The organism is Parabacteroides sp. AF18-52, from assembly GCF_003479145.1.
Classification (GTDB): Bacteria; Bacteroidota; Bacteroidia; order Bacteroidales; family Tannerellaceae; genus Parabacteroides; species Parabacteroides faecis.
In genome coordinates this window covers 1-42,440 of the sequence record NZ_QUGR01000029.1, presented here as the reverse complement: position 1 = coordinate 42,440, position 42,440 = coordinate 1, and the positions used below count along the sequence as shown (strand labels likewise).

Here is a 42,440-nt window from a genome sequence, read left to right as displayed (position 1 = left end):
TTCGATTCTGACATAAGTTTACCGTGGTGTTTTGTCAACTTATTTCAGGACAGGACAACGGCGAGTAATCAGTGGTTGATAACCGTCGGCCATATAGCTGATAATTATCGACCGATTGGCTCATAATCATCGACCGATCGGCTGACAATTATCAGCCGCTGATTTCATCCTTTACAAATATACAACAGAAAGAGGATAATTATTCTTCTGATCACTTGTTTTTTATCGTTTCTTACGTATTTCTCCCAAGGTTAATCAACAGCGACTATAAATGTGACAAACAGACAAATCCAAGAGACCATCTTTTTTATTAGACCTTAATTAAGAATTAATAATTCTGATTATCGCAATATATTTGTTACTTTTGCAAGTTAGAAATCTTAGGTACACCATAAGAAGTAACATGGAAAAGGAGAACAACCCTATATACGAACGTAATACGCTGGAGTTTGTAACTGTAGCGCTGGAGTTTTGTACATTTGTTGAAACAGCCGGAGAAAGAGAGCTGTTCGATTTTATGGACAAAGCTGTCAAACTATTGCCGTTACTTTATCTGAAAGCAACACTTCTACCGGAAGTAGAACCGGACGAAGATGACGAACCGGAGCTGACCGTTACGGAAGACATGTATGAATCTGTTCGTAACCGGATTGCTGAACTGCTGGGAGAGAAGGATTCCTATCTGGAAACCTTCCATCCGGATATGCAATACAGCGATACGCCTATCGCTGCATTTATCTCTGAAAACCTCGCCGATGTTTATCAGGATGTCGGGAATTTCGTTTCACTTTTCCGTCAGGGAAACGAAGAAGTCATGCTTCAGTCTATTGCCTTATGCCGTACCAATTTCCAGGAGTTCTGGGGACAGCAACTCTTAAACGCACTGAAAGCACTTCACGCTGCCCGTTACAGCGATGATGAAATTATTGAAACGAACGAGGAATGATGACACAATATACACACACAATAACAAAGGAAGAAATATCACTTCTTGAGATAGAAGAATTTTTAGGACGGATTATCGTGATCGATACAGAGAAAGACAGTGATAAAGCCGTTAGCTATTTATCCGGATTCGAGGCCGTGGGTTTCGATACGGAAACGCGCCCCAGTTTTAAAAAAGGGACACGTTATAAAATTTCGTTGATGCAGATCTCGACGGATGAGGCTTGCTTCCTTTTCCGGCTGAACCGGATCGGCATTCCGCAGTCATTGGAAGATTTTCTGGTGAATGAAAAGATACTGAAAATAGGTCTTTCCCTGCGTGATGACTTCGGCGCCATGCGGAAACGGACGGATATCAAACCGGCAAACTTCCTGGATCTGCAGAATTACGTCGGACAGTTCGGTATCGAGGATGCCAGCCTGCAAAAGATATATGCGATCCTTTTCGACAAAAAGATATCGAAAGGACAACGCCTGAGTAACTGGGAGGCAGATGTACTGACCGAACAACAGAAAAAATATGCTGCCCTCGACGCCTGGGCTTGCCTGAGAATATACAACCAATTGAATCAAGATAAATAATACAGAATGAATTATTGTAAAATCTTTCTCAAACCGAAAAAGGAAGAATCGTTACTGCGCTTCCATCCCTGGGTATTCTCCGGAGCGATCCAGAGCATTGAAGGTAACCCGGAAGAGGGCGATGTGGTAGAAGTGTACGGTGCAAACCAGCGTTTCCTGGCTATCGGCCACTATCAGATCGGTAGTATTGCCGTACGTATTTTGTCGTTCAAGCAAGCCGCGATCGATGCGGATTTCTGGACGAATCGTATCCGTATTGCTTATGATCTACGGCGTGAACTGGGACTAGCCGGTGTGGAAAACAATAATACGTATCGTCTGATTCATGGGGAAGGTGATAATCTTCCGGGACTCGTCATCGACATGTATGCCCATACTGCTGTTATGCAGGCGCATTCGGTCGGTATGCATTATGCCCGTCACAATATTGCCGAAGCTTTAAAAACGGTATTGGGAGATTCACTACAGAATATTTACTACAAATCGGAAGCAACCCTTCCTTACAAAGCGAATCTCGGAAGCGAAGACGGTTATTTGTATGGCGGAGAGGTTGAAGATATTGCCATCGAGAACGGATTGAAATTCTGTGTGGACTGGCAGAAAGGCCAAAAGACCGGATTCTTCGTCGACCAGCGTGAGAACCGTTCGTTACTGGAAAAGTATGCGAAAGGTCATTCGGTATTGAATATGTTCTGCTACACAGGCGGTTTCTCATTCTATGCGATGCGCGGCGGTGCAGAAATCGTTCATTCGGTAGACAGTTCTGCCAAAGCGATCTCGCTGACCAATAAGAATGTGGAGTTGAATTTCCCGGGCGATCCCCGTCATAAGGCTTTTGCGGAAGATGCTTTTAAATACCTGGAAAAGATGGGAAGTAATTACGACCTGATCATTCTGGACCCTCCAGCCTTTGCCAAACATAAAAATGTACTTCGCAATGCGTTGCAGGGATATCGTAAATTAAATGCGATCGCTTTCGAAAAGATCAAACCGGGAGGTATCCTGTTCACATTCTCCTGCTCGCAAGTTGTGAGTAAAGAGAATTTCCGGTTAGCGGTATTCAGTGCCGCTGCACAATCGGGACGCAGCGTCCGCATCCTGCATCAATTGACACAACCTGCCGATCACCCGGTGAATATTTACCATCCGGAAGGAGAATATCTGAAAGGACTGGTTTTATACGTAGAATAAAAAAACTGTAAGAAATAAAATAAAAAAGGGAGCCGTTTCGACTCCCTTTTTCCATGACCAAAAATCTATATTGTAACCGGCATTTTTGTCAATTATAAGATACCTTGCGCCATCATTGCTTTTGCAACCTTCATGAAGCCGGCAACGTTTGCACCCTTCACATAGTTTACAGTTCCGTCAGCCTGTGTTCCGTATTTTACACACTGTTCGTGGATAGACTTCATGATACCTTTCAGTTTTTCGTCTACTTCTTCTCTTGTCCAGCTCAGCTTCATTGCGTTCTGAGTCATTTCCAAACCTGATACAGAAACACCACCAGCGTTAGCAGCCTTACCCGGAGCGTACAGGATCTTAGCTTCCAGGAATGCATCGATCGCTTCCGGAGTAGAAGGCATGTTAGCACCTTCAGATACAGCGAAACATCCGTTTGCCAACAATGCCTTGGCATCGTCGCCATTCAATTCGTTCTGAGTGGCACTCGGCATAGCGATATCGCATTTTTCCCCCCAGGGGCGTGCACCCTGAACATATTTGCAACCATATTTTTCTGCATATTCGCGGATACGTCCACGATACAGGTTCTTCAATTCCATGATATAATCCAGTTTTTCACGGTCGATACCGTCCGGATCATAGATATAACCGTCAGAATCTGACATAGTAACCGGTTTAGCTCCCAGTTCGATCAGTTTTTCAACTGTGTACTGAGCTACGTTACCTGAACCGGAAACAGCAACCACCTTGCCTTTGATATCGATGTTACGAGTCTTCAACATTTCCAACAGGAAGTAAACATTACCGTAACCTGTTGCTTCCGGACGGATCAGCGAACCACCGAATTCAATACCTTTACCAGTGAATGTACCAGTGTTTTCGCGAGCCAGTTTTTTGTACATACCATACATATAAGCCACTTCACGTCCACCGACACCGATATCACCTGCAGGAACGTCTGTGTCCGGACCAATGTGACGCCACAATTCCATTACGAATGCCTGGCAGAAACGCATGATCTCAGCATTTGATTTACCACGCGGGCTGAAGTCGGCACCACCTTTACCACCACCCATCGGCAGTGTAGTCAATGAGTTCTTGAAAGTCTGTTCGAAAGCCAGAAACTTAAGGATAGACTGATTTACCGAAGCATGGAAACGAATACCGCCTTTGTACGGGCCAATCACGTTGTTATGCTGGATACGATAACCCATGTTTGTCTGTACTTGTCCTTTATCGTCCACCCAGGTTACACGGAATGAGAAAATACGATCAGGAATACAGAGACGCTCGATCAGGTTGCTTTTTTCAAATTCAGGATGTTCGTTATAGGCTTCTTCAATTGTGCCTAAAACTTCTGCAACTGCCTGATGATACTCGGGTTCGTTAGGAAATCTTCTTTTTAAGTTGTCTAAAACTTCATTTGCCTTCATAAGAACTGTTTATTTAGAATGTTATACCAATTTGCTATTTAACGTCCTTCATTCAAGAACGTCGCAAAGGTAAGCCATTTTTTCAAACTAGCAAATATTTGAAAGAAAAAATGATAAAAAAATATCATTTAGACATTTTAAAGGGGCAATAATAACTAAATGTCACTCATTTCTACGTTTTATGTTTTTATAGACAGGAACGAACACAATGATAGCTGATGCTACCAGGGCAAAAATCACATCAAATGTGATCTCTTCACTGTAAACAAGCAGCATGTAGGCTAAAACACCCCACAAAAGGGTGAGACATACCGCCTGACTATTTGTAATCTTTCTACGGGCCATTGGTTACATTTGTTTAGTTAGATGAGATTTGTGATCCAAAAAAGATCAATAATACCAAAAGTACAGCAATAATCACGAATAAGATGACAATTTGCTTTTCCAACGTATAATTACGTAGAAAAGGGATATGACGTGCCCAACCGGCTACAACCTGTATCTGCTCTGCTTCTTCGTCTTCCTCCGGTATATCATATCCACCGGCTTTCATAATCTCCAAAGCTTCAGGCACATCACTTTCCAGGATCTCCACACGAGCACCACCGACATCCACATAGCTGGCATATAACTGACTCGTGTATTCGTTTCGCAGATAACACTCGATCCCTTCCGATTTGAGCAACGCTATCAACGTTTGTGCCTCGGCCGGGTATTGAAACCGTGCAATCTCGACCATCTTATCCATATCATCCATGAACTTGTCTTTTTTACAAAGAAAGTAATTTTGACTTACATGAGCAAGTTTTCAGCAATACCTGTTGCCTGCCGGATCCGGTCGGCCATACCGATACCGCCTTTGATATTACCAGCCAGTATCAGACCGGGATAGCGTGTTTGTAGTTTATCGATCGTAGCAAAACGTTCACCACTGCTTAATTCATATTGAGGGATAGCATGGGCATGGCGGAAAATACGGATCATATCCGGCTGTATCCCGATCGGGAATTTCAACATCGCATGGAACTCATGTATCACCAAAGCCTTCAACTCGTCATCCGTCAAACGGGTCAGTTCCGAGCGTTTGACACCACCGATAAAGAAAGAGAAGAGCGCCCCTCCTTTCGGTGCCCGGTTATCGAAACAGGCTGCCGGAAAAAGGATTCCCAACACATCTTTCTTTTCACAGGAAGGGACCAGCCCCCCGAAAGCATTAAAATGTAAATTCCCTGTATTACGGATACCGACGCTAACTTGTACTACCGGGGCATATTGCAGGTTGCTGATCTTATCCATATCTACTGCGGGGATAAACGGTAACAGAGCCGACAATGTATAAGCACCGCAGGTCGTTACCACCGTATTGGCATGAAGGGTTTGCTCCCCTTCCGATGTTTTATAAGTAGCCTGCCAGCCATTTTCCGACGGACGGATCGTGATACCGGAAGCCGATAGCGTGATATTCGGGCGGCCGATGGTTTCTTCCATAGCCTTCACCAGATTTTCCAAACCACCGGATGCGGAAAATACCTTCTTGGTTGCCAGCCGGTCACGGTCCGTTTTAGGCAACCGGGCTTTTGCGATCGTTCCCTTGATAAATCCACCGTATTGCTGTTCCAGATTGTATAATTTAGGTAAAGCATAACGAGTAACCAGCTTCAGCGGATCGCCCGCATAGACGCCGGATAAAAACGGATCGACCGCATAATTCAGGAAAGACTTTCCTAAACGCCGGGCGGCCAGTTCTCCTACCGATTCATCCGGATTCATACCTTTGGCACGGAAGGGTTCTCCCAGGATACGGAATTTATCACTCAACGTGAATAAGGGGGTTGTCACGGCACTGAACAGGCCGGAAGGCAACGCACGGAATGAATTTCCTTTCCAGATGAGGCGGCACTTCGCCTCGTCATGGGCCGTCTCCAATTGACATGCCGGAGATAGAGCCGAAAACAATTCTGCCACTTCCGGATAAGAAACGACTCCTGTATTAGGACCGCTTTCAAAGATGAAACCATCTTCCCGGAAAGTATGTATCTGTCCTCCTACCCGGTCGTTACATTCCAGAATATGTACTTGTTTTCCTCCCCGCACGAGATGAAAAGCGGTGGTCAAACCGGTCAATCCGGCTCCGATTATCAGAATATCCGTAGTATGCTGTTTCATATCAGACTGGTTTTGAAAATGATTTATTTGAGTGAAGCATCAGTTTATCCAGCGATGCAGCCACATTACGAACAAAAAGGGCACCTTCGGAAGTCATGCGGATATGATCATCGTCATATTCGATCAGACCATCTTCGGCAAACTCCCGTATGCGATTCTCATCATAGGCCGTTGCTGCCTTTACCTCATCTACCGGACAAGACAGACGGATTGCCACTTCCTGCCAGTTCAATGTATAATTACACATCAACGTTTCGATCACTTCGCGGGTAATCTGTTCGTCACGATTCAGTGTGTATCCTTTCGTTATAGCAAACGAACCGCTCCCGATCTGTTCGATATATCGATTGATGTCTTTGCTGTTTTGTGTATAGGCGGAACTCAACTGACTTATACCCGTCACTCCGAAAGCATACACTTGTCCTGTCGCACGGCGGGTACAATAGCCCTGAAAGTTACGGTGTAACTGTCCGTTTTGCCGGGCTGTGTAGAGTTCGTCATCTTTGCGGACAAAATGATCCAGTCCGATCGTTTTATAACCGTTGCCACCTAATATTTCTTTGGCAGCTTCAAACATGCGGCTCTTTTCCTCACTGGCCGGAAGCCCGGCTTTTTCCAGGATCAACTGTTGCCGGTTGACCCAGGGGACATGGGCATAAGAGAAAGTGACCAGACGGTCGGGTTGTAAAACAGCCGCCCGGGTGATGGTTTCGGAGAAGCTTTCGGCTGTCTGGAAAGGCAGTCCGTAAATAAAATCCATATTGATACGTGCACCTTTGCTGCGTAGTATCCGGAAGATCATTTCAACCGGAAGCAAGGCCGGACGGCGGTTTACCGTCTTCAATACTTTCTCATCGAAATCCTGGACCCCCAGGCTAAAGCGGTTAAAACCGGCTTCTGTCAGGCATTGCCAATATTCTTCGTCCAGATATCCGGGGTGGCATTCCACTGCTATTTCCGGCTGATCGATCGTCTCAAAACCGGATAGCAGATGCTCGTTCAGTTCCTTCAACACATACACCGGCATTGCCGTAGGGCTTCCTCCGCCATAATGGATCTGGGAGATTTTCCGTCCGGGAGCCAGACGCTCTTTCACCCGGTCGATCTCCTCATGTACAGCTTCTATATAACGTTCTACCACATCCCGGTTCATCATCGCAAACGAATTACATCCGCAATAATGGCAAAGATGACGGCAAAAAGGAATATGCACATAAAATGAGATGTGTCCCGGACTGGCGGTGTTAGAGGCTTCTATGGCAGATTCATAATCCGTATTTGTAAATGTATCCGTAAAATAATTGGCCGGGGGATAACTGGTATATCTCGGAACCGGCACATTATATTTCTGTAATAAGTCCTGTATCATAACTATGCTGTTTCTTTCTCTTTTCTGAACACGATCAATATATAAGCAAGCGACAAGACAGCCAGGCTGACTTCAAAGAAAAACAATCCGTGATAGCCGGTATGGTCGGCAATCTTTCCGCTCAATATCGCCATCAGCATCCCGCTCAAATGGGTAATGACTGTCTGTATCGTAAAGTCGGTACCTTCCCGTCCGGGGCGTACGCAATCCATCGCCGTAGTATAAACAACGATCGTCGCCATGCCGTAACTCCCCCAAAGCAAGGCAATACCGGCATACAACATGCCGAGCGTCGGAATAACATATGAAAGCCCCAGGAAGTAAAGCGTGGCAAGCAATACAAAGACGGAAAACAGGATACGCGCCCAATGCCGCCCGATCCGCCGTACGACAAACCCTCCGATAAAAGAAAAAACAAAACCGAAGGAAGTTCCGACCACGCCACTCATCACCCCGATCTCTTTCATGGAATATCCCAGGTCGACCAGATAAGGCTTCAACATCGCCAGTGTACCGATCAGGCCGGAATAATAGAGGAACAGGAAACCGATCTGTTTCCATATATTCTTTTGGGTAAAGAAATAAAAGACATCTGCTTTCTTCGCCCTTTCATGTGTATCTTTCGGAGCAATCTCCAGGCCGCGGTTGAACAGCAACGGAAGCAAAGCCACGATCACGAACAGAGCCACACACGGCAGCAGGCTGTTCCAGCCCAATTGCTTAAACAACAGCAGCAACACCCCGCCGCCGATCATCGAACCGCCGAAGCTGCCCATCGACTGCATACTGTTCACCAGGCTCTTATCCTTCCGGTTGAAAGAAAGAACCGCCAGTGCATCGGTCGCAATGTCCTGTGTGGCTGAAGCGATAAAAGATACGATGATCAAAGCGATGATGGTATAAAAGTCAGTTTTAAAATCGAGGAAAGCTACGGCAAAGATCAGGATGGCATAGATCAGCTCAGAAGAGAAGATCCACCGCTTGTAATCGCCCGTTGTCCGGGCATGACGGTCCACCATCGGCGACCACAGGAACTTCAGGATCCAGGGCAGCTTGATCAGTTGCAGCAATCCGATGGCTGACAAAGAGAAATTCTCCTGCCTCATCATCACCGGGATCACGGTAGAGAAAAAACTCATCGGAATGGTCTGCGCAATATACAGACAGAAGAAAGTTCCGAGATTAAACGCTTTATTTTTTTGTATCATATCTTATCAGATGTAAGCCATATCAAAGTGCTATCGCCACACTTCCGCCAATCGTAAACGGCCGGCCCGACTGTGCCAGACCTTTTCCTGCCGATTCGAAATAAAAAGCGGTATATTGTGTATCGGTGATATTCTTTGCCCAGATTGCAAAGGTAGCGAATCCTTTGGTTATTGACACTTTTCCGTTCAATTGTCCGTAAAAAGGTTGGGAAACTTTGTTATCCTCTTTCCAGTGGATCCGTCCCACTCCGGTAAAATTCGTACTGATCATGATACGGTCGATATGGGAACAAGGTGTCGGAATCGTATAATCGGCACCGACGGCAAAGGTATGCGAAGGCACCATCGGGAGATAATTGCCCGAATAATCGATCTTTTTCTTCTCATCGACATACTCCTTAAACGTAGCATGGGTGAAACCATAATTCACCTGCACCATCAGCCCGTTCACCGGATTCCCCTGCAAGCTAACCTCTACCCCTTTACTCTCGCTCCGTCCGGCATTGGTCAACATCGAACCGCGTCCGGAGGGAAGGGTCTGGCTGATCTGCTGATTCTTCCAGTCGATCCAGAAGAAAGCGATATCGGCACGCAAGCGGTTATCCAGAAATGGATGCTTACCGCCTATCTCGTAGTTCCAGCTTGTTTCCGGGCGGAAAGAGCGATCCTCTTCACGTTCGAAAGAGGTATTGAATCCGCCGGTCTTATATCCTTTGGTCACAGTCGCATAAAGGATACCGGAAGACGGGAATAGATATTGTAAGGCAAACTTAGGCGTCACCTGGCTGAATTTCAGTTTACTGTAGAAAGCATCCGATTGTTCCGTTTTCTCTTCCGTATCTTTGAAACCGACAAAATCGGTAGAAGCACGTTCGTAATCATACCGTATACCGAAAGTAGCGGAGAGGCCGTCGAACAACAGATCATCGAAAGTGGACTGGTGATACAGGGCAAAGCCATAAGTCGGCGTATCATAGAATTTGCGGGTTGTGTATTTTTGTGCCAGATAATCGAGTATCACCGTATTATCGATCCCCTGCCAGAATCCGAAAGCACCGAACAGCCATTTATACCGATTGGCCGTTGTCGATTTCAGATTCAGCTCTTCCGAAAACATCTTCTGCTTCTGGTCTTGCCGGGCAAAATAAACGCTTGCCGGAGAAAAATCCTGGTCGATACCCTGATGGTCCGACAAATATTGAAAGGCTGTTTTACTGCTCAGGCTATATCCGGTTCCTTTATACTCTGCCGTCAGGCCGGTTGTCGACAGAACGCGTTTATAAAAACTATAGTCGTTATAGTTTACCTCACCGGGCTTATGGGTCAGCGAATCGCAGACTGCATAAGGGTATCCTCCCTGTTTGGAATAATCGTAGGAACTCATCAAACCCAGCGACCATTGCTGCGTCGGCTGCCATTCCAGACGAATACGCCCGGAACCACTTTTCTGGTCATCGGCCTTCTTGTCGGTAAAGGTATTGGTGAAATAGCCGTCGCTCCTGTTATAATCGGCAGAAAGGGAATAGCCGAATTTCTCCCCTATCTTCGCATAGCGGGAAAGGGCATAATCGCGGACACCGTACGTTCCGTTGGAGATCGAGGCGTTCATTCCCTGAAACTTCAGGGGGGATTTGGTATATACGTTGATGATCCCTCCCATCGTATTACGTCCGTATAAGGTTCCCTGCGGCCCGCGCAATACTTCGACACGGTCTATTTCAGCAAAGTCAAAATCGAATGCCGACTTTTCAAAGTAAGGGATACCATCCACATAAAGCCCGACGGAAGGAGCGTTGATCTTTGAACCGACCCCGCGGATATAGACCGGAGAGGTCAGCTTCGAGCCGTAATCAGGCATAAAGAGGTTCGGAATGAATGAACTGAATTCCTTGATACTTGTAATGTTCTTATTCTGTATGGCTGTACCGGTAACAGACGATGCCGACAGCGGCTCCAGGCGCAGATCCCTGTTTTGTTTGAATGACTGGACTACAACCTCGTTCAAATCGATCTGACGGACTTTCGTGGTATCCTGATCATCTGCTTTTACCAAGGAAACAGAGAGCGACAGACAACAGAACAAGAATAATACCTTCATATAATTTATTTTAGAAAGTTACCGCAACCTCTGCCCCGATCTGGAACGGTTTGCCTTTTTGTATAAATGAATTATCGAATGATTCGAAATAAAAAGCCTGATAATCCGTATTCGTTATATTGCGGCTCCATACATTCAGGCTGACAGCACCTTTGCGCACACCTGCCTTCGCATTCAATACGGCATAAAAATCCTGGCTGATATCATTCTTTTCCGTCCAGAAGATCTTCCCTGCTCCGGAACATTGTGCAGAGACGGTAAACTGATCCAGCCAGCAATTACGTAATAACTTCGTATATTGAAGTCCCAGGCTCACAGTATGGCGCGGCGTGTAAGGGACAAAATTATCCTTGTAGTTCACTTCCTGTTTGCTTTCCCGGTCGATCGCCAGGTAATCACGGAAAGTAGCGCGGGTAAAACCATAATTCAGATCGGCAGTCAATCCCTCGGCAATACGGCTGCGAAGACTTACTTCCACGCCATAGCTATCGGCTTTACCGCCGTTGGTGATCATACGGCCGCTACCTGTCTTTGCAAATGTAGTTAACTGAATATCCTGTATATCCATATAGAAAAGTGTCAACTCAGCATTCAGCCGGTCTTTTATCAATTCGCTACGGACACCTAATTCATAATTCCAGCTATGTTCCGGCTTATAAGAAGCCACATCTTCCACAGCCGACGGCTTATAATTTTCAGCCATAGCAGGCATGAATTTATTCATCAAATCATAACGTGCATATTCCTGCACCAAATCACCAAACATCTGTACATTATACCCTCCGGTTTTATACCCTCTGGCAACAGAAATATATGTAAATGTTCCCGGACTGCACTGATAACGCAACGAGACTTTAGGCAAGACTTGCAAAAAATCCTGTGATGTCTTTCCCTCCAAGCGGGTATCGACGGGTAAAACAATTTCCGGACGTGGCCCTACTTTTACCCCGATCTTCATGCTATCTACGGCCGAATCATAATTCAGCTTCGCTTTTTCATAATCCAAACGGATACCGGCTGTTACAGACAATCCTTCTACAAACAAATTATTGTAAGTAGATTGATGAAAAGCAGCAAAACCAAATGTCGGAGTTTTAAAATAACCGGGGAAATAAATCTGCTTCTTATCATCTCCATACACCGTCAGTTTCGGATTCTTGACCATTTCATCAAATGCCTTCTGCAAAACACCTTCCAGGCCATCCTCCTTAAAGATAACCGGTCCGTCCGTATTCAGACTATTATAGAAACCGTATGCCCCGAAGCTCCATTGATAGTTCTTTTTATGATTGGATCGGATCGCCACCTCTTCACTCCACGCATATTGTTTCTGCTTCTGGTTCAAGGTAAATACCGACTTTTCCGTATAATCCTGGTCCATCTTCATATCATCCTTCAGATACTGGTAGGCAGTAGTGGAAGAAAGCAGTATCTTATCCGTTTTCCATTCCAGATAAAGGCTATTATTCAGCATATTCCGTTCATAGGAACTGGGATCGTTGATGCGTATCGGAGCGACCGTCCCTGTTGCCTTATCATACAGTCCGTAAGGAAAAGCCCGTTGATTGACATAGTCGTAGTTGAATGTATATTGCGCTTTCAGGTTCGGCTTGATAAGCCAGTCCAGTTTGAAACGACCACCTGCCGATTCTTCTTTATCAGCCCGGGTATTATTATATTCGTTGACAAAGAATCCGTCATTCCGGTCGTAATAACCGCTAAGAGAAATACCGACATGGTCGCTCAATTTATTGTAATGCGAAGCCTTCACCTTGAATGCCCCATAATTTCCACCGGATAAGGAGATTTTGGTTCCCTGATAATTTAACGGCGAAAGTGTATAAATATTCACGATCCCTCCCATCGCATTACGTCCGTACAAAGTCCCCTGCGGACCACGCAACACTTCCATACGCTGAATATCATTGAGTTCAAAATCGAATGTGCTCTTATCCAGATACGGCACGTTATCCACATACAGTCCGATCGACTGTCCGCTGCTCCGTGCACCGATACCCCGGATATAAATAGCCGAAGTCATCTTGGAACCATAGTCCGGCATATACAGGTTGGGAACGAACGAACTGATATCTTTCAACGCATCGATCTGACGTCCTGAAATAGCCTGCGGGGAAAGGATGGAAACAGAACCGGGCAACAAACGTAAATCGTTCGTCTCTTTCGTAGACGAAGTCACAATGACCTCATCGATGTTATACGTTTTGATCGTATCATTCTCGTTGATATTCACTTTCACTTCGTCAGCCTTCAACGTTTGTAAACCAAGAAGAGAGCCGGCAGCCAGGACATACAGGTAGCGTTGTTTCATCGTGTTCGAACTATTAGTATTTTACGATTGCAAAGGAATAGGAAAGATAGAAGACAATCAATCACTAGATGTAGTGATTTTAACAAATAAAAAGAGGGGATGTAAAGCTTGAGCCTCTTCTAACCAAAGAGTAGTTCCATAGGTCGACAACATCCACCCATCTACTTCAGATTTATCCCCATCTTTCAATTGATCCAAATCGATCGTAACCGTCCTTGCTTCTACGACAGCCATATTGACAAGAGCCAGCATCGAAACCATCAAAAAGACAATTACCGGTTTTGAAGTTCTCCGCCACAGGTCGGTTGAGCCTGTAGGTATTATCTTTTCCACTTTATGAAACCACCACCCTATATAAAACAAAAAAAGCAACAAGCCACTTCGTTGCCTGTCGCATTGCTGCTTATCTACCATATTCATACTCCCTATATTTTTTTAGTAAACACTTCTATTCTATTTTATCTTTGTTCAAATCTTTTAGAAAAGCAATTCCCGGACGGAACTTCGCTGTCCGGCGGGAAGGGACCGTTTTCGGCTCGCCCGTTTTGGGGTTACGTCCGGGGCGTTCCGTTTGTTGTACCGGATAAAAGGCGCCGAAGCCTTGAAACATCAGTTTGTCGCCCTGCTGCAATACGGCAGTAGTCGTCCGGAGCAGACTGTCGAGCACGACACGCACCTGACTGGTGTCGATGCCTGTATCGGCAGCCAGTTGCCTGATAAGTTCTTGTTTGTTCATCTTTTTATTGTTTTGAATTTATTTATCCGAAAATTGGTTCCCTCCGGTGCAACCGCACAGGTTCCCCTGCCGGGAACCATCCTTTCGCTGCATCGGGAACGCCCCGGTTCCTGCAAGGGGAACGCCAGGGGTCCGGGTACGGCGAAAGGATGGGGCGTACTTATTCGATCTCGGGACGGTCGCCACCGCCACTGCCGTCGCCCACAAATACAGAGGTAGAAATGACACGGGGAGTTTTGCGTAAAGCGTTCTTCCCTTTCATATACTGGGTAGTTATCGTGAGTTCGTAAGTTCCGTTCCCTAGTTCGGAAGGAACGATAAAGATCAGTTTGCCGGGATCGTTGGTGCTGAACATCTCGTTGCCGAGTTTGACAACGGCATCGGTAGCGGTATTGCGAAAAGTGATCCCCACCGTTTCATTGTCGCCCACCACACGGAGGTAAGCACCGAAAATGGCGAAGTTGCGTCCGGGTGTCATGCTGCCGTCGGTCATGTTGTTGCTGCGGTCTTCCACGCCGCTGATATACATCACGTCGGCCTTTTCTCCCTTTATGACAACTTCTGTCTTTGCGATCTCTTCGCGTATCATTTTATCTTGTATGAAAGAGACGTAAATCCCGTTCTTTTCGGGGTTCCAGATGCCTTGTTCGATAATTCCGGTAAAACGGGGCACTGCATGGAAGAGTCCGGTATTGACGTTAAAGCCGTTCATCAGGAAGCGTGCCACAATACGTTGAAAGAGTGTAACGACATGAGTCATAGTCTATTGCCTGAGTCCTGTATCTTCTTCAAGCATCTCTTTGTAGATTTCTTCAAGCCCGGCATCACCTGCGGGGTCCAGTACCAGAATCCGGTCTTTCGGATCTGCCGTTAAGCTGTTGTCTGCCAGCCATCCGCGTAATTTGTTTTGCATACTAGTGTTTTTTATGGATTATTGTAACTGATCCGAATAATAAACGACCGTTTTGTAAAAAATCAAAATGACTAAAAAAAACGATCGTTTTAGCTAGTCATTTTGATAATTAGTTATTCTCACAAATCAAGTAGATTTGATTTTTATACCTATTTTATTTAATCATAAAAATGTAATCGTTATTCTGATTGGCTATGTATCTATTTTTCTTCCTCACTTTCTTATTTTATCTTTCCAGACATATATCCGTAAGCCATTAGTACCCGAGAGGAAACTTCACCTCCATTCGGAAAAAATTGATAAACTTCGATAATGCAACACTGGTGTTCCGGAGAAGTCGAAACATCTACGATTTTTTTATCCCATTTATATCCTGCAAGATAGCCATTTATGGGGTCTGACTGATATTCTTCAAACTTATTGTTAATCATAACAGAAAACGCCTTAATATACTCCTTCTCCATCGTTTTAAACTCAGTTTTTATAGTGGTCGCAATATCCACACCCGGATCAAACATAGAACTAAATTGATGACGTGAACAATTATCAGTCGTGAATTTAAAATATTTAAAACTATGTCCGTCTTCTATATGATTTAGAATAATTTTTAGTTTGATCTCGACACTTTCTTCAGTAGGCTGCAAATCAACATATCCAAAGTCTATAACGAGTTTAGTTTCCGAATTCGTTCCATCCCATTCTTTTTGAAATATAGGAGTAATCCTCATGAATTCGACCCATTCGTTCTTAGATAACCTATATTGTACTCCTGTCTTAAAACCTTCTAACGGCCAGCCGTAAGAAAGAGCCAAATCTAATAATTCTTTGATTAAAGGAAGACTAGAACCATTATAACAAAGAGCCAAACCGACCGCTTCTCCGGTTCCATCCGCTCCCCATTTGGTAACAAGACTCGTCATAATGGGGAGTGCATTGTCTGTTTTAAAAAAAGTAACGAGTGCCGGGGGTTTTACATGCAACAGAGCTGCATTAAGAAATGGGAATATTATACTTCCCCAGTCAGAAATTTGGTTGAAATAGGCTACATCTCCTATATTATTCATTAATAGGGGAAAAGCTTTTTCCGACCAGTCGTAAGGAAGGAGCCAATTTAAAACTCCAATTAATTCGTCATTAATATTAGCCCCTGCATTAAGAAGTAGGCCTATAGCTTTTCCTATTTTGATCTCTCCCCACACTTTTACAAGATCATTAATGGCAGAAAGTGCACTCTTCGCGTTAAAACAAGTAAAGAGTCTCTGGGAGTCCACACACGTCAGAGCTGCTTCAATGAATGGATATATTATATCCTGCCAACCGGAGATCTGAACAAAACAGACTACATATTCTACATTCTCAAGTAATCGGGGAAGTTGAGCCAACTGAATCCATGTTTCTACCGGACAGATATGTTGTGATTCTTTTGAATATTCTTTAGCGAGCAAGAACAAACAATCTTTCTTCCAATCGGATATATTGGCAAATTTAAGAACCAATTCGCAATCGTTGATAAAACTGTCAAGGGATGCGATCTTACTACACCGTGGCCACTGCTTAGGAACACTATTGTTGATTAAATAAAGTAACGAGTCTATCTCCCATTCGACAAGCCGAGCAAAGGCCTGGACAGCTGGAGCATTATTAGATATAATAGGTAAAGAGGCAATGATGATCCAGTCTTGGTAAGAACGTCCTTTCTCATTTTCCGCAAACGCTTGAGCAAGGAGAAGTAAATTCTCAATATTCCAATTGGGTATTTGGGCAAAAGCAGCAACTAAAGTTGGCTTGTTCTCAAAATAAGCATGACAGGTTGCAACACTGATCCAAGTTTCAATTATAGTTGCCGAGGAGGCATAAAACAGTCGGGCTAGAGCAAATTTGTTAAAATTTCTCCAACCAGATAGCCGAGCCAGTGAAACGACAGCTCCAACATTGTTTTGAAAAGATGGTAAGGAAGCTATCAGGAGCCAGTATTGGAAAGAGAGACCGCCTTGGTCAGTCCCTAGCGCTTTAGCAAGGAGGAGTAAATTATCAATATCCCATTTGGGTATTTGAACAAATTGGGCTACCTGGGTTGGCTTGTTCCTAAAATAAGCATGACAGGTTGCAATACTGATCCAATTTTCAATTATAGCTTCCGAGGAATTATCAAACTGTTGGGCTAGATCTAACTTGTTAACCTCATCCCAACCAGATAGCCGAGCCAGTGAAACAACAGCTTCAACCTGGTTGCAAAAAAATCGATAAGAAGCCATCTTGAGCCAAGAGTGGAAAGAGAGACCGCCTTGGTCAGTCCCTAACGCTTGAGCAAGGAGGAGTAAATTATCAATATTCCAATTGGGTATTTGGGCAAAAGCAGCAACTAAAGCTGGCTTGTTCTCAAAATAAGCATGACAGGTTGCAACATTGATCCAGCTTTTAAATATAGTTGCCGAGGAGACATTAAACAGTTGGGCTAGAGCAAATTTGTTAAAATCCTTCCAACCAGATAGCTGGGCCAGTGAAACGACAGCTTCAATTTCGTTTTGAAAAGATGGTAAGGAAGCTATCAGGAGCCAGTATTGGAAAGAGAGACCGCCTTGGTCAGTCCCTAACGCTTGAGCAAGGAAGAGTATTTTTTTAACACTCCAATTGGGCATCAAAGCAAAGGCTATGACTTCCTTCTCTCTATTAATAAAACAGGGGATCTCTGCTATTCTAATACATGCCCAAAAAGTTTCATCTACAAGATTATCGGGCAACATCTTGCCTAAAGCGATCAGATTGTCAAATTCCCAAGGAAGTTGGAGAAAAGACTCAACTCTGATCGACATGTTACAAAAACAAGATATCCGCGCTACTTCAATCTTTTGTTTAAATGTTTCATTGTTTAAAGGAGCGTCAATTAAAGAATTGATAAACGCTAATAAAATATCACTATTCCAATCCAACGACAATAAATCGGAGAGCATTTCAAGATCAAAATTGTTCCGGGTACTCCAAACGGCCAAATTATAAAAAAGATCAGCTTCTTCTTTATTTTTCGCCTGATTAGTAGCCCAACAGGCTAGTGGATCATTGGGCGAATGCTCTCTGAAAAATATATCCGATGAGTCTTTATCCAATACCCGCTGAATGATCCTTTGCTGGTAGCCTACAGGCAAAAAAGTTCTTTGCAAAGAGATAGGGGTACCCAAATGTTCCCTGTACGTATGCAATATCTCATCCATCGGTGCCTGAGCTGATGCTCTCGGATTGCTTTCGAGAGTACGTGCCTGGGAGAATGGTTGAGATAAAGACGTTTTCATTTAATAGTCTTTCTATTTTATGAGAATGGATTTTGTGCTTTACAAAAATAAACAGTATTAAAGATTCTCGCAATTTTCCTCCACCGACAACTGGATAACTTTGTGAACGACCGGATTTCGGTGATAAACCTATTTGCTATGATATATTACGCACACAACAAAAGAAGGAATATTGGAATATTATACGCTGGTAGTTAGAATGGATACGGTTGATGGGAAAATAAAACAGACAACCTGGTATAGATCGCCTGCTATATATAAATGTATAGTGATTATAGTGCCTGTATCTCCGATTCGGTAAGGCCGGTGGCTTGCATGATGACTTCCAGAGGAAGTTGCATTGTTTTCATGTTGAGGGCGGTTTGACAGAGACCTTCGTTATGACCTTGTTTCAGTCCTTGTTTCATACCCTGTTTCAAACCTTTCTCTATACCTTGTTCAAAACCTTTCTTTATTCCTCTCTCTTCGGCATAGTCGATCGTATTCTTATAGTCTCGGTAACGTTTCAGTGCTTCGTCGTACTGGATACGTTCTTCTTTGCTCAGGTTAGCCACGTCAGCAACCGCCAGCAGTTTGTCGAATACGGCTTTTTGTGCCTTGAAAGGCATTCTGTCTAATGTATCCATATACTTTAATAAATATAACCAACGTTCAAAATCTGTTTCACAATCATCTGCTTCTTTCGTGAACCACGGTAATTATTAGGATTTTGGATATTACCACCCAATAGCGGGTAGTGCGCAAATGTAAAGATTCTTTTTGAAACACGGAATATAGAAGAGTGGAAGGTAGTGGAGGGATAAGAATATTTTGTAAGTTTGCAGTAAATACATACGATCCATGAAAGTAGAATTAAAGAATATCAATAAGATCAGGAATGCCTCTATTGAGTTGAACAGCCTTACCGTTATTGCCGGAGCAAACGATTCCGGAAAAAGCACGGTAGGAAAAGTTCTGTTTTCTACGATAAAGGCGTTGATAAGCGGACTAAGTGATAGTGATGAACAGAAAAAAGAAGTAATCAATGAAAGAACGACATCACTTATAAGACGTTTAAATACACTTCGAATGGATAAAGAAACTGATGAAAAACGCAGAGAACTTTTTAATTTTGAATTCAGACACCAATTACAGCAAAAGAATATCAGCGATTTAAACCAAATAATAAAGGAAAGGGAAGAATGGCTAAATTCGTTAGATATCGCTCCTCGACAAAAAATGCTTGCATTGAAAGATTTAAATGCTATCAAAACCCTTCTGACTGAAAGTGCAAACTATTCAACAAGAGTAAAAGCTGAATTTCAATCGTATATTGAATCTGAATTTCTAAATAATATCTGTTCTGTCAAAACAGACAATTCATCCATCAAATATGATTCAGACAAAAGTTTTGTAAATATAAAACTCTCAGCAAATGAGGTTACAGACATTATTTATGAAATGAACTCTGAGTCTGTATTAGATGATATAACATATGTGGAATCTCCTCTATATATACATTTATTAGATGCCTTATTAAGAACAACAACCTATCGGGAAGTTGAAAAAGAGCGGCTTACTCCTTCTTTAATGTTTTCTCCTATGGTTGCAACCCATATTAAAGATATCGCAACAAAGTTGGATTATAGTAGTAAATACCTTAGAACAAAAGGTCAGAGGAATGATATCTTTAATATAAAATCTATCACCGGTGGTTCTTTTGCATATGATAGTAATAGCCGTAGCCTTGTCTGGAAGAAAAACAATCGATCTTTCTCTCCAATAAATGTTGCTTCCGGTATCAAAAGTTTCGGGATGATCCAGTTATTGTTAGAAGCTGATATGATCAATGAAAATAAAATGTTGATCTGGGATGAACCGGAAAACCATCTACATCCCAAATGGCAAGTTGAATTTGCTCATTTGCTTGTCAACCTGGCAAAAGCAGGTATTCCCGTTGTGGTTAGTTCACATAGTCCTTACTTCATACAAGGTATACGTTATTTCTCCCGAAAAGAACAGATTGACAAATACGTTAATTATTATCTGGCAGAAGAAACGGAAGATGGTCTGGCAAATATTAATGAAGTAACAAACGATCTGAACAGAGTATTTACCAAGCTAGCGGAACCATTGAATGAAATTATGAATCTGGAATAACTTGACAACTTAAACCGAACACTAGTATGACATCCAAAGAATTATATGATTTAATCTTATCTCAAAAATTATCAACCGAAACATGTATTTGCCGACTTCATCATCCATGTTCGGCAAGCGCGCTGTGCGGGTTGGATAGTAAAACCCCGGTTATCGATTTTGATCAGGTAGAGAAAGCATTGCATTCGCAACAAAAACTGCCATCATCTGCATCTGTGGATGCTTTAACCTACAAACAAAACAATTTATTGTTTGTCGAGATCAAAGGCTGGAAAGAGTTTTTCGATCACAACTTGAAAATAACGAATGACAAAATACAAAAACAAGTTAACAAGTTCGATTTAAAGAAAAAACTACTAGACAGTATTTCCATTTGTTGCAATCTTGCTAATGATCCGGATTTTCTGATTAATAAACCGTCCGTTTATGTGATTGTGACTGATATAAATCCAGTTCAAAATGCTTTGGAATCTTTGACTATGAGTCTGAATGTACTAGCAAATACGACTTCCCAATGGGATGTGGTTTCCACTCAATTAATGAAAAAAAAGATACAAGGCATTTCCGAAATGACTACCTATTATCTACATTGCGAAGATTTTGATAATTATTACCGAAACTTATAACTCTATATCATCTCCCGAAATAATCCCGTTCATGATGGCGTAGAACGTTAAACCGGAAACGGTTTTGATACCTAATTTAGCAGTGATGTTCTTACGGTGGGTAAGGACTGTGTTGAGGCTGATGCTTAGTTTATCCGCTATCTCCTTGTTGGTGATACCTTTTACGATCAATTGGAGAACGTCGGTTTCGCGGGTGGAGAGGTCTTTGTTCGTGTCGCCGGATAGATTGCCGGAATTGTCGTTGGCTAATAAGAGCTGCAACTGCTCGATGATGATCTCCTGAGAGGCTTTTACTGTAATATGGTTTGTAGTGGATATACCTCCGTCACCTTCTGCACCATCGATCAACACAATTGTTTTACTACGGCGGGGCAGGAAAAAGTCGCCATTCATGACCTGGGTTTCGGGAGAGGTAAAATAGTAATCGAACGTATCGTTGCAACCGGCAACATTAAAGGCTTCGAACGTTGGGAACCAACACACTTCCACCGGAGGGAAATAGTCGGTTAACAAACTCTGAAGGCCAATGCTCTGTAAAGTATCGGATAAAATGATCGCTATTTGCCTGGTTTTATGCATCAATACGGACTATTTACATAATTTCTCCATAGCTGAAACCATCGGAGTCAGAATACGGTAACGGATACGGTTATGCTGTTTGATGTCTTTTTCAAGGCTGCTGATACCGAAGATCACGGCATAACATAAATTCTCATTATAATCGCCCGAAAGATGTTTGACCATGATGCCTTTCAAGTCGGAAAGCAGTGCTTCGATAGGATCCTCCAACCGCTGTTCACCACTAAGCTGGAGCACTCCGGTCTCGTCGGAAGCCTGGCAACCGTTGATCTTTTCACTTAATGCCTGACAATACGGGAACCATACCTTGTCGTCTTTCTCGATACGCGCTGTCAGTTCTTCTTTGAAAGAAGAGAAGAACTTGCCGATCAGGTTCAACGTATTATTTCCCGGGGTACTCATAGAGATAAAAGAAGTAAGATGCCGCTCTATGTTCGGCAGTTGATAACGTAAATAATACTGGTTGGTCTTGGTCAGGTAATCGATAATCTGTGAAGTATGGAATGTCTGCAACTTCCTCTCCGGGAAATATTCCTCATTCAGAAAGGTGTTGATCACCGTCAGCAGGAAATCCGTATCCAACTGATATTCGTCACAGATCGTTTTCACCGATTTATCCCCCAATCCGAGGCGGATACCGAACCGGTTGATTACAGGAATGAGTGAGGGATGTTCTTCCACCACCTCACTCATTTGCATATTAGGATATACTAAAGGCATAATTTATGCTTCTTCCCATTGTTTGCGCAAGAGTTCCACTGCGGCAGGAACAACGATATTACGATCGCCCTGGCATCCGCATTCGAAACTTACGTATTTGTCATAACCCAGCATCTTCAATCCTTTGAAGCCGTCTACATAGTTATCTGCGTCACCGTCTTCACCCGGCATGCTGCGACGTTTGCGGCTTGCCACATGCACGTGTTGCAGATAGTCGCCACCCGAAATGAACGCTCCCATATCGGAAGTTTCTTCCCAGGTCATGTGCCAGAAGTCACCCATGCAACGCACACCCGGATTATTGATATCCCGGCATACGGAAGCAGCATCGGCCACCTGGCGCATATAGAAACATTCTTTGCGGTTCAGAGGTTCAAAAATTACTGTCGTACCGTTCTGTGCAGCATGGTTACCCATCTCCGTGAACTGTTCGCACAGGAAGTCGCGGGTTTCCTGGTTATGAGGAAGCGCAGGAACCTGACCGTTGAAAGCAGGAACGATAATAACACCAGTCGACCCCAGTTCGCCGGCAGCCGTGATGATTTCCTTCATCGTATCCATACATTGCTTGCGGATAGCCGGATCGGTAGAAAGAATAAAACCGTCGAAACCTGCACAAATGGCACTGACTTTGATATCACGACCATTCAGAGCTTGCTTGATCTCGCTTACACGGTCTTTCAAACCACGTCCGCCCGGCTCGAAACCGACAACACCCAGCTTCTCCATATAGTCCAGCTTCTGGTTCAGGTTTTCACCCGGCGCAATGCCTTCCTGGAAAGAGATGTTCAGTTTAGCCTTCGTGTTACAGCAAGACTTTGTCTCCGGACATTTCTCGTCCGAAGCTGCCTTACCGGCACAGGAAGCCAACGCACCGGTGCTAACGGCTGCTACCGCAGCACCGGACAAAGTTGTTCTTAAAAAGTTTCTTCTATTCAGAGTCATAACTTATTTCTTTTGATCGAGAGGTTTACCCGGAACCGGAACAGTAAATGTGCTCATATCCATCTTACCCAGATTCAGGTCTTTCGGAGTATAATCCAATGGAGATGCAGTCATGGAATCCCATGTTGTTTCTGCACCGGAGTAAGCCGATTCACGTCCCATAATAGCAGCCATATTTGAAACAGCTGTTTCAGATGCCTGCTGAAGCGGCTTGTTGCCACGGATGCTGTTAATCCAGTTTACATGTTCCAGTGTATACGGGTCAGTCTGCTTGAAGTTTGCTTTCTCTGCTTCGTAATCGTATTTCCAGATCACATTACCTGCAAGGTCTTTGATCTCCATAGTAGAGCTGTCCCATGAACCTTTCGTACCCTGGACAAATTCGCTTACATTGCTCACGCAACCGTCAATCTGACGACACATACTATGCATATGGATACCGTTCTCCATAGTGAAGTCGATACTGAAATTATCATACTGGTCACCGGTAATACGGCGCTGGCGAGAACCGAAACCGACAGCCTTAACAGGTTTCAGACCGCTAAACCAGGTAAATACGTCGATATTATGTACATGCTGCTCAACAATATGGTCGCCGGATAACCATTTCCAGTTCACCCAGTCTTTGATCATATATTCGCAATCGTTCCATTCTTTCTGACGTTCGCGGAACCATAACATACTCTGGTTCCAGTAAACCGTACCGCCAGTGATCTCACCGATCATACCTTCCATGATCTTTTTGTAAGATTCTACATAAGAACGCTGATGATGACGTTGTGTACCTGTGATTACGCGAAGATTCTTAGCTTCTGCCTGTTTAGCTGTAGCCATAATCGTACGATAACCTGCCGGATCTACACAGATCGGTTTTTCCAGGAACGAATGCTTTCCTTTTTCTGTTGCATACTGGAAATGTACCGGACGGAATACGGGAGGAGTTGCAATAATCACAACATCTACCCCACTGTCTATTACCTGTTTATAAGCATCCAGACCTACAAAACGCTTGTCGGCCGGTATATCGATATTCTTTTCTTTTTTCAGCTTGCCTGCCAGATCATCTACTCTTTCCTGAAAAGTATCGCCCAATGCTATGATCGTTAGACCATTCGCTGCATTCAGGAAGTTGAAAGCTGCACCGGAACCGCGTCCGCCACAACCGATAACACCGGCTTTCAGTTCTTTTCCGTCTGTTGCCAAGTCGGGCAATTCAGGAATATAATAAGTACCCGGTTCTTTCAGCGGTTTCAAAGCATCTGCTTTTTCTCCTCCGCCACATGAGGTTAAAACCACACTTGCTGCGCTACCTGTACCGATTGCACCCAGGGCACCGGCCATCGCTGAGCTCTTTAAAAATGATCTTCTACTGATACTGTTTTCCTTTTTCATGATATAGCAAAATTTTAAAGAATTGATATTATTTTTACACTAGTCTACTTGATTGATGAATCCGGCTCGCAAACTACGCGGAAACCAATACCACGTATGTCAGAGTACCACCAGATACTTTTTGGCTGCTGCGGGTCGGTCTTTAACCACGCTTCATGTTTTGTATAATCACGGGCTGCCGAGCGCAGATCTGCAGCATCGGAAGTATAGTTACCTCCACGTACTACCCATTCTGTTCCATCGGTTACCAACGGATCTGTTACAGATTCGCCACCCTTGCTGTAAGCTTCAGGATCATACTTGTCTGCACAGTATTCCATGACATTACCCAACATATTTTTTAAACCGAACGGATTGGCTTTCACCATTTCCGGTTCTTGTGTCTTATTCTTACTGTTCTTGCTGTAAATAACGAACGAGCTGATGCTGTCGGTTTTTGCATCAAAGAACTTGCGCCAGAATCCCTGATCAGAGAAATCTTTCGGGCTGCCGCTAAAGAAGTAAGGAGTTTCCGTACCGCCACGGGCTGCATATTCCCATTCGGCTTCAGTCGGCAAACGATATTTCTTACCTGTCTTCTTCGATAACCACTGACAGAATGTTTCTGCCGCATAATGTGTCATCGTGATAGCCGGACGGTCACCGCCACCCCAACCCTGGTCGGGGAATCCGAACGGAGGTGTCGGACCGGATATGGCATCTACATCGGGATTGCTGTTGTTTGCATATACAGTTTCGGGAGGAGTACGTCCTTCACTCATCGTACTACCATAGAATGACCAGTATTGATCCCAGGTCACTTCCACTTCTGCCATAAAGAACGGACTGACTGTCACATTACGGACAGGAGCTTCATCCGGCTGATGGAACGGTTCCTTGCTGGTACTACCCATTTTGAATGAACCGCCGGGAACGGCAACCATTTTAAAAGACACCGGAGTTCCGGGTATCTGTTCTACATAGTCGGCGAAACTTGTTACCTGCGCAGGCGCTTTAAAATACAAACTGGTATCGACAACCGAAGAGCTGGCAGCCAGTCCGGGAATACCGGTCAGCTTCGAATGGTTGTAATTGGGATTATAGTGTCCTGCATCCAGGTGACAGCTGATACATTGTAAGTCCAGTTTCTTTTCATTCTCATCATAATAAAGGTGCGCGGTAATCCCATCGTTTGTTATTCCTTCCGGGAACAAATTCTGGTGACACTCTTTACATGATTCGTTCGGGATATACTTAACGGCATGATCCAGTTCCGACTTTACGTCCCAGTCAAAATCGGCACTGTCTTTGGTCATATAAGACCAAACATCTTTCAAACCCAACTTAGCTTTTGCCGTATAATGGTTCCAGGTATCGTTTTTAGGCGGAAGATGACAGTCCACGCAATGTACTTTCACACCGCTTCTGTTATTGACATGCTTTGATAACTTCCAGCTATTTTCCACATGCGGATGCACATGACACATCATACAGGATTCGTCGGAGGAAAAATAGACAGAAGTATTATAAGCCAGGATCATTACCCCGGCACCAAAAACCACTCCCGCAAGAAGCATAAAGGTCTTTCCTTTAAAAAAACTCTTCTTCTTCTGGTCTGATGAATATCGATTAGAATTTTTGTTAGTAGCCATCTGTTTTATGGTATTCAATTTTACACTTAGTCTAAGATTAGATTTAAAAATCGGCAATAAAAGTAGTATTTTCCTTAATATAAAGAAAGCATACGAGGCGATTTAACGTAATACGTAAACGGATTATGCTTTTTTTAATTATTTTCAGGAATATGAAATAAAATCGAAAAGCTGGAAGAGCCGACATCCGTATCAACCCTTCCAGCTGTTATAATTATATCAGAGATTCGATTGGATAGGTGTCATAATGAAAGTAAATTCATAATCACCATAAGGCAAACGATATTTCTCCAACGGAAGTGCCCCCCAACTGTTCACACAACCTAATCCCATCTGTACCTTATCGATACAAAGATTGGTATAATCGACTTTCGGAACAAGTTCGGAGTGTCTCTGATCTTTCTGTACACCATCGTCCAGCGATTCGATCGAATAATTCAATGCAGAAGCAGAGAACGGAGCCTCGGCAACGAACATCAAACCATTACCACCTTTATTCGTCTGTTTCCACCAACGGATATCTGTTTTCGTACCAGTTTCCTGCGGACGGATATAAGAATAAAACTGTTCATCAACTGTCTGGCAGAATTTACCCAGATCGGTCACACTGTTACGGTCAGAATAGTTTTCCCACGGACCACGTCCATAATATTTGATCAGCGACATTTCTTCCGGCATCTGCATTTGCATACCGAAACGGAACATATCGGATACTTTAGCCGATTTATCGGCAACCATCTTCTGGGATACTTTCACTGCACCTTCATTATTTATAGTATAGGAGACGGACAATTTTGCCGATACGGCATCCATCGTATATTCCGCATTGACTACCGCCTGACCATTTTCGAGCTTATTCGTTAATGAAGTCAGTTTCAGCCCCGGTTCTTTCCATGCCGCATATTTATTCTGCAAACCGGCTCCCATATCGTTATCGGTCGGAGCACGCCAGAAATTCGGTGTCAGTTTACCGCCTTCATCGATCAAAGCCACCCCCTTCACATCGTATTTGCAAAGGAATCCGTCGTGTTTGCTAAATTCGATCAAGAAGTTTTCGCCGGAAACGATCAGATAATTATAATCGTTTTCCCTGATCGTCGGAGTTACAGTGGCAATGTTCACTTTCTCCACATTAGCCAGTTTCAGTTCCGGCGCTTTGTACGGACGAACCACCAGCTGATTCTTTGCGACTGTATATCCGGCAGGCAACATCGTTTCCGCCTTTTTCAGTTTGAATGCGACATTCAGCAGCAGTTCTTTACATTTACAGATTCCCTCCGTACTGTAATTCAGTTTAACGGATTTTGTTTGCTGCGGAGCCACTTCCAGATCTTTGATCATACCGGTCTGTACAACTTCGCCGTCAGCCAGCAGTTCCCATTCAGCATAGTAGCCATCCAGATCACGGAAGAAGTTTTCATTATAAACATTCACAACGCCATTCGCCAGGTCCGAAGGAGTAACCCAGATCGACTGGTAAATATGGCCTACTTCATGCATATGCGGATTCGGCTTACGATCCGGACTGATCAAACCGTTATCCAGGAAGTTATTATCGGTAGCGTCATAACGGTTAAAGTCACCCCCATAACCATAAAACTCAATGCCTTCTTTATTCTTTGTACGTAAAGACTGATCGACAAAGTCCCAGATAAAACCACCCTGATACTTCGGATACTTACGGACAAGATCCCAATATTCTTTGAATCCACCCTGCGAGTTACCCATTGCATGTGCGTATTCACACTGGATAAGCGGTTTATCTACATTGCTATTGCAATACTCATCGCTTCTCTGATAATCCAGATACATCGGACAGTAGATATCGGTAAACTCATTCTTACCTGCCTGTTCGTACTGAACGGCACGGCTCTTGTCTTCATTCTTGATCCAGGTATAGCATGCTTCAAAGTTCGGCCCGAAACCTGCCTCATTACCCAGCGACCAGAAAATAATGGACGGATGGTTGAAACCACGTTGTACATTACGCTGGTTGCGTTCCATATGAGCTTTTGCATACGCCGGATTCTTAGCCAATGTTTCTTCGCCATATCCCATACCGTGAGATTCTACGTTGGCTTCGGCAACGACATAGATACCATATTCATCGCACAGGTCATACCATAAGTTTGCATCCGGATAATGGCAGGTACGGACTGCATTGATGTTAAACTCTTTCATTACTTTGATATCCTGCAGCATACGCTCGCGGGATACGACATAACCTCCGTCGGGGTCCATTTCATGACGGTCCGCTCCTTTGAACAATACCGGCTGGCCATTCACCAGGATCTGGCTGTTCTTCAGTTCGATCTTACGGAAGCCGACTTTCACCGGAATTACTTCCAACTCTTTATTACCGTCTTTCAATGTGGCAACCAGCGTATACAGGTTCGGAGTTTCTGCGGTCCACTTCAGCGGATTGGCGACTGCGATATCAGTCGATACCTTACCAGCCCCCTTCAAAGATGCAGTAGCCACAGAATTGCCCTGTTTATCCAGCAGTTTCACATCTACAACGCCGCTACCTTTCAGGTTTACACTTACATTTAACGTAGCATCCTTATATTGGGCATCCAGATCCGGAGTTACACGGATATCCTGGATATGCTTCGGATTACGGGCATACAGATAGCAATCACGCCCTACACCGCATAAACGCAGGAAGTCCTGGTCTTCCAGATAAGTACCGTCACACCAACGGAAAGTCTGGAATGCGATCAGGTTCCTACCCGGTTTCAGATATTTCGTCAAGTCAAACTCAGCTTCCAGCTTACTGTCTTCGCTGTAACCGACATACTGGCCATTCACCCAAAGATACATATTGGAAGTCACCGAACCGAAATGAGCGAATATTTCTTTTCCTTTCCAGTCTGCCGGAACTACGATTTCCTTACGGTAAGAACCGACATGATTATTTTCTACCGGAATTTCAGGCGGGTTGTTCTTGAACTGGTTCCGCCAGGCATATCCTATATTTACATACAACGGATCACCGAAACCATTCAGTTCCCATATCCCCGGAACCGGCATATTCGCCCAGCCTTTATCATTGAAACCGACCTGATAAAAATCTGTCGGACGGGCATCGGCATCTTTCACCCAGTTAAATTTCCAGGTTCCGTTCAAAGTCATAAAATTACCTGACGATTCCTTACATCCCTTTAACGCTGCATCCTCTGTTTCGAACGCAAAATAGTTAGTATGCATCGGAGCACGGTTCACCGCATTCACGTTCGGATCTCTCCACTCATTTTTCTGAGCGAATGCTGTTATTCCAACGAGGGAACAACAGCAAACTAACATTTTTAATTTCATTTCTATCTTTGATTTACTACTGTGGCGGTAATCAATCCACCCATTTCTGCCATTTCACATTTTCATTGTATCCGGCTTCCACCATTGTTTCAATGAATTGCATACCTCTCACACCGTCATAAACAGTCGGGAAATCCAGACATTCTTCGCATGGAGTTTCTCCCTTCTTGATACTCATCACGGTATGGGCAAAATTCCGGTAGATATTAGCAAAAGCTTCGATGAAACCTTCCGGGTGACCACCCGGCGTACGTGTATTCATTTTAGCCGTATCGCCGATAAAACCGTTGTTTCCCATACGGATCACCTCAGTCGGCTTATTCGACCATTTGGCGTATAAAGTGTTCGGTTCCTGCTGCTGCCATTCCAGACCGCCTTTATCGCCGTAAATACGGATACGGATGTTATTTTCTTCCCCGGCAGCGATCTGCGATGCGGTAAGCGTTCCGACAACCCCGTTCTCATAACGCAGGAAAGCGGCGCCATCGTCATCGATCGGACGTCCGGGTACGAACGCATTCAGGTCAGCGCAAACCTCCTGTACTTTCAGGCCGGTTATATATTCGCTCAAATGCCAGGCATGCGTACCGATATCACCGATACAACCCGCTTTTCCTGAACGTTTCGGGTCTGTACGCCATCCCGCATTATTTCCTCCCTGCAATTCGATGCGGTCGGAAAGCCAGCCCTGCAGATATTCCACATAAACACGGCGAAGCGTACCCAGATCGCCTCTGGCAATACGGGTTTTGGCCTCTTTCACAGCCGGGTAAGCAGAATATACATGTGTAAGTGCCAGGATCAGTCCTGTTTCTTCCACTTTTTTCTGAAGTTGTTTAGCTTCCTCCAGCGAGAATGTCATCGGTTTATCCACTACGACATGGAACCCTCTTTCAAGAGCCATCATAGCAGGTTCGAAATGCCAGCGGTTAGGTGTCACGATGGTCACAAAATCCATCCGTTCACCTTCCGGCAAAGTCATTTCATGTTCGAACATTTCCTGATAAGTACTGTAAATACGATCTTCCGGAAGGAAATAAGAGAGTCCGGAACTCTTGGAAATTTCAGGGTCTACGCTGAAACATCCGCAAACTAATTCAATCTGATTGTCCATAAAGGCCGCACGACGATGGATAGCTCCAATAAAAGCATCGCTTCCACCACCTACCATGCCCATTCTTAGCTTTCTGTTTTTCATGATAATACTATTTTACGAATTACGAATTGAGAGATTGCCCAAAGTTACAAAATGCTGTAATATGTACAATAAATTTCGTAATATTAATATTTGATATTGATCTATAAACAGCTATTACTTCGCTTCCTTTACCTATTCAATTGTATACATGGCACGCTGATACCACAGAGTAACCTGCGCGATCAACGTGCCATAATAATATTTATATATCTTTATGTTTCTATTTGAAACCCGGATTCTGCTCCAATGCCGGATTACGTAATGTCTCCTCCAGTTTGATAGGAGCAAAATACATCTTGTTATCCCATTTACGTTTCTCTATGTAGTTCAGATTGAGGACGGTCCAGGTATAATTATAAACGTCTTCATCATGTACATATGGTAACGTAGCAGTCTTACCCGGTTTCAAACGACCTACAATAGTGATACCCGTCAACTTTTTACTGCTTGTCTCCGGAGCTATCATCCAACGACGTACATCATAATAACGAGAATGCTCGTAAGTTAATTCTACACGACGTTCATGGCGCAAAAACTCACGTAGATCATTCTGATTGAAAGCCTGTTCCCGAACAGCCAAAGTAGCTCTTGTATCCGGACGTCCGATACGACCACGGAGGGCATCCAAATAAATAGCCGCTTCATCCAACTTATTCAGTTCAATACAAGCTTCGGCTGCAATCAGGTACATTTCGGCCAAACGAATATATGGCATCGGACAGATCTGGAAATTATGCTCGGTCGCAGAAACCGTACCATCGATTAATTTCTTTTCCAGATAACCTGTGTACGTTCCGTTCCAGTTTTCGATATTAGACATACGGGAATCTACACCAACCATACCGTTGAATTGTTGCTTTTTGATAGCATTATTTTCATCATCCACTGATTGTATGGCATTGACTTCAGCACCACCGCTACTCAATTCATAATATCCGAACTGCAGGTTACCCAATGGAGTTGCATCGAACACAGCTCCATCAGAGGCTCTGGGACGTCCCCATTCTGCTCCGTCATAGCCGATTGTTGCATAGAAACGTGGTTCGCGGTTTGTATACGGATTCACAGTTGTTTCTTCGCCGGCTTTCAGCAAGGTGTTCGGGATCTTTCCGTCTTCCGTCTCAAATGCCATGACCAAATCGTGAGTCGGAGCAGTACCTGCCCAGTTGTGGTATCCATTCGGACCATGCAGTAAGGCTACGCGGTTACGAACCCAGTTGTCGGCATCCTTATCTTTGTTTACATACTGTTTGGACCAGATTGTTTCGTCATTATTCGTGATAATGATATTATGGAATTTTTCTGCAATATCCTTGATTGTACCTGCATTACAGTCGATAAGTGAATAATTACCATCGTTAATTACCTCTTTAGCTGCATCCAGTGCCTTTTGATATAAAGCTTGCCGGTCGCCTGTGTATTGATTACATGCCAAAGTGTTGACAGAACGGTCTGCAAACAACGGACTGGCAATATGCAGCAATAAACGAGCCTTCAACGCTTTAGCGGCTCCCCTCGTTGCACGGCCTAAGTTTGCACCGGTCTGTTGTTCCGGCAATAAGCTAACAGCTTGTTCAATGTCTTTTAATATAAAATCCATAACATCAGCCACATTGGAACGTGGCAGTTCCATTTCTGAAGCCTCTTCGATGCTGTACACATGGTCTACGATAGGCACGCCACCAAAGCCACGGAGCAGTTCCGTATAGATATACGCCCGAAGAAAATAAGTTTCACCTTTCAGGACATTCAAGTCTACCCCTGTTTTCTGAGGAACGTTGTCTATATTTTCCAATACCAGATTGGCACGGTAGATCGCTTTAAACTGTTTGCTCCATCTAAACGGACAGTCGTCACGATCGTAAGCGGCCAAGTTGCTAGGAGAGACGGTTGCTTCGTTTATATCACGACATCCATATACGTGTGTAAAGAACCCGTCATCTGTCCATGCTTCAGGATTTACTTCTTGTGCGATGTCGCATACATACGAATAAACATCGGTAACAACTGATTTTGTCAAATCGGCATCTGCCCAGACGGTTGCTTCGTCATACTGGTCTTCCGGTGTCAGATCCATAAAGTCGGAACAGGAGCTGAATGAAAATGTTAGTCCTGCGACAGCTGAAAGACAAATATATTTTAGTCTTGTTTTCATAATAATTACGTTTTAGAATGTTGCTTGAACTCCAAAATTGATGATTTGTCTCAGAGGATAATCTCCTAAGTCTTTACTGCGCTGTTCCGGGTCGGCATCTTTTACACCATCAATGGTAAACAGGTTACTACCGTTTGCATAGAGGCGTAAATTGGAAATACCTGCCTTCTTCAATCCTCCGAAATTAAAAGTATATCCGAGCTCGGCATTCTTCAAACGCAGGTAATCGGCATTTCGTAAGAAATAGGTGTTATCATTGTTAATCCAGTACTGATTCTCACGGTCCCATGCACGTGGCCCTTCCGAATACGGATTTTCCGGTGTCCACCGTTTATCGAAGTCACTCTTCAGGAAATTACCAACCAGACCGGACCATGTTTCGATGTATACCTGAGCCCCTGTTGCACCCTGGAATAATAACATGATATCCCAGCCTTTCCACCTGGCAGTAAGTGTCAAACCGGCAACGAAGCGCGGCTCCTGGTTCTTCTCCGGACGGACGCGATCCAAACCATCGATTTTACCATCACCGTTCATATCCTTAAAACGAATATCGCCCGGCACCGTGTTATCTGAATACAACAGACCTTTTGCCCGCGCCTCATCGATTTCTGCCTGGGTATGGAAAATACCGTCTGCTACATAAAACAACAAGTCGCGGCTACCCACTGCTTTACCTGTTGATAACTGGTATCCAGGGACATTTTGCACTTCATCCCAGAAGGTAATCTGGTTTCTTGCGTATGTCATATTCAAAGAGGCTCCATATTCTACCTGGCCGATTTTGTCTTGCCAACTTACCAAAGATTCAAAACCTCGATTTTTCATTTCCCCCAGGTTCTCACGCGGTAAGGTGATACCGGTAATTTCCGGCAGAGACGCATTACGTGAGATCAACATATTCGTACGTTTGTGGTAGAATACATCTGTCTCCCAACTTAATCGGTTCTGTAAGAATTTGAGATCTAAACCTACGTTATAGGTCGTACCAACTTCCCATGTGATATTCGGGTTCGGAGTACGGCTTGGATACAATCGTTTATTTTCAACTCCACCAAATGCTATACCATTGTTGTTGAATGCATATGTTGTCAGATATTGGATGGAATGGTCGTATTTGTTATCTGAATCTACGAGGGCATCATTACCAGTCTGAGACACGGAACCGCGCAACTTAAAATAGTCGATGAAACGAACATTTTCTTTCCACCATGATTCCTCTGATACACGCCAGGCTGCAGATACACCAGGGAAGAAACCGTAGCGTTGATCTTTCGGAAAGCGGTAGGAACCATCGACACGCCAAACGAATTCGAATAAATAACGTTCCAGATAGTTATAAGACACACGGCCGAAATAGTTCAGACGAGTCTCTTTCCAGGAGTAACCAGTTGCTTTCTGACCTTCTTCACCACCTAAATTCAGTTCAGGTTTGCTATCAGAGATGAACCCTTGACGATAAGCGAAGGTTTCTTCATATTGTTTTTTCTGACCTTCCATACCGAATGTAACACCGAGCGTATGTTTCCCGAATGTACGGTTGTAGTCGATCAAACCGTTGAGCATCCAGCCGAGTTGTTCGGTATGTTTGCGTTCCAATGTCGGAGAATCTATCCATTGCTTGGAAGAGCTCAAGCCTTCACTGCTTTCGTTTACTCCATCCCAGGAATACAAATAAACCGGTTTTTCCATTTTTCTACGATTCTGGAAATGGATATCATAAGAAGCGTTACCACGCAACGTCAAACCTTCGATCCAGGGCACTTTTACATTTACGGAAAGGTTGTTCTGGATATACTGGTCTTTGTAATGGTCGAAACCTGCAAGGTCTGTACTCGTCACAGCCGGGTTGTCACCACGTTCGATAGCCGGCCCCGGTTCACCTGTTGGCCACCATGCCGGTTGATCCGGACGGGTACGACGTGCATTACCAAAAATATCGCCAGATTGTTTAGCCGGATATTTGGTATCTTCCAAACGGGCAGCTACTCCAAGCTGAAAATCTACGTATTGACTGGTCTTGACATCTAAATTTGTACGCAAGCTATACTGGTCATAGCGGTTGGCTGAATTTCTATACAAACCATCTTCCCCGTTCGCACCGAAATTAGCATAATATTTAACTTTATCCGTACCGCCGGATATACCGATATCAGCGCGATAGATAGGAGAAACTGGTTTTACAATTTCATCAAACCAATCCGTATCCGGATATTTCCATGGATCAGCATGTGTACGGAAACCCTCGATTTGTTCATCTGAGAAAGAACCCGGAAGTACTTCGTTTAACATTGTTGCGTACTCATACGAGTTTGTCATTTCCGGTATGCGGGTCGGCTTAGAGAATCCACCACTTGCATTGAACGAAACAACCGGTTTGCCTTCTTTACCGCGTTTGGTAGTAATCAAAACTACACCATTGGCAGCACGGGCACCATAAATAGCGGCAGCAGCATCTTTTAATACTGAAATAGATTCAATTTCAGTCGGGTTCAAACGATTCATTCCACCATCACGATCGGGTATACCATCAATTACAATCAACGGATCATTACTTCCCAAGGAGTTAGTACCACGTATACGAATTGTCGTACTACCGCCACCCGGTTCGTCAGCAGTTTGAAAACCAATAACACCCGGCATACGACCGACCATAGCACTGGTCAAGTTACTCGTCGGAGACGCTTTCAGCTCCTCTCCCGATACACTGGCAACAGCACCTGTTACCGTTACCTTTTTCTGTACTCCATAACCGACAACTATAACCTCGTCCAGTTTCTGAGTGTCTTCTTTTAATGTTACATTGATCGATGATTGAGAACCCACCACAGTCTCCTGCGTCTGGTAGCCTATATAAGAAAAGACAAGTATGGCATTAGCCGGTACTTCCAATTGATATTTACCCTCCATATCGGTAATTATACCGATTGTCATTCCCTTTACTGAAACATTTACACCAATAAGAGGATCCCCTGAAGCATCAACAACCGTTCCCCTGACATTTTTCTGCTGTGCAAATACATTTGTCGTACAAAAAGTTAAAAGCAATAAGGTTAACATTCTGAATAATTTACTTTTAACACGACATCCTTTTAAATGTATGTCTAAAAAAGATTCTTTCATTTCCTTCTGTTATTAAATAAATATAAGGTTAAAAAACACAATGGATATGACTACATATCCGAATAGAAAACATTGGAATTAAAAATTCATAATCATAGGCAAGCAATATTAAAATGAATACTAGTGAATTATATAAACTTAAACTTTATCTTCTCCATTACTTAACAAAGTGCAATCTTTATTACAGAGAAGCAACTGGCATATGCCTTGGCAACCGTATTACTAAGGGAAACGGTCCCCTTCATACACATACCGGACACCTCGTTTGCCTACTAAGCATAACTTTCTATACATCAACATTATCTTCAGACAAATTAGGTTAACTATTAGACTTAATAGCAAAATGTTTCAAAATGGGAACATAGGGTCTATTAAGAGAATTAAGAAAATCACAGCAGCAAAGATATTACATTTTGTTATATTAGCAAATATAAGTGCAATTTTTTATTACAAATATCATTTATTTATTCAAACCACAAACACTAAATTGCTTGCATGAACGATATATTGAGAAACATAGATGCAATTCGCAGGAACAAAGGATATTCGCAAGAATATCTAGCTAGTCAGATTGGCTTAAAACAAGCAGGATTAAGCCTTATCATGTCGGGAGAGCGGGAACTAAAATACAACACATTATTACAAATTGCAAATGCTCTACAAGAATCAGTAATAGATATTATTGCATATCCGGATAAATATGTTCTGAGCAAGGAAAGTAATATATCAACAGAAACAATATTGCAAATCAAACTGGACAACGATAAAAAAGAACAGGTGCTAAAAATCGTTTTCGGAGATGAAGCAGCAGAATTGCTAAAAGGAAAGTGATATTTTTATCTGTTGGAAAGATCAGATCCGGCTTATTGGACAATAAACCGGATCCTATTATTTATATTATGTTCTATAACTGTTTATACTAAGGTAAAAAACGTCGGAAATTATTTCCCAACCGGCTTCAACCCCATCTTTGCCGCCCGTTCCAGCATGAATTGTTTGGCAGCCTCGTATTCATTGGGAATGACACCATCCAGGATAGCATTCTTTATGGCTTCTTTGATCACTCCTACAGGCTGTGAAGGAGGAAGGGCAAAAGTTTCCATGATTTCTTCTCCGGAAACAGGAGGCTGAAAATTACGGACCCGGTCTTTTTCTTCTATATCCGCCAGCTTTTCACGGACCAGACGGAAGTTATTCAGGAAGCGACGGACTTTATCCGGATTTTTACTGGTAATATCCGCTTCACAAAGTTTCATCAGATCATCGATATCGTCACCGGCATCGAAAAGCAAACGGCGGATTGCAGAATCAGTCACCTCGTCATCGGCCAAAGCGATCGGACGCATGTGCAATGTAACCATCTTCTGCACATATTTCATCTTTTCGTTCATCGGCAACTTCATACGACGGAAAATCCCCGGTAACATACGTTCACCGATGAAGTTGTGGTTGTGGAATGTCCAACCCAAACGAGGATCGAAACGTTTGGTGGCAGGTTTGCCGATGTCATGGAAAATAGCACTCCAGCGGAGCCACAAATTATCCGTTGTCTTGCTCAGACGATCCAGAACCATTAACGTATGGGCAAAGTTATCCTTATGCCCGATACCTTCTTTTGTCTCCGCACCTTTCAACGCACAAAGTTCCGGGAAAATAAGTTGCAGTAAACCGCTTTTATCCAATAATTCAAAACCGATGGAAGGCTTCGGGGAAAGCACGATTTTGTTCAACTCATCAACGATCCGTTCCTTAGATATAATAGAGATCCGCTCCTTGTTACGTTCGATCGCCTCAAACGTATCGGGATGGATAAAGAAGCCCAGTTGTGAAGCAAAACGGACAGCACGCATCATACGCAAGGGGTCATCGCTGAACGTTATATCAGGGTCGAGCGGTGTACGGATAATCAAGTTATCCATATCTTCCAAACCACCGAAAGGATCTACCAGTTCTCCATAACGGTCTTTATTCAGACACAGAGCCAGGGCATTGATGGTAAAATCGCGCCGGTTCTGATCGTCTTCAAGCGTACCGTCTTCCACGATTGGTTTCCGGCTGTCATGGCTGTACGACTCTTTCCGGGCACCCACGAATTCAATCTCCAGGTCACCAGATTTCACCTGTGCCGTTCCGAAGTTCTTGAAAACGGACAAGTGCGTCTTTTTACCCAACTTATTGGCTACTGCTTTTGCTAATTCTATCCCGCTGCCTACCGCAACGACATCAATATCTTTTGACGGACGGTATAAAAAAATATCCCTGACGTAACCGCCAATCACGTAAGCTTCAACACCCAATTCGTCTGCAGCCTCTGAAATTATGCGGAACGGCTTTGCCGATATATGATTTAAAATATCTTCCTGATCTATATACATTCGCTTTATTTATCTCACTCATTGAGACTGCAAAGATAAAAAATATATCTTTGCACACAGAACGAATAAGATAAACAACATGAAGAAGTCAGCAATATGTATCGCACTTGCCGCTGTAACACTGGCAGCCTGCAACAATGCAGAGAAAGAAGCCCAGGCCCGGTTGAACAATGCAAAAAGCATGTATGAACGAAATGAACTCTTCGCCGCAAAGAGTGAAATAGACAGTATCCGCACACTCTATCCGAAAGAATTCAAAGTTTTGAAAGAAGGTCTTTCCCTTATGAGGCTCGTTGAAGTAAAAGAAGCGGAAAGAAATATCGCCTTCTGCGACAGCCTTATTCCTATTAAGACAGAAGAGGCCGAAGGTTTGAAAAAAGGATTCGTTTTTGAAAAAGACAGTGTCTACGAAGAGATCGGTAATTATATATGGAAACAGCAAACGGTAGAACGAAACGTACAGCGTTGCTATATCCGTAGCGGGGTTAACGAAAAAGGAGAGATCTACCTTGCCAGCGTCTTTTACGGCGGTGCCCCGATCAACCATACAGGAATAAAGGTCAGTACCCAGGACGGACAGTTCGCAGAAACGGCTTCTATCCCATATGACGGCGGCGTGAATTATCGTTTCAAAGACCTGGGTAAAACAACAGAAGTTGTCACTTACAAAGGCGAAAAAGGTCTCGATGCCGCCAAATTCATTGCTGCAAATGTAAAAGAGCGTGTCAAAGCCGAATACACAGGCGGTAAACCCTATACATTATATATTGCCGATGGAGATAAAAAAGCCATTGCCGCTACTTTTGAACTGGCAATGGTTTTAAGCGACCTGGAAAATCTCCAGAAAGAAAAAGAAAAAGCAACCAAGCGAATTGCTTATTTGAAAAGCAAACTGGATAGTAATACGGAAGAATAAAATTCATTTTACTTCATAAAAAAACCGGTCCCCACTAAAATAGGAACCGGTTTTTTATTGGTTATATCTTTCGATCTTTTTACTTCACGATCACCTTGTAAGCTTTGTCACCTTCAACCGATACAATCACAACACCTCTGGATGTTTGAACTGATTCATTATCGGATGATACAAGACGAGAACCGATCGTCTGACCCAGAATATTCGATAAAGTGATCTTCTTACCTCTGGCATTACGAATCTGGAATTCACCGGTACTACCGATTACCTTAATTGTATTCGGTGCTTCGATCTCTTCGTTAGCCACAGGAGCGGGAGCGTTCTCGATCGTAAACTCAGCCATCGGAACAGGCTGCATCACAGCAAACCCATTCACCATACCGACATACGGTTTAGCATCATTCTTTTTGAACTCACTCTGGTTTTCCAGATAATAAGTGCCACCTTCCACAATTTTTAAAGCAAAAAGAGTCGGACTATTTTCCATCGTTTTAACAGATTCATCGGAAGTAAACACGGCACGTCCGCCCAAAGTATCACTGGCTGCCAGATAATAGCGGGTTTCGTCACCAGCTTTCGTTCCTATAGCCTCACAAGAGATGTAATACAACTGTTTACCCAACGGACTATTTTCTGCTTTCTCAACCCAGAGACTAAAATTATCTTCCGTATAACCGGATTTCGTAATCTCATTACCTTCGATCTTCAATTCAGCCAGGAATGTATTCGGGTTCATCACCAACGAATTATTAGCAGTAGAAAAACGCTTATGGCCTGCTTCCATAGTTGCATACTCAGGAGCATCGGCAGACAAGATTGTAACATAAGCCGGATTCTTTGTCAATTGAAGACAGCCAGTATTCTGTAGATCCATTCCAACGTAACGACTCTCACTATCACCCACAACTTTCATTGTACACCATTGTCTTGTCTCATTAAAAACAAAACGGAATGAAAGAGGCTCGCCTGTCGCAGACAATTTCAAACTATCACTTTGAGCTGCAATCTTATCTGTTCCGAACAATGTCCGCAACTGATACGATATAACAGAGATTTCATCGCCTAACTGTTTTGCGCCAGCTACTACTTGCGTACCATTCGGTACCAGTTTGAACACAATCTGGTTAGAGGCACCACTTCCATCTATTACTTTCAAGATAGAATCGTTAGTAAATGTATTCAGATAAGCAGGACCTATCGGAACTCCGGGTATCATATGAAGCGTAAATCCTTTCTCGGCCAATTCTTTCTCTGTATAAGCCAGTGAACCAAGATATTTATCATTCAAATCGACTGACACTGCAGTAACTGTTACAGAGTCTCCATCAAATAAATAGGTATCCTCCATTCCTGCCACTTCAAATATTTCCTGATTCAATATAAAAGCATTATCCGATTCACGGTCGACAACAGAATATTTACCATTTTCAGTCTTTATATACCATTGTCCTCTCGGCAAGTTCACAGAAGGAACACTGTCTCCACCCATAAAAGAGTTTTTCTTAACATAATATTTACCGCCATTGGCTCCTTTGCTTGCACTCTGGAGGAAATAAACACCTGAACCTGTCGGTATATCAGCATGAGTACCTTTAGAAAGTGCCACATAAGGAACAGCTCCTTGCAATACTTTGCCAGACTCGTCAATCTTTGATACTGTCAAAACCTGCTTTGTATCTACACTGGCAACTACAACCTGAACGGTGTCAGCATCTAACGGGGTTTCAGCAGCCAATGGAGTAGCTGCAACGAACATAGCCAACGAATCATTTTTCAAATCGATTGTAAATTTAAATTGTTGCCATGCAGCATTCGGCCTCTGTACCGTACGAGTAGAATCTAAAGAAAACCTATATCCGAAAACATCTTTCGCTCCGGAAATGGTTGTTTTCAATGTATCGATTCCAAAATATTTGGCAACTCCATTCGGATAGGCTCTATCTTCTTTAGACTGCAAAGCGACGTAGCCAGCTTTTCCAGGAACATCTTTTGCTATCAGATCTTTACCTGAAAAGATATCTCCCTCATAAGTTGCACCGAATTCTAATTGAAAAGTTGTAAAGCCACCACCTAATTGATCAGCTTTCAAAACAAACTTCTCAGTAGGAGCTATTACTGAAAAATCTTCACCTGATTTAGAATCAAGAATAGACAAATCTGTATTAGTAATAGAGAATGACAAATACTTATCTCCACTATAATAAGCCTTTAAACCATCTTTTTCATCAAAAATCCATCTATGAGCCACTCCATCTACTACCGAAACCAAATTTGGAACAGGTTTTTCTGCCGATGCAAAAGCCAGATATTGTAAAGTAACTTTATTCCTAATTGAATATGTAGTAACACCTAAGCTCGTTTGTTTTTCCATGATTTGCCACAAGGCAGAATCTAAAGCAGCTTTAGTCATTGATGTTTCATCAATCGGTTTCACCACAACGGAGTCCGATTTGATACCAGACAGTGACAGATAACCTCCTTCAGACTTCAAATAATAGAAATTATCTGTAGACCCTAAATCTGTGACTTCTGCAGCATTTATAGTGAATGAACTTACTGCCATCAAAGCAGCAGCCAATAAAGTAGATTTTTTATTCATATATTATTTCATTCTTGGTTTATACTTCCATATAATACTAGCTACAAAGATAAATTATTTTAAATATCAAACAGCTATAAAAACACTAAAAGATGCTTACAATCATCTATATTGTACAAAACCAGTTCTTTTTATGTCAACCTATTCCAGTCATTATTAAAGCCTTCTTTATACAAACATTATACATAAATAAAAAAACTTTTTTCAAGGAAGCCGGAAACAAGCAAAAAAACTACCGTTTTCAGTGACAAAACTGCCTGATATTGTGTACCTTTCCACCCATACTCTTTTCATTTTCATCCCATACTTTTCAGCGGCTGATAATTGTCAGCCATACGGCCGATAATTATCAACCATACGGTTGATATTTGTGAACCGATCGGTTGATGGTTATCAACCACTGATTAGTACGGCATGTCCTGTCCTGAAATAAGTTGACAAAACACCACGGTAAACTTATGTCAGAATCGAAA

At 43.3% G+C, this 42,440-nt stretch carries 29 protein-coding genes and 2 pseudogenes; 7 read left to right on the top strand and 24 right to left on the bottom strand.

The genetic code is table 11. The features are described 5' to 3' along the window. Positions 1–403: 403 nt before the first annotated feature. The 3 genes from DWX23_RS24360 to DWX23_RS24350 are packed head-to-tail and all read left to right on the top strand — an operon-like array spanning position 404 to position 2,718. Positions 404–946, top strand: a complete 543-nt coding sequence (locus tag DWX23_RS24360; protein ID WP_122355582.1) for a DUF5063 domain-containing protein — start codon at positions 404–406, stop codon at positions 944–946. Continuing rightward, entirely contained in the window at positions 943–1,527 is a 585-nt protein-coding gene (locus DWX23_RS24355) for a 3'-5' exonuclease (protein ID WP_122376419.1), read from the top strand. The genes DWX23_RS24360 and DWX23_RS24355 overlap by 4 nt, the downstream gene beginning before the upstream one ends. 6 nt (positions 1,528–1,533) lie before the next feature. Continuing rightward, positions 1,534–2,718: a class I SAM-dependent rRNA methyltransferase gene (locus DWX23_RS24350; protein WP_122355586.1), complete on the top strand. Its 1,185-nt coding sequence runs from the start codon at positions 1,534–1,536 to the stop codon at positions 2,716–2,718. A 92-nt stretch (positions 2,719–2,810) separates the two neighbouring features. Here the strand turns inward: DWX23_RS24350 and DWX23_RS24345 are convergent, their stop codons facing one another. The 13 genes and pseudogenes from DWX23_RS24345 to DWX23_RS24285 form a co-directional block, all read right to left on the bottom strand. Further along, positions 2,811–4,145, bottom strand: a complete 1,335-nt coding sequence (locus DWX23_RS24345; RefSeq protein WP_122355588.1) for an NADP-specific glutamate dehydrogenase — start codon at positions 4,143–4,145, stop codon at positions 2,811–2,813. Between the two features lie 162 nt (positions 4,146–4,307). Then, positions 4,308–4,490, bottom strand: coding sequence for a hypothetical protein (locus tag DWX23_RS24340; RefSeq protein ID WP_122355590.1), 183 nt, complete (start codon positions 4,488–4,490; stop codon positions 4,308–4,310). Positions 4,491–4,503: 13 nt separating this feature from the next. After that, entirely contained in the window at positions 4,504–4,893 is a 390-nt protein-coding gene (locus DWX23_RS24335) for a DUF2007 domain-containing protein (RefSeq protein ID WP_122355705.1), read from the bottom strand. Positions 4,894–4,937: 44 nt separating this feature from the next. Continuing rightward, positions 4,938–6,311: a protoporphyrinogen oxidase gene (gene hemG / locus DWX23_RS24330; protein ID WP_122376418.1), complete on the bottom strand. Its 1,374-nt coding sequence runs from the start codon at positions 6,309–6,311 to the stop codon at positions 4,938–4,940. Position 6,312: 1 nt separating this feature from the next. After that, positions 6,313–7,680 (bottom strand): oxygen-independent coproporphyrinogen III oxidase, encoded by a 1,368-nt coding sequence (gene hemN / locus DWX23_RS24325; protein WP_122376417.1) that lies wholly within the window; start codon positions 7,678–7,680, stop codon positions 6,313–6,315. 2 nt (positions 7,681–7,682) lie between these two features. Further along, complete coding sequence (locus DWX23_RS24320) at positions 7,683–8,888, bottom strand: MFS transporter (RefSeq protein ID WP_122376416.1); 1,206 nt, start codon at positions 8,886–8,888, stop codon at positions 7,683–7,685. 22 nt (positions 8,889–8,910) lie between these two features. Next, positions 8,911–10,986, bottom strand: a complete 2,076-nt coding sequence (locus DWX23_RS24315) for a TonB-dependent receptor (protein WP_122376415.1) — start codon at positions 10,984–10,986, stop codon at positions 8,911–8,913. A gap of 10 nt (positions 10,987–10,996) precedes the next feature. Further along, entirely contained in the window at positions 10,997–13,315 is a 2,319-nt protein-coding gene (locus DWX23_RS24310; protein WP_122376414.1) for a TonB-dependent receptor, read from the bottom strand. 57 nt (positions 13,316–13,372) lie between these two features. After that, positions 13,373–13,735 (bottom strand): hypothetical protein, encoded by a 363-nt coding sequence (locus DWX23_RS24305; RefSeq protein ID WP_122376413.1) that lies wholly within the window; start codon positions 13,733–13,735, stop codon positions 13,373–13,375. Positions 13,736–13,763: 28 nt separating this feature from the next. Beyond that, complete coding sequence (locus tag DWX23_RS24300; protein ID WP_305036998.1) at positions 13,764–14,069, bottom strand: HU family DNA-binding protein; 306 nt, start codon at positions 14,067–14,069, stop codon at positions 13,764–13,766. Between the two features lie 142 nt (positions 14,070–14,211). Then, positions 14,212–14,964: pseudogene (locus DWX23_RS24295) on the bottom strand (DNA-binding domain-containing protein). A 221-nt stretch (positions 14,965–15,185) separates the two neighbouring features. Continuing rightward, positions 15,186–18,251, bottom strand: a complete 3,066-nt coding sequence (locus tag DWX23_RS24290) for a hypothetical protein (protein ID WP_122376411.1) — start codon at positions 18,249–18,251, stop codon at positions 15,186–15,188. A 272-nt stretch (positions 18,252–18,523) separates the two neighbouring features. Next, a pseudogene (locus DWX23_RS24285) lies at positions 18,524–18,937 on the bottom strand (PD-(D/E)XK nuclease family transposase); the annotation flags it as partial. 154 nt (positions 18,938–19,091) lie between these two features. Between DWX23_RS24285 and DWX23_RS24280 the strand changes: the two are divergent. Continuing rightward, complete coding sequence (locus DWX23_RS24280) at positions 19,092–20,390, top strand: AAA family ATPase (RefSeq protein WP_122376410.1); 1,299 nt, start codon at positions 19,092–19,094, stop codon at positions 20,388–20,390. 26 nt (positions 20,391–20,416) lie between these two features. Then, positions 20,417–21,016 (top strand): hypothetical protein, encoded by a 600-nt coding sequence (locus DWX23_RS24275; RefSeq protein WP_122376409.1) that lies wholly within the window; start codon positions 20,417–20,419, stop codon positions 21,014–21,016. On the opposite strand, the gene DWX23_RS24270 is transcribed toward DWX23_RS24275, so the two are convergent. The 9 genes from DWX23_RS24270 to DWX23_RS24230 all read right to left on the bottom strand — a co-directional run bounded on the left by DWX23_RS24270 (position 21,011) and on the right by DWX23_RS24230 (position 36,014). Further along, positions 21,011–21,595, bottom strand: coding sequence for a LuxR C-terminal-related transcriptional regulator (locus tag DWX23_RS24270; RefSeq protein WP_122355618.1), 585 nt, complete (start codon positions 21,593–21,595; stop codon positions 21,011–21,013). The two genes, DWX23_RS24275 and DWX23_RS24270, sit on opposite strands and share 6 nt — an antisense overlap. Before the next feature lie 9 nt (positions 21,596–21,604). Beyond that, positions 21,605–22,294 carry a helix-turn-helix transcriptional regulator gene (locus tag DWX23_RS24265; protein ID WP_183669128.1) on the bottom strand — a complete coding sequence of 230 codons (690 nt, stop codon included), beginning with the start codon at positions 22,292–22,294 and terminating at the stop codon, positions 21,605–21,607. A 24-nt stretch (positions 22,295–22,318) separates the two neighbouring features. After that, positions 22,319–23,260, bottom strand: a complete 942-nt coding sequence (locus tag DWX23_RS24260) for a sugar phosphate isomerase/epimerase (RefSeq protein ID WP_122355622.1) — start codon at positions 23,258–23,260, stop codon at positions 22,319–22,321. A gap of 3 nt (positions 23,261–23,263) precedes the next feature. After that, positions 23,264–24,652 carry a Gfo/Idh/MocA family oxidoreductase gene (locus DWX23_RS24255; protein WP_122355624.1) on the bottom strand — a complete coding sequence of 463 codons (1,389 nt, stop codon included), beginning with the start codon at positions 24,650–24,652 and terminating at the stop codon, positions 23,264–23,266. A gap of 44 nt (positions 24,653–24,696) precedes the next feature. Further along, on the bottom strand, positions 24,697–26,283 hold the full coding sequence (locus DWX23_RS24250) for an SUMF1/EgtB/PvdO family nonheme iron enzyme (RefSeq protein ID WP_122376408.1): 1,587 nt from the start codon (positions 26,281–26,283) through the stop codon (positions 24,697–24,699). Between the two features lie 219 nt (positions 26,284–26,502). Beyond that, positions 26,503–29,601 carry a glycoside hydrolase family 2 TIM barrel-domain containing protein gene (locus DWX23_RS24245; protein WP_122376407.1) on the bottom strand — a complete coding sequence of 1,033 codons (3,099 nt, stop codon included), beginning with the start codon at positions 29,599–29,601 and terminating at the stop codon, positions 26,503–26,505. Between the two features lie 31 nt (positions 29,602–29,632). After that, positions 29,633–30,799, bottom strand: coding sequence for a Gfo/Idh/MocA family protein (locus DWX23_RS24240; protein ID WP_122355630.1), 1,167 nt, complete (start codon positions 30,797–30,799; stop codon positions 29,633–29,635). 220 nt (positions 30,800–31,019) lie between these two features. Continuing rightward, the gene (locus DWX23_RS24235; RefSeq protein WP_122376406.1) at positions 31,020–32,954 is read right to left on the bottom strand and encodes a RagB/SusD family nutrient uptake outer membrane protein; all 1,935 of its coding nucleotides are present in this window, start codon (positions 32,952–32,954) and stop codon (positions 31,020–31,022) included. Positions 32,955–32,966: 12 nt separating this feature from the next. Continuing rightward, on the bottom strand, positions 32,967–36,014 hold the full coding sequence (locus tag DWX23_RS24230; RefSeq protein ID WP_122376420.1) for a TonB-dependent receptor: 3,048 nt from the start codon (positions 36,012–36,014) through the stop codon (positions 32,967–32,969). A 558-nt stretch (positions 36,015–36,572) separates the two neighbouring features. On the opposite strand from DWX23_RS24230, the gene DWX23_RS24225 reads away from it, so the two are divergent. Then, positions 36,573–36,908, top strand: coding sequence for a helix-turn-helix domain-containing protein (locus tag DWX23_RS24225; protein ID WP_122376405.1), 336 nt, complete (start codon positions 36,573–36,575; stop codon positions 36,906–36,908). A 110-nt stretch (positions 36,909–37,018) separates the two neighbouring features. Here DWX23_RS24225 and DWX23_RS24220 read toward each other — a convergent pair whose 3' ends face one another. Then, positions 37,019–38,452 (bottom strand): CCA tRNA nucleotidyltransferase, encoded by a 1,434-nt coding sequence (locus DWX23_RS24220; RefSeq protein ID WP_122376404.1) that lies wholly within the window; start codon positions 38,450–38,452, stop codon positions 37,019–37,021. 79 nt (positions 38,453–38,531) lie between these two features. Between DWX23_RS24220 and DWX23_RS24215 the strand changes: the two genes are divergently transcribed. Next, a complete protein-coding gene (locus DWX23_RS24215; protein ID WP_122355638.1) occupies positions 38,532–39,368 on the top strand; it encodes a hypothetical protein in 837 nt (278 codons plus the stop codon). A 79-nt stretch (positions 39,369–39,447) separates the two neighbouring features. Here DWX23_RS24215 and DWX23_RS24210 read toward each other — a convergent pair whose 3' ends face one another. Then, positions 39,448–41,967 carry a DUF6383 domain-containing protein gene (locus DWX23_RS24210; RefSeq protein ID WP_122376403.1) on the bottom strand — a complete coding sequence of 840 codons (2,520 nt, stop codon included), beginning with the start codon at positions 41,965–41,967 and terminating at the stop codon, positions 39,448–39,450. Between the last annotated feature and the right edge of the window lie 473 nt (positions 41,968–42,440).

Excerpts from the sequence above, each read along its gene's own strand:
- DWX23_RS24360 (WP_122355582.1), top strand. The coding sequence starts at position 404 with ATGGAAAAGGAGAACAACCCTATATACGAACGTAATACGCTGGAGTTT.
- DWX23_RS24355 (WP_122376419.1), top strand. The coding sequence starts at position 943 with ATGATGACACAATATACACACACAATAACAAAGGAAGAAATATCACTT.
- DWX23_RS24350 (WP_122355586.1), top strand. The coding sequence starts at position 1,534 with ATGAATTATTGTAAAATCTTTCTCAAACCGAAAAAGGAAGAATCGTTA.
- DWX23_RS24345 (WP_122355588.1), bottom strand. The coding sequence starts at position 4,145 with ATGAAGGCAAATGAAGTTTTAGACAACTTAAAAAGAAGATTTCCTAAC.
- DWX23_RS24340 (WP_122355590.1), bottom strand. The coding sequence starts at position 4,490 with ATGGCCCGTAGAAAGATTACAAATAGTCAGGCGGTATGTCTCACCCTT.
- DWX23_RS24335 (WP_122355705.1), bottom strand. The coding sequence starts at position 4,893 with ATGGATAAGATGGTCGAGATTGCACGGTTTCAATACCCGGCCGAGGCA.
- hemG (WP_122376418.1), bottom strand. The coding sequence starts at position 6,311 with ATGAAACAGCATACTACGGATATTCTGATAATCGGAGCCGGATTGACC.
- hemN (WP_122376417.1), bottom strand. The coding sequence starts at position 7,680 with ATGATACAGGACTTATTACAGAAATATAATGTGCCGGTTCCGAGATAT.
- DWX23_RS24320 (WP_122376416.1), bottom strand. The coding sequence starts at position 8,888 with ATGATACAAAAAAATAAAGCGTTTAATCTCGGAACTTTCTTCTGTCTG.
- DWX23_RS24315 (WP_122376415.1), bottom strand. The coding sequence starts at position 10,986 with ATGAAGGTATTATTCTTGTTCTGTTGTCTGTCGCTCTCTGTTTCCTTG.
- DWX23_RS24310 (WP_122376414.1), bottom strand. The coding sequence starts at position 13,315 with ATGAAACAACGCTACCTGTATGTCCTGGCTGCCGGCTCTCTTCTTGGT.
- DWX23_RS24305 (WP_122376413.1), bottom strand. The coding sequence starts at position 13,735 with ATGAATATGGTAGATAAGCAGCAATGCGACAGGCAACGAAGTGGCTTG.
- DWX23_RS24290 (WP_122376411.1), bottom strand. The coding sequence starts at position 18,251 with ATGAAAACGTCTTTATCTCAACCATTCTCCCAGGCACGTACTCTCGAA.
- DWX23_RS24280 (WP_122376410.1), top strand. The coding sequence starts at position 19,092 with ATGAAAGTAGAATTAAAGAATATCAATAAGATCAGGAATGCCTCTATT.
- DWX23_RS24275 (WP_122376409.1), top strand. The coding sequence starts at position 20,417 with ATGACATCCAAAGAATTATATGATTTAATCTTATCTCAAAAATTATCA.
- DWX23_RS24270 (WP_122355618.1), bottom strand. The coding sequence starts at position 21,595 with ATGCATAAAACCAGGCAAATAGCGATCATTTTATCCGATACTTTACAG.
- DWX23_RS24265 (WP_183669128.1), bottom strand. The coding sequence starts at position 22,294 with ATGCAAATGAGTGAGGTGGTGGAAGAACATCCCTCACTCATTCCTGTA.
- DWX23_RS24260 (WP_122355622.1), bottom strand. The coding sequence starts at position 23,260 with ATGACTCTGAATAGAAGAAACTTTTTAAGAACAACTTTGTCCGGTGCT.
- DWX23_RS24255 (WP_122355624.1), bottom strand. The coding sequence starts at position 24,652 with ATGAAAAAGGAAAACAGTATCAGTAGAAGATCATTTTTAAAGAGCTCA.
- DWX23_RS24250 (WP_122376408.1), bottom strand. The coding sequence starts at position 26,283 with ATGGCTACTAACAAAAATTCTAATCGATATTCATCAGACCAGAAGAAG.
- DWX23_RS24245 (WP_122376407.1), bottom strand. The coding sequence starts at position 29,601 with ATGAAATTAAAAATGTTAGTTTGCTGTTGTTCCCTCGTTGGAATAACA.
- DWX23_RS24240 (WP_122355630.1), bottom strand. The coding sequence starts at position 30,799 with ATGAAAAACAGAAAGCTAAGAATGGGCATGGTAGGTGGTGGAAGCGAT.
- DWX23_RS24235 (WP_122376406.1), bottom strand. The coding sequence starts at position 32,954 with ATGAAAACAAGACTAAAATATATTTGTCTTTCAGCTGTCGCAGGACTA.
- DWX23_RS24230 (WP_122376420.1), bottom strand. The coding sequence starts at position 36,014 with ATGTTAACCTTATTGCTTTTAACTTTTTGTACGACAAATGTATTTGCA.
- DWX23_RS24225 (WP_122376405.1), top strand. The coding sequence starts at position 36,573 with ATGAACGATATATTGAGAAACATAGATGCAATTCGCAGGAACAAAGGA.
- DWX23_RS24220 (WP_122376404.1), bottom strand. The coding sequence starts at position 38,452 with ATGTATATAGATCAGGAAGATATTTTAAATCATATATCGGCAAAGCCG.
- DWX23_RS24215 (WP_122355638.1), top strand. The coding sequence starts at position 38,532 with ATGAAGAAGTCAGCAATATGTATCGCACTTGCCGCTGTAACACTGGCA.
- DWX23_RS24210 (WP_122376403.1), bottom strand. The coding sequence starts at position 41,967 with ATGAATAAAAAATCTACTTTATTGGCTGCTGCTTTGATGGCAGTAAGT.